This window comes from Oscillochloris sp. ZM17-4, from assembly GCF_019599295.1.
In the GTDB taxonomy this organism is placed as follows: domain Bacteria; phylum Chloroflexota; class Chloroflexia; order Chloroflexales; family Chloroflexaceae; genus Oscillochloris.
Genome location: NZ_JAIEWN010000007.1, coordinates 78849 through 119977, shown reverse-complemented (window position 1 = coordinate 119977; position 41129 = coordinate 78849). Strand labels below are relative to the sequence as shown.

The 41129-nt window shown below is 67.3% G+C and carries 32 protein-coding genes, 1 pseudogene and 1 riboswitch; of the genes and pseudogenes, 12 read left to right on the top strand and 21 right to left on the bottom strand.

All coding sequences use genetic code 11. The features are described from left to right. From K2Z83_RS08215 to K2Z83_RS08200, 4 genes are all read right to left on the bottom strand, one after another. A partial coding sequence (locus K2Z83_RS08215) for a sodium:solute symporter family protein (RefSeq protein WP_220594691.1) occupies nucleotides 1-1355 on the bottom strand: 1355 nt, incomplete at its 3' end. A gap of 27 nt (nucleotides 1356-1382) precedes the next feature. After that, nucleotides 1383-1676: a DUF4212 domain-containing protein gene (locus K2Z83_RS08210; RefSeq protein WP_220594690.1), complete on the bottom strand. Its 294-nt coding sequence runs from the start codon at nucleotides 1674-1676 to the stop codon at nucleotides 1383-1385. A 311-nt stretch (nucleotides 1677-1987) separates the two neighbouring features. After that, the gene (locus K2Z83_RS08205) at nucleotides 1988-2248 is read right to left on the bottom strand and encodes a hypothetical protein (protein WP_220594689.1); all 261 of its coding nucleotides are present in this window, start codon (nucleotides 2246-2248) and stop codon (nucleotides 1988-1990) included. Beyond that, a complete protein-coding gene (locus tag K2Z83_RS08200) occupies nucleotides 2245-4296 on the bottom strand; it encodes a S9 family peptidase (RefSeq protein WP_220594688.1) in 2052 nt (683 codons plus the stop codon). The genes K2Z83_RS08205 and K2Z83_RS08200 overlap by 4 nt, the downstream gene beginning before the upstream one ends. Before the next feature lie 497 nt (nucleotides 4297-4793). Between K2Z83_RS08200 and K2Z83_RS08195 the strand changes: the two genes are divergently transcribed. The 8 genes from K2Z83_RS08195 (at nucleotide 4794) to K2Z83_RS08160 (ending at nucleotide 13265) form a co-directional block, all read left to right on the top strand. Next, nucleotides 4794-5507 (top strand): XRE family transcriptional regulator, encoded by a 714-nt coding sequence (locus K2Z83_RS08195; RefSeq protein ID WP_220594687.1) that lies wholly within the window; start codon nucleotides 4794-4796, stop codon nucleotides 5505-5507. A gap of 294 nt (nucleotides 5508-5801) precedes the next feature. Next, complete coding sequence (locus tag K2Z83_RS08190) at nucleotides 5802-6500, top strand: phosphatidylserine decarboxylase (RefSeq protein ID WP_220594686.1); 699 nt, start codon at nucleotides 5802-5804, stop codon at nucleotides 6498-6500. Between the two features lie 3 nt (nucleotides 6501-6503). After that, nucleotides 6504-7361, top strand: a complete 858-nt coding sequence (locus tag K2Z83_RS08185) for a dihydrofolate reductase family protein (RefSeq protein WP_220594685.1) — start codon at nucleotides 6504-6506, stop codon at nucleotides 7359-7361. Between the two features lie 12 nt (nucleotides 7362-7373). After that, nucleotides 7374-8159 carry a winged helix-turn-helix domain-containing protein gene (locus tag K2Z83_RS08180; RefSeq protein ID WP_220594684.1) on the top strand — a complete coding sequence of 262 codons (786 nt, stop codon included), beginning with the start codon at nucleotides 7374-7376 and terminating at the stop codon, nucleotides 8157-8159. Between the two features lie 42 nt (nucleotides 8160-8201). Then, nucleotides 8202-9653 carry a serine/threonine-protein kinase gene (locus K2Z83_RS08175; protein WP_220594683.1) on the top strand — a complete coding sequence of 484 codons (1452 nt, stop codon included), beginning with the start codon at nucleotides 8202-8204 and terminating at the stop codon, nucleotides 9651-9653. 293 nt (nucleotides 9654-9946) lie between these two features. Beyond that, nucleotides 9947-12139, top strand: coding sequence for an ATP-dependent RecD-like DNA helicase (locus K2Z83_RS08170; protein ID WP_220594682.1), 2193 nt, complete (start codon nucleotides 9947-9949; stop codon nucleotides 12137-12139). 236 nt (nucleotides 12140-12375) lie between these two features. After that, the gene (locus K2Z83_RS08165) at nucleotides 12376-12867 is read left to right on the top strand and encodes a DUF1499 domain-containing protein (RefSeq protein WP_220594681.1); all 492 of its coding nucleotides are present in this window, start codon (nucleotides 12376-12378) and stop codon (nucleotides 12865-12867) included. Between the two features lie 11 nt (nucleotides 12868-12878). Continuing rightward, nucleotides 12879-13265, top strand: coding sequence for an ACT domain-containing protein (locus K2Z83_RS08160; protein WP_220594680.1), 387 nt, complete (start codon nucleotides 12879-12881; stop codon nucleotides 13263-13265). A 105-nt stretch (nucleotides 13266-13370) separates the two neighbouring features. On the opposite strand, the gene K2Z83_RS08155 is transcribed toward K2Z83_RS08160, so the two are convergent. From K2Z83_RS08155 to K2Z83_RS08140, 4 genes are all read right to left on the bottom strand, one after another. Next, entirely contained in the window at nucleotides 13371-13991 is a 621-nt protein-coding gene (locus tag K2Z83_RS08155) for a TetR/AcrR family transcriptional regulator (protein WP_220594679.1), read from the bottom strand. A 142-nt stretch (nucleotides 13992-14133) separates the two neighbouring features. Then, nucleotides 14134-15168, bottom strand: coding sequence for an ABC transporter substrate-binding protein (locus tag K2Z83_RS08150; RefSeq protein WP_370650102.1), 1035 nt, complete (start codon nucleotides 15166-15168; stop codon nucleotides 14134-14136). Nucleotides 15169-15285: 117 nt separating this feature from the next. Then, nucleotides 15286-16095 carry an ABC transporter permease gene (locus K2Z83_RS08145; RefSeq protein ID WP_220594677.1) on the bottom strand — a complete coding sequence of 270 codons (810 nt, stop codon included), beginning with the start codon at nucleotides 16093-16095 and terminating at the stop codon, nucleotides 15286-15288. Between the two features lie 158 nt (nucleotides 16096-16253). Then, nucleotides 16254-16378, bottom strand: a riboswitch (FMN riboswitch). A gap of 344 nt (nucleotides 16379-16722) precedes the next feature. Beyond that, the gene (locus tag K2Z83_RS08140; protein WP_220594676.1) at nucleotides 16723-17349 is read right to left on the bottom strand and encodes a hypothetical protein; all 627 of its coding nucleotides are present in this window, start codon (nucleotides 17347-17349) and stop codon (nucleotides 16723-16725) included. Nucleotides 17350-17643: 294 nt separating this feature from the next. Between K2Z83_RS08140 and K2Z83_RS08135 the strand changes: the two genes are divergently transcribed. The 4 genes from K2Z83_RS08135 (at nucleotide 17644) to K2Z83_RS08120 (ending at nucleotide 25745) form a co-directional block, all read left to right on the top strand. Further along, a complete protein-coding gene (locus K2Z83_RS08135) occupies nucleotides 17644-19779 on the top strand; it encodes a hypothetical protein (RefSeq protein WP_220594675.1) in 2136 nt (711 codons plus the stop codon). Nucleotides 19780-19959: 180 nt separating this feature from the next. Further along, nucleotides 19960-20706, top strand: a complete 747-nt coding sequence (locus tag K2Z83_RS08130; RefSeq protein ID WP_220594674.1) for a hypothetical protein — start codon at nucleotides 19960-19962, stop codon at nucleotides 20704-20706. A 125-nt stretch (nucleotides 20707-20831) separates the two neighbouring features. Next, on the top strand, nucleotides 20832-24128 hold the full coding sequence (carB, locus tag K2Z83_RS08125; RefSeq protein WP_220594673.1) for a carbamoyl-phosphate synthase large subunit: 3297 nt from the start codon (nucleotides 20832-20834) through the stop codon (nucleotides 24126-24128). A gap of 378 nt (nucleotides 24129-24506) precedes the next feature. Beyond that, nucleotides 24507-25745 carry a PAS domain S-box protein gene (locus tag K2Z83_RS08120; protein ID WP_370650101.1) on the top strand — a complete coding sequence of 413 codons (1239 nt, stop codon included), beginning with the start codon at nucleotides 24507-24509 and terminating at the stop codon, nucleotides 25743-25745. Nucleotides 25746-25807: 62 nt separating this feature from the next. Here the strand turns inward: K2Z83_RS08120 and K2Z83_RS08115 are convergent, their stop codons facing one another. From K2Z83_RS08115 to murF, 13 genes and pseudogenes are all read right to left on the bottom strand, one after another. After that, on the bottom strand, nucleotides 25808-26668 hold the full coding sequence (locus tag K2Z83_RS08115; RefSeq protein WP_220594672.1) for a fumarylacetoacetate hydrolase family protein: 861 nt from the start codon (nucleotides 26666-26668) through the stop codon (nucleotides 25808-25810). 125 nt (nucleotides 26669-26793) lie between these two features. Then, nucleotides 26794-27855: a site-2 protease family protein gene (locus tag K2Z83_RS08110; RefSeq protein ID WP_255603556.1), complete on the bottom strand. Its 1062-nt coding sequence runs from the start codon at nucleotides 27853-27855 to the stop codon at nucleotides 26794-26796. 13 nt (nucleotides 27856-27868) lie between these two features. Beyond that, a pseudogene (ftsA, locus tag K2Z83_RS08105) lies at nucleotides 27869-29113 on the bottom strand (cell division protein FtsA); the annotation flags it as partial. Between the two features lie 89 nt (nucleotides 29114-29202). Next, nucleotides 29203-29913 carry a cell division protein FtsQ/DivIB gene (locus K2Z83_RS08100; RefSeq protein WP_220594670.1) on the bottom strand — a complete coding sequence of 237 codons (711 nt, stop codon included), beginning with the start codon at nucleotides 29911-29913 and terminating at the stop codon, nucleotides 29203-29205. Between the two features lie 91 nt (nucleotides 29914-30004). Next, nucleotides 30005-31120: a D-alanine--D-alanine ligase family protein gene (locus K2Z83_RS08095; protein WP_220594669.1), complete on the bottom strand. Its 1116-nt coding sequence runs from the start codon at nucleotides 31118-31120 to the stop codon at nucleotides 30005-30007. After that, on the bottom strand, nucleotides 31117-32022 hold the full coding sequence (gene murB / locus K2Z83_RS08090; protein ID WP_220594668.1) for a UDP-N-acetylmuramate dehydrogenase: 906 nt from the start codon (nucleotides 32020-32022) through the stop codon (nucleotides 31117-31119). The genes K2Z83_RS08095 and murB overlap by 4 nt, the downstream gene beginning before the upstream one ends. Nucleotides 32023-32112: 90 nt before the next feature. After that, the gene (murC, locus tag K2Z83_RS08085) at nucleotides 32113-33531 is read right to left on the bottom strand and encodes a UDP-N-acetylmuramate--L-alanine ligase (protein WP_220594667.1); all 1419 of its coding nucleotides are present in this window, start codon (nucleotides 33529-33531) and stop codon (nucleotides 32113-32115) included. Between the two features lie 118 nt (nucleotides 33532-33649). After that, nucleotides 33650-34297, bottom strand: coding sequence for a hypothetical protein (locus K2Z83_RS08080; protein ID WP_220594666.1), 648 nt, complete (start codon nucleotides 34295-34297; stop codon nucleotides 33650-33652). Then, complete coding sequence (locus K2Z83_RS08075; protein WP_220594744.1) at nucleotides 34294-35580, bottom strand: glycosyltransferase; 1287 nt, start codon at nucleotides 35578-35580, stop codon at nucleotides 34294-34296. Before K2Z83_RS08075 ends, K2Z83_RS08080 begins: the two co-directional genes overlap by 4 nt. Further along, nucleotides 35465-36733, bottom strand: a complete 1269-nt coding sequence (gene ftsW, locus K2Z83_RS08070; protein ID WP_220594665.1) for a putative lipid II flippase FtsW — start codon at nucleotides 36731-36733, stop codon at nucleotides 35465-35467. The genes K2Z83_RS08075 and ftsW overlap by 116 nt, the downstream gene beginning before the upstream one ends. A 78-nt stretch (nucleotides 36734-36811) precedes the next feature. After that, the gene (gene murD, locus K2Z83_RS08065; RefSeq protein WP_220594664.1) at nucleotides 36812-38350 is read right to left on the bottom strand and encodes a UDP-N-acetylmuramoyl-L-alanine--D-glutamate ligase; all 1539 of its coding nucleotides are present in this window, start codon (nucleotides 38348-38350) and stop codon (nucleotides 36812-36814) included. 89 nt (nucleotides 38351-38439) lie between these two features. Continuing rightward, on the bottom strand, nucleotides 38440-39543 hold the full coding sequence (gene mraY, locus K2Z83_RS08060; RefSeq protein ID WP_255603553.1) for a phospho-N-acetylmuramoyl-pentapeptide-transferase: 1104 nt from the start codon (nucleotides 39541-39543) through the stop codon (nucleotides 38440-38442). Next, the gene (gene murF / locus K2Z83_RS08055) at nucleotides 39544-40971 is read right to left on the bottom strand and encodes a UDP-N-acetylmuramoyl-tripeptide--D-alanyl-D-alanine ligase (RefSeq protein WP_255603551.1); all 1428 of its coding nucleotides are present in this window, start codon (nucleotides 40969-40971) and stop codon (nucleotides 39544-39546) included. It lies immediately after the preceding gene. Nucleotides 40972-41129 lie beyond the last annotated feature (158 nt).

Sequence of the window (41129 nt, the reverse complement as noted above, 5' to 3'; positions counted from 1 at the left end):
AAGGCGAAGGCCACCACCTCGGCCACGAAGCCGGGCGGGTTGATGCCGAAGTAGCCGGCCACGATCACCGCCAGGAAGATCACGCCGCGGCCGACCAGCAGCTGCTGGGACTCGCTGGCCTTGGGGTTGATCAGGCGGAAGTAGATGTCGTGGGCCACCGAGCTCGACACCACCAGCAGCAGGCCGGAGGCCGTCGAGAGCGCGGCAGCCAGGCCGCCGGCCGCCACCAGGCCGATGATGATCGGCGAGAGGCCGGCCACCTCGGGCGTCGCCAGCACAATGATGTCGTTGTTGATCGTGATCTCAGAGGTCTTGGTGTCCGGCGTCAGCTCAACCTTGCCGTCGCCGTTCTTGTCATCGAAGGCGAGCAGCTTGGTGGCCTCCCAGCTCTGCACCCAGCTCAGCTGCCGGATCTCGGTGAGCGGCTTGTTGTTCAGCTCGTTGATCAGGTTGTAGCGGGCGAAGATCGCCAGGGCCGGGGCGGTCAGATAGAGGAAGGAGATGAACAGCAGCGCGTAGCCGGCCGAGTAGCGGGCGGCGCGCACGTTCGGCACCGTGTAGAAGCGCACGATCACGTGGGGCAGGCCGGCGGTGCCGGCCATCAGCGAGAAGGTGATGCAGATCACGTCGAGCATCGAGCGCGTGCGGAAGGGCTCGGTGTACTCTTTGAAGCCCAGGTCGATCTGGATCGCGTTCAGCTTGGGCACGATGTCGCTGAAGATCAGGCCCAGCTGCGGGATGGGGTTGCCGGTGAGCTTCAGCGAGATCGCCACCGCCGGGATGATGAAGGCCAGGATCAGCACCGAGTACTGCGCCACCTGCGTCCAGGTGATGCCCTTCATACCGCCGAGCACGGCGAAGAAGGCCACGATGATCATACCGACGACCACGCCGAGGTTGATGTCGAGGCCGAGGAATCGGCTGAACACCACGCCCACGCCGCGCATCTGGCCGGCCACGTAGGTCATCGAGACGAAGACGGCGGCGATGGCGGCCACCACGCGGGCGGTGCTAGAGTAGTAGCGGTCGCCCACGAAGTCAGGCACCGTGTACTTGTTAAACTTGCGCAGGTAGGGCGCCAGCAGCAGCGCCAGCAGCACATAGCCGCCCGTCCAGCCCAGCAGGTAGACCGAGCCGTCGAAGCCCATGGTCGAGATCAGGCCGGCCATCGAGATGAACGACGCGGCGCTCATCCAGTCGGCGGCGGTGGCCGCGCCGTTAGCGATGGCGGGCACGCCCTGACCTGCTACGTAGAACCCCTTGGTGTCGCGCACGCGCGCGGCGAAGCCGATATAGATGTACAGGCCAAACGACAGAACGACGAACACGGTCGTCCACAGACCAACATCACTCATGGCAATGGCTCCTTCGCCTAGTCAGATCTACTCGTGAACGTCGAACTTCTTGTCGATCCCATCCATCATCACGGCGTACACGAAGATCTCAATGACGAAGACGATGATCGCGCCCTGCTGCACCATCCAGAAGGGGAAGGGCACATTGCCGATGTTCACACCGCCCAATGGCCCGGCGAGCAAATACCCGAGGCCGAACGAGACGAACGCCCAGATCGCCAGCAGAATCCCGATAAGCTGGATGTTCGCCTTCCAGTAGCCGATGGCCCGCTCCTCATCCGCCTTGGCAGATGAACCCTTCCGCGCTGAGCTTGATTGCATGCCGCTCCTCCTTTGAGCCATTACCTTGCAGACGCTCCAGATTGCGCCTGCCATCTGCCAATTGCCCCCATCCCAGATGCGCGACACCATGGTCGTGCATGTGTACGGCTGTGCCGCGTCGTGGCGGTCGCCGGCGGATATAAGACGCGGGGGCTATAGGTTAGATATCACGGTGATATCAGAGTACCAGGGGTTTTTGATCGCAGATTAAGTTTTCTGTAAAGTTTCGGTAAAACTAGAAACGCGCAGCGCCGGGGGACGATGTCCCCCGGCGCTGCGCGTGATGCCCACGAGCAGGCAGCACACTCAGGCTAGCGCTGCTTCTGGCCCTCGCGGTAGCGCTTCAGATGCACCACCGTACGGCTGAGCTGCCGCACCGCCTGGTGCATCTGCTCGAAGATCGCCTCATAATCATCCTCGGAGATCGGGTCATCGTCGTCGGTGAGCCGCTTGAGCTGGCTGCCCAGCAGGCTCACCGGGTTGTAGATCTCATAGATCAGGGTGTCGATAACCTGCTCAGGGAGCAGGTTATCCCACTGCTGCGGGTCCTGCCGGACAGACGGCTCGCTCATGGTGCGGTCTCCGTGCAGTAGCGGTTAAACCAGGCAAGCGTGCGCCGCATGTGGTCGGCGCGATGGTCGGGCTCGCCGGTGCGGGTCAGCTCGTGGCCCTCACGGGGGTAGCGCACCAGCTCGACGACCTTCTTCTGACGGCGCAGGATGGCGAAGAGCTGCTCGGCCTCGCTGATCGGCACGCGGTAGTCGCGCTCGCTATGGAGCAGCAGCAGCGGCGTGTTGATCTTGTGGGCGTGGGCCAGCGGCGAGTGATCCCACAGCTCCTCGTAGAGCTCCCAGGGGTAGCCGCTGAACTCGATCTCGATCAGCTCGTGGGCGTCGCTGGTGCTATGCTCGGTGAGCAGGTTGTAGACGCCGCGGGCGGCCACCGCGCAGCGGAAGCGGTCGCTGTGGCTGATCAGCCAGGTGGTCATATAGCCGCCGTAGGAGCCGCCGGTCACGGCGATGCGCTCGGTGTCGACGTGGCCGCGGGCGATCAGGAGGTCGATGCCGGCGAGGATATCGCCCTGGTCGGCCTCGCCCCAGCTACTGTGGATGGCGTCGCGCCACTGCTCGCCGTAGCCGTCGCTGCCGCGCGGGTTGCAGAAGAAGCAGATATAGCCGGCGGCGGCGGTGGCCTGCCACTCGTGCCACATGGAGCGCATGCTCGGCCCCCACATCACGTGCGGGCCGCCGTGGATATGCACGGCCAGCGGGTACTGCCGGCTCGGGTCGAAGCCGGGCGGGTAGAGCACCCAGCCCTGCACATCAGCCTCATCGGGGGCCTGGTAGCGGATCTCCTCGGTGGGCGCGACGATGCGCGCGTCGAGGAGCGCCCGGTTGATCTGGGTGATCTGGCGCTCGACGCCGTCGGGCGCGCGCACGAACAGGTCACAGGGGTTCTCGGGCGTCCCGGCGATAAAGGCGATCGTGCCATCGCCGGCGACGGAGAACTCATCGACGATGCGTGTGCCGCCGGCCAGGGTGACGCCATTGCGGAAGGTGGGCGTGCCGGGCAGGCCGATCGCGTAGATATGGGCGTCGCCCTGCCACCCGGCCACGAAGAGCACCCCCTGGCCGTCGGGCTGCCAGTGGAACTGATCGACATCAAGGTCGGTGTGCGATGTGAGGTCCTCAGGGTCGCCGCCATCGGCGGGGATGATCGCCACCTGGCTGCCCTCGGCGAGCAGACGGTCCTCGCGGAGGCGGCGGAAGGCGATCCGGGTGCCGTCGGGCGAGGGCTGCGGGTCGAAGTAGGAGTGCCCGGCGGCGGTGAGGGTCTGGGCCGGCCCGCCGTCGGCGGGGACGCGCAGGACATCGTAGTAGGCGAAGAGCGAGTCGGCCTCAGGGTCGCGGGTGGCGGTGGAGAGCAGGCTCGCGCCGTCAGGCATCCAGGCCGGCGGGGCGTGGTGCAGGTCGCCGTGGGTGATACGGCGGGCGGCGGCGGGCTGATCGATATCGCCCTCGGGCACATCCACCAGGTAGATATGGCGGCGGCGGTCGTCGAAGAAGCTGGTGCCGCTGCGGTAGGGCAGCCGCGTCACCACGCGCGGGTCGTGACGCCGCTCCTCGTCGCGGTCGCGCTGCGCCTTCGCCTGCGTGGCGGCCCACTCGTCGGCCGGCGGCGGCGGGGGCTCGCCGGCGTCCTCGCGGCGGCGCTCCTCCTCGTGTGCCTGCGAGAGGCAGGCGATCATCCGGCCGTCGGGGCTCCAGGCCGGGTCGCTCGCGCCGTTGGGCAGCGCGGTGAGCTGCTGGGCCTCGCCGCCATCCATGCGGATCACATAGATCTGGCCGGCCGTATCATCGCGGGAGGAGACGAAGGCGAGCCGGCCCCCGTCGGGGCTCCAGCGCGGCTGGCGATCCTGATGGAGTCCGGCGCTAAAGCGGCGGGCCGGCCCGCCGCCCGTGGGCGCCAGATAGACTGCGCGGCGGTAGCCGTTCGCTACACGGTTGACCGTCACCTGCACAAAGGCGACGTGGCGGCCATCTGGGCTGAGCCGCACATCCTCCAGCCAGGCCAGATCATAGAGGTCATCGACCGTAAATGGCGCTTGGTTGCTGGTCACAGGTTATCCCAAGTTCAGAGTCGCGGGTAATACACCGGGGCACGCGAGGGGCACACATCCTGATGACATTGTATCACACCGGCCCTCGGCTGCGCGGGCAAAATCTGCTCGCCGCACCCGCTCTTCGCACTGGTCTTTCGCTCAAAAACTGCCCCTATCAATCACACCATCTTCTAAAACAATATGAAACACAGTAAGATCTCACGAAATCTGCAAGATACGCGCAGGCATGCTTGACAATGCAGTTCAATAGATTTATACTTCGCAGCATTAGGGACGTATCAACATCTAAGACACTATGCCGACCTTGTATGTGACAGCATTGGCCGTCCGATCATCGTAGGGCGCGCCACTGATTCAGTGTTCTCTGTCACTCACCCCGTGTTAGACACAGCCTGAACCGCCCACATAGCCCAGCTAGCTCAGCGGCCCAGGTATTGACGCAGAATCCCATCGGTTTAGTTCACGCATGATGGATGATAGAGGAGCGACCGAAAATGTCCACTGGCGGATCCTACCCTGAGAAATTGCCACTTTCCGTACTGCTCTTCCACGCCGCGATGGGGCGCGACCAGTCGATCAGCGACTTCGCCGAGGCGCTAGGGGTCGGCCCGATCTCACTGCGCCAGTTCATCCTCGGCAAGACACAGCGCCCGCGCCAGAAGACGATCGACCTCATCGGCCAGACGCTGGGGATCTCGTCGGACGATGTGCGCCGGCGGATGGATCTGCTGCCTGAGGCGGCGCCAAAGTTCAACGAGTGGCTGGAGTCCCAGATCGAGGGCCGATTCTCACGGGCCAAGCTCACCCGCGAGACAAAGATCAGCGACGGCGCGCTGCGCAACTACCTGAGCGGCCAGACCCTGCCCGACGCAGATCAGGCCAATCGGCTCGTGATGGCGCTCCAGGTCGATAGCCTGCAGATCGCGAGCATGATCGTGGCGAACCAGGTGGCCGAGAGCGGCGGCAGCTTCGCCCAGCCCGAGGCGCCCGCCGAGTCCGAGGCGCCGCCCGCAGGCGCGATGGCCCTCGCCACTGACTCCGTGACGATGGCGCCCATCCCCGCCGACGCCCCCGCCGCGTCGGTCGCCACATCGCCCCACACCGCCGGCAACGATGAGGACCACCTGCTCTCGCTCTGGCGGCGTCTGCACCCCCAGGGCCGCCGGGCCACGGTCCAGTACATCGCCACGCTGCTCGCCGAAGGGTGACCACGAAGGACGCAAAATGAGGCGGAGGACGCGGAGGCGGCGGGCACAGGTGCGCCCGCCGCCTTCGCGTCCTCCGTAACACGCGCCCGGTGCGGCGTCGCCCGGCGGCTGAAGCCGCGGGCTATGGTCTGCGAAGGCTGCCTACGCGGCATGACTGAGGCCGCGTAGACGGCCTTCGGAAAAAGAGAGCCGAGGGCTTCAGCCCCACGGCGGCGGCGCTGGATGACAATGACGTAGCGCTACGTCGTGATCCAGTGGTTGCATTTGGCCAGTAGCCATGCTAGAATCAGTGCTATGGAACCGCACACGCCAGAGTCAGCGCCCCAGCAGAGTGTCGCCAAAGATCGCGCGTCGCACATCCCCGGCTTCGACGCCGAGGCGACGCCGCTGCTTGGCCTTGGCCTTGGGCTGACGGGCCTAGCGCTCGGGTTCCGCCCGCGCTTTGCCCCGCTCCCCCTCGCCCTCACCGCGCTCGCCGCCGCCCTCTACCGCGACCCTGAGCGCACGACGCCGACTGCCCCGGGCACCATCTTCGCCCCCGCCGACGGCAGCATCCTGCGGATCGATGAGATCTACGAGCACCGCTTCCTGCACACCGACTGTGTCCGGATCGCGGTGGACACCTCGCCCCTGGATGTGCCCGTCTGCCGCAGCCCCGCCGGCGGCGTGATCGGCTATGTCGCCCACGTGCCCGGCGAGTACCGCCCGGCGAGCGACCCGGAGGCCGCCGAGCGCAATGAGCGGGTCTATGTTGGCATCACCACCGCCTGGGGGCTGCTGATGGTGGTGCAGATCGCCGGGCCGCTCGGCCGGCGGATCAGCTCCAAGGTGCAGGTCGGCGACTCGGTCGAGCCCGGGGCGCGCCTCGGCACCGTGCGCTTCGGCTCCCGCACCGACCTCTACATCCAGCGCGATGTCGCGCGGCTCCTGATCGGCATCGGCCAGCACACCGCCGCTGGGCTGACCCGGATCGGCGAGCTCGCTTCGCTCTAGCCGATGTCCCCCCTCGGCCCCGGCTCCCCCTACACCCTGCTCTTCGACGATGGCCCCCGCGACGGGCCCGGCCTCCCCGCGCCGCTCCGCGCGATCTACGACGGCGACTGGCATCTGCCCGACCCGCCCGCCCAACGGCCATACGTCTTCACCAACTTTGTGGCCTCCCACGACGGGCGGATCTCCTTCGATGAGCCGGGGCGCTCCGGCGGCGGCGATGTCAGCCGCCACTCCCGCCACGACACCTGGCTCATGGCGCTGCTCCGCGCCCGCGCCGACGCGATCATCACCGGCTCCGGCACCCTGCGCGTGGCCCGCCGCCACCTCTGGACGCCCGGCCAGGTCTTCCCCGACGACGCCCGCACCTTCGCCGAGCTGCGCGCCGCCGAGGGCCGCGCCCCCGTGCCCCTGCTGGTCGTCGCCAGCGCCAGCGGCGACCTGCCGGCCGACGCCGACGCCCTGCGCGGCGACCCGCAGCCCGCCCTGCTGGCCACCACCGCCGCCGGCGCCGCGCGCGCCCGCGCCAGCCTCGGCGACCGCCCCGGCCTCAGCTACCACATCTCGCCCGGCGACTCGGTCGACCTCGCCGCGCTCATGGCCGAGCTGCGGACGCGCCACGGCGTGCGCCACCTGCTCAGCGAGGGCGGGGCCAGAATCTACGGCGCCCTGATCGCCGCCGGCATGATCGACGAGACCTTCCTCACCATCAGCCCGATCGTGATCGGCAGCCCGCCCGGCCGCCCGCCGCGCCCCAGCCTCGTCGAGGGGGTCGGCTTCAGCCCCGACGCCCCGCCGCGCCTGCGGCCGGTCAGCCTGCGCCGCGCCGGCGACTACCTCTTCCAGCGATCCACATTTGTCTGAGGAGCTACTGCAATGGAGCAGGACAAGGCCTACCTTGAGATTCGCCGCTCGACCGAGCCGTTGAAGGTCTGGCGCAGAGTGCTGCTTACCGACGGCGAGATCAGCATCGGTCGGCTGGAGGAGAGCGAGGCCGGGGTCAATCTCGACCTCCCACAGGTATCGCGCAAGCACGCCGCTGTCGTCGTGCCGAAGCCGGGCGAGGGGACGAGCTACACCCTGAAGAATGTGCGCGGGCGCACGGGCATTCGCCTCTATGAGAAGCTCCTGCTGCTCGGCGATCAGTGCGCCCTCCAGAGCGGCTATGGCTTCCAGATCCCCGGCGTGCTGACCGACCCAGCAGACCCCTACTTCTCGATCCTGTTCTATCTCGATAATGCCACGACCTGCCTGGAGATCGAGCGCTGCGCGCCGCCGCACTTCAGGATCTTTGGCCAGCTGGTGAGCTTTAGGCCGCAAGAGTATGCGCTGCTGGAATACCTCTACAGCAAAAAAAATCAGATCTGCCCCTATGCAGACATCCTGGCCACGATCTGGGCGCCAGATCCACGTACCCCTGAGCTGGTACAGGCATACCTTGCGAAGCTGCGCAGCGACCCCGATGAGTACTCGATCCGAAGAGAGTCCTTGAATTCGATCCTATCGCGTATCCGGAGGGAGATCAGCGAGGCGAGCGGGGGCCTGGCGCTGATCGAGACGATCCGCGGGGAGGGGCTCTGTCTGCGAACCTCGTGCATATCAGGTTTCTGCAAGGATTCGCCAAGCCAATGCCAACTACCATGTGACAACGCCACCGAGTAGAATGGGGGCAATGATCGACCGCAGCGCAGAGGGGGTGCGGGCATGGCGTTCCCAGATAGCTACTTGGCCCAATCCGGCAAATACACCCAGATCGCACTGATTGGCAAGGGGGCGTGCGGGATGGTCTACCGCGCCGTCGATAATATGGGGCGCGTGGTTGCGGTGAAAGAGGCGCGCTCATCACATCAGGAGTGCATCGATAGCTTTAAAAAAGAGGTGCGGCTTCACACGATCCTCAACCACCCCAACATTATCCGGGTCTACCATCTTGAGCCAGAAGACCCGCTGACCCACGAGCAGTACCTGATTATGGAGTATGCCAATGGCGGGTCGCTCGCCGACCACCTGCGCAGCTGTGGCCCGCTGCCGGAGCCACAGGCCATCCGCATCGCCCTTGATATCTGCGCCGCCCTGGGGGCGGTGTCCGCCAGCAGGTTCGCCCACCGCGATGTCAAGCCCTCGAACAGCTTGCTCTTTACGGATGAGCAGGGCCAGATCACAGCAGTGAAGCTTGGCGACTTCGGGATCGCCAAGGATCTGGATAAGCGGCGCGCCGGGCAGCCCACCACGCAGCTCGGCGGCCCCCACCCCGGCACATGGGACTATATGCCCCCCGAGCAGCGGGATATCAGGAATCCGGTGGATGTGCGGACAGATCTCTACGCGCTGGGCATCGGTATCTGGGAGATGCTGACGGATGAGGATTGTCCGCACCCGGCCCCGCCCGGCCCGCCATCGCTGCCCGCCGTGTCTGCGCAGGCCAGCCAGGGCATCGCCGAGGTGATCCAGCGCGCCACCCGCGCAGATCCTGACGACCGCTACCAGACCCCGCAGCAGATGGCGGCCGACCTGCGCGATGTGCTCAACGGCCAGCCGCTTGTCGCTACGCCGACAATCCATCTGCCGAGGACTTCGGCGCCCGCCGCGCCGGTGTTGCGGTCGCCCCCGCGCCGCGCCGGGGCGGTGCGCCTACCAGCTGTCGGCATACTGGTGGCGTGCGTGGGGCTGGCCCTGGGCGGGTACTGGCTCTGGCCGCGCGCGTCGACGCCCTGGGCCTACACGCGCGAGGGTGAGGCGGTGACTCAGAGCAGCGTAGGTGTGAACATCGCCCGATCACACGCGTCGGATGGGTATGTTTATGGGCAGTTTGGCGCAGCCAGCACGGCCCCATGGCCGGCGCAGCCTGGCTCCGTAAGCTACGGGGATATCACGCTGCCCGATGTCGATCACCTGTTGCTGCAGGTGCGCTACTCCAAAGACAGCCCGGCGACCGTCCCCATCCTGGTCTACCTTGACGATGAGCCGGCCCCAAGGGCGACCTTCAACCCGATCGACCAGAAAAGCTGGGATCAGTTCGTCACGACTGCGCCAATTGACCTCGGGAGGATTGCGGCAGGATCGCACACGATCAGGTTCCGCACCGACGGGCAGCGCTTTGGCGTCGCCGACCTGGATACGTTCACGCTTACCGCAGGGGCGTCGCCGGCCCCCTGATCGGCGAAGCGTGGCCTGGCTGGATGCAGCTCCAGCAACACAGTTTGTACCGCCCGGGCCTGCCCCCCAGGCCCCGCGTGCGGCTGCGCCAACATACGCCTGAGCGCAACACCGCAGAAGTCACGCTGTGCGGCGTCGCCCGGCGGGGGGCTGAAGCCCATGTGCGTTCGGTGAACCGAAACCGGATTGACCGCCCTCCGCCCGTCCGTCGCACCCGCCAGCGGGGCACCGCTAAAATAATCGGGTATACTGCCAGGTAGCGCCAATCTGCAATCTGCAATCTGCAATCTGCAATGCTTTTAGAGGGCACCCTCGAACGGATCACCTTCCAGAGCGACGACGACGGCTACCTGGTGGCCCGCCTGACCCCCAGCGGCAAGGCCTACCTGGTGACGATCGTCGGCAAGCTGATCGGCGTGCGCCCCGGCGAGACGCTCTCGCTTGAGGGCGAGTGGCAGGAGCACCGCGAGCACGGCCGCCAGTTCCTGGTGAGCGGCTACCACACGCTCATGCCGGCCACCATCGACGGCATGCGCCGCTACCTCGGCAGCGGCCTGATCAAGGGCGTCGGCCCCTCCACCGCCAAGAAGATCACCGAGACCTTCGGCAAGTACACGCTGGACGTGCTCGACCGCGAGCCCGACCGGCTGGTCGAGGTGCCCGGCCTGGGGCGGCGCAAGGTCGAGGTGATCAAGGCCGCCTGGCGCTCCCAGCAGCAGATCAAGGAGGTCATGCTCTTCCTCCAGGATCTTGGCCTGCCCACCGGCCTGGCCGTCCGCATCTACAAGCAGTACGGCGACGCCGCCATGGCCGTGGTGCGCGACACGCCCTACCGCCTGGCCGATGAGGTCTACGGCATCGGCTTCCTCACCGCCGACAAGATCGCCGCCGGCCTCGGCGTGGCCCCCGACGACCCCCAGCGCATCGGCGCCGGCCTGCGCCACACCCTCGGCCAGGCCACCGACGACGGCCACTGCTACCTGCCCGCCGGGGAGTTGACCCGCCGCGCTACGGATATCCTCGACATCACAGAGGATCTGGCCGCCGAGGGGCTTCAATTGCAGATTGCAGATTGCAGATTGCAGGTTGATGGAGAGCCGGGCTCGCAATCTACAATCTACAATCTGCAATCTGCAATTTACCTGCCCCCGCTCGCCATGGCCGAGACCGGCGTGGCCGCCGCGATCATTCGCCAGGCCCGCGCGCCCTCGGACATCGCCGGCTTCTACGCCCAGGCCCGCTGGGGCGACGTCTTCGCGCACCTCGCCGAGCGGCGCGAGATCCGCCTGAGCGAGCGTCAGCAGGACGCCGTGCGCATGGCCCTGACCTCCAAGGTGAGCGTGCTCACCGGCGGCCCCGGCACCGGCAAGACGATGACCCTGCGCGCGGTGACGGTGCTGCTGGCCGCCAGGGGCTACCGCTGCCTGCTGGCCTCGCCCACCGGGCGGGCCGCCAAGCGGCTCACCGAGGCCACCGGCGCGCCCGCGCGCACCATCCACCGCCTGCTGGAGTACGCCCCCGGCGCCAGCGGCCTGTTCCGCCGCAACGCCGACTGGCCCCTGGAGTGCGACCTGCTGGTGATCGATGAGGTCAGCATGCTCGATGTGCTCCTGGCCAACCATCTGCTCAAGGCCCTGCCGCCCCAGGCCCACCTGCTGCTGGTGGGCGACGCCGACCAGCTGCCGAGCGTCGGCCCCGGCCGGGTGCTGCGTGACCTGCTCGACAGCGGGGCGGTGCCCAGCGTCCACCTGCACGAGATCTTCCGCCAGGCCGCCGGCAGCGGGATCGCCGAGAGCGCCCGCCGGATCAACCTCGGCGAGCCGCCCGAGTTCTCGGGCCACAGCGACTTCTTCTTCTTCGCCGCCGCCGAGGCCGAGCGCTGCGCCCAGATGGTGGTGGAGCTGGTGGCCGAGCGCATCCCGCGCCGCTTCGGGCTCGACCCGCGCCGCGACATCCAGGTGCTCTCGCCCACCCACAAGGGGCCGGCCGGCGTGCTCCAGCTCAACAAGCTGCTCCAGGAGGCGCTCAACCCTGAGGCGCCCGGCAAGATCGAGAAGCGCTTCGGCATGAGCCTCTTCCGCACCGGCGACCGGGTCATCCAGCAGCGCAATAACTATGACCTGGACGTGTATAACGGTGACGTGGGCGTGGTGGCGGCGATCGATCACGGCGAGGAGCAGCTGCACGTGCAGTTCGAGGATGGACGCAGCGTGCCCTACGACTTCGCCATCCTCGACGAGCTGGCCCTGGCCTACGCCCTCAGCGTCCACAAGAGCCAAGGCGGCGAGTACCCCGCGATCGTGCTGCCCATGCTCATGCAGCACTACGCCATGCTCCAGCGCAACCTGCTCTACACGGCGGTGACGCGGGCGCGCCAGCTGGCCGTGATCGCCGGCGACCGGCGGGCCGTGGCCCGGGCCGTGGCCAACCACGAGGTGCAGGACCGCTACAGCGGCCTCGCCGGCCGCCTGCGCGGCGGGCGGTGAATCTCACACATCGATGCGGGATGGCTTTGCCATCCCGCATCGGTGTGGTTGTTACAAAGCTCTGGGGCTTCGCCCCAGACCCGGTTTTATAGTGGGTTTGGGCGGCGAAGCCGCCCCCGCGCCCCCACCGGGAGGTGGCAGTGCAACAGCCCTGCCCGCATCGGTGTGCGAGGCGCTGGCGTGACACGAATCGTGCTACACTGAATCGTAGCTCTGGAGATAGATGAGGATAACCAATGTCGAAGATCATGAAGTTTATTATCGGGGCCGTGGGCGGCCTCGCCGCGTTAGGCGCGCTAGGGACGGGGGCGCTGTTTGTGGCCGCGCGCGTGGTCGGCGCGCCCGACGGCCTCGGCGTGCGCGATGGCCGTCTGGCGCCCTGCCCCGCCAGCCCCAACTGTGTCTCCACCCAGGCCGACCCGGCCGACCGGGAGCACGCTATGCAGCCGATCACCTACGGCGGCCCGGCGGCCTCGGCCATCACGAGCATCGCCGAGCTGGTGGCCGCCGAGCCGCGCGCCGAGATCGTGACCTCCGAGGGGCCGTACCTGCACGCCGTCTTCCGCTCGCCCACCATGGGCTACCCCGACGATGTCGAGTTCTATGTGGACGAGGCCGCCGGCCTGATCCACTTCCGCTCGGCCGCGCGCCTGGGCGAGAGCGACCTGGGGGTGAACCGCCGGCGCATGCAGGGGCTGAGCGCCGCCCTGGAGGCGGTGCTGAGGTAGGGGGGAGACGCATGGAGCTGCTGCTGCTGCCCGAGGGCTACGCCGTCTGCCGGCTGCCCGCCGCCGCCGAGGCCCCCACCTGGGGCGCCGGCGCGGGGCTCTGGTCGCTCACCCGCAGCGCCGAGGAGCTGTCGCTGGTCTGCGCCGAGGATGGCCTGCCCGCCGACGTGGGCGCGGCCGTGCTGAGCCGGGGCTGGCGGGCCATGCGCGTGGCCGGCACCCTCGACTTCAGCCTGGTCGGGGTGCTGGCATCACTGGCCGCGCCCCTGGCCGAGGCCGGCGTCTCGATCTTCGCCGTGTCCACCTACGACACCGACTACCTGCTGGTGCGCGCCGACGACCTGGAGGCGGCCGTGTCCGCGCTCCAGGCCGCGGGGCATCAGCTATCGCCACTGTAAGGGCGACGCAGCGCCCTTAGGCAAGGTCAAACCAGCTTGATAGTTTGGTGGCACGTATCGCTTGTTGATGCACTCCACCTGTACCCTGTACCCTGTACCCTTGTCTTACGCGTCAATCGCCATCGCGCGCAGGAAGCCCTGGATCGTCTGGTCGGCCATCTCCCTGGGTGAGACGTCCTGGATCTCGGGCTGCTCGAAGATATAGTTGGTGAGGGCGTAGGCGAGGATCGGGCCGACCAGCATGCGCGCGGCGATCTGCGGGTTCATGCGGCGGATCTTCCCGGCGTCCATCTGGCGCTCCAGGTAGGTTGCCAGGATGCCCAGCCCGCGCCCGGGGCCGATCTCGCTGACCATGTGCGCCACCCGCTTGTTACGTATCGACTCGGCGAGCACGACGCGGGCGATCGCCAGCGTTGGCCATAGGGTGAGCGCTTCCAGCAGCTTGTCCGCCAGCTCGGGCAGCGCCTGCTCCGGTGGCTGATCCAGCATCGTCTCGGCCGAGTCCATGATCTTGATCAGCGCCATGCGCTGGAGCACCACCTGGTGCAGCAGATCGACCTTATCCTTGAAGTAGTGGTAGATCAGCCCCGGCGAGCCGATCTTGGCCGCCTCGGCAATATCTTTGTTCGAGGCTCCGTCGAAGCCTTTTGCGGCGAATGCCTCCAGGGCGCCATCGATGATCTGCTGGCGTCGTTCCTCGTAGTCTTGCTCATCGCGTGGCGGCATAGCGCGTCTCCGTACACTATTGATTGACCAGTCAATCAATAGTGTACCGCCACTATGACCTCACGTCAAGGATTCCGCATAAATTCTCTATACATAGACAAAAAGGCCAGCGAAGCTGGCCTTTTTGTCTATGTATAGAGAATTACTTAATGAACTCGTTGGTGAAGGCCGCGCTCACATCGACCGGCCCGGCCAGGATCTTGGCGTCGCGCATGAACTGCTCGGTCTTCGCCCAGAGGTCGGCGTCGGTGAAGCCGAGCCCCTCGCTGGCGGTCTTGGCGCTCGACCAGTAGGGCAGGCTCTCCTGGAGCACCTGGCGCTGGAGCGTGGGGTCGCCCAGCTGGGCCTCGGGGATGAAGGTGAGGCTGGTGGTGTAGGCCTCGTCAGGGTTGTCCAGGGTGTCCCTCAGGCCGCGCAGCGAGGCCATGATGAATCCGCGCACCAGCTGCGGGTCCTGCTGGATGAGCGCCTCGCTGGCGACGATCCCGTTGGCCGCCAGGTCGTAGATATCGGCGACGCGCAGCACGTCCACCTGCTCGCCCTGCTGGCGCAGGATGACTGGCTCATTCATAGCGTAGCCGATCGCCACCTGGACCTTATCCTCAAGCACGGTCTGGGCCTGGGTGAAGCCGATCTCCTGCACCGTCATGGCGCTCTCGTCGAGCTTGTTGGCGTAGAGCACGGCCATCAGGGCGTAGAGGCTCTCGCCGAAGCGCCCCGGGATGCCGACCGTCTTGCCCTTCAGGTCGTCCACGCTCTTCAGCCCGGTGGACGACTTGGCGAAGAAGACCACCGGGAACTGCTGGTAGAGCGTATCGACCGTCTTCACCGGCAGGCCCTGCTGGCGGGCGAGCAGCGTCGAGGTGCCGCTGGCCGTAGCGAACTCGACCTTGCTCTCGGGCCAGGAGGCGGCGCGCTGGACGACGTCGTTCTCGAAGTTGTAGTCGAAGACGACCTCGATCCCGGCATCTTTGTAGTAGCCCTTGGCGGCGGCCACATAGTAGGGCGCGAACTGGACGTTGGGGATATAGGACATGGCCAGGGTCACCTTGCGCAGCTCTGTGGCGGGGGCATTTGTCGCAGCAGGGGCATTTGTCGCAGCGGGCGCGGCGGGCGTAGCCCCGCAGGCCGCCAGAGTCAGGGCCAACGTCGCGATCAGCAGAAGACGGTTGAGCACAATGCACTCCTTTATTGGGAGAGGCGCGGAGAGGGCTTGTCCCTCTCCGCAAAAACCTCTTTCCATCCTTGATGTCGGAGTCTTGCGGAGAGGGCTTGTCCCTCTCCGCAAAACTCCTCACGCCTCCCATGTCACCAGCAGCCGCTCCAGCAGCGTGGCGATCAGGTAGAGGCCGAGGGTGATCGCGGCCAGGGTGATCAGGGCCACGAAGATCAGGGGCGTGTCGAAGAGCCCGCGGGCGATATTGATCAGCGCGCCGAGGCCATCGCGCCCGGCCACAAACTCGCCCACCACGGCCCCGGTGGTGGCCAGGGCCAGCCCGGTGCGCACCCCGCCGAAGATCACCGGCAGGGCCAGGTAGGCCTCGACATAGCGCAGCATCTGCCAGCGGCTGGCCCCGCTGATCAGGGCCATCTCGCGCAGCTCGCGCGGGATGCCGCGCAGGGCGATCACCGTGCTGAGCAGGATGGGCAGGAAGGTGATCAGGGCGGCGATCAGCAGCTTCGACTGGAGGCCCGGGCCGAACCAGAGGATGATCAGCGGGGCCACCGCCAGCACCGGCACCGACTGGCTGGCCGCCAGCACCGGGGACAGGGCGCGCTCCAGCCAGGGGATGTGGGCCAGCACGTAGCCCAGGCTCAGCCCGAGGGCGAGGGCGATCCCGAAGCCGCCCAGGGCCTCGACCAGGGTGGCCGAGCTGTGCTGCCAGAGGATGCCGCTCGTCGCCGCCGACGCCAGCCGCTCCAGGACCAGGCCCGGCGCGGGCAGGATGAAGGCGCGGTAGCCGCCGACGCTCACCGCGGCCTGCCAGATCGCCAGCAGGCCGATGATCGTCGCCGGCAGGCCGACCCACTGCGCGCTGAGCCGCCGCCGCTGCGGGGACTCAGGCTCTGTCGTCATACGCTGGATGGGTAAGGTCTGCTGCATAGCCGTCGCTCCGTGGCCTGGGGCAACAAAATGCCCCGAGGCCATTGGCTTCGGGGCGGACAGACAGGTACGTCAGCGCAGCGGCCGTGGCCGCCACACCGGGTAGCACGGTGCGCAGGAGCACACCCCAAAGGTGCGCGCAGTGCGCCCGTCGTCTGCACGATCTCCTTTACATCCGGACTGTAACCGTCGGCCCCGGAGTCTCACCGGATCATGCGTGCCTCGCAACACGCTCGTGGGCTGTACCACCGATCGGGAATTTCACCCTGCCCCGAAGATCGTCGATAAGTTTGAGGTTATGATAGCACTAGCTTGCGAAAGCTGCAAGCGCTATGCCGCCCGTAGGGCCACGCCATCGTCATCCATGGACACCGCCGCGGCCACCGAAAGATGCCGCTGGCAGGTGCCAGCGTCCCCTTCTGTCCGCCCCTAAACCGGTGGGGGGGTGGGGGCGGCTTCGCCGCCCCCTATACGCATCAAGCTAAGCCAGAATAGCCAAGGAAGCTCTTTTCCATGGGGGGGATCGCTGCCTCACGAGAGATCTTACCATACCTCACCGAAGATCGTACGCACGCTGCTTGTTGCGTATGGTGTGGCTGGCCTGCCAGATGCGCCAGATTCGGCACATCACTCCTCCCCATTCGGCACCACCGTGCGGGCCACGCCCAAGGGGCGCGGCACGTTCGCCGGTGACAGCACCTCGTCCTGGAGCCAGTGGTCATCAAACGTGGTGACCATCGTCGTGCGCCACGTGGCGATCCGCCGCTGGAGCGTGCGCAGCTGCATTGGCGCATACTGATCGGGATAGCGCTGTTGGAGCTCCGCGAAGAGCGATTTGGCGGTGCGCGTCGGCGCGGCTTCCAGCCACTGCTCAATCTCAGCCCAAACCGTCGCAAAGGGGTCGAGCCGTGTCCGCCACCAGCGCGGAAGCGCCGTCTCTGCACGATGGTAGGCGCGCTTCTGGTGGCGCAGCAGTGGTGCGGCGGCCTCCGTCTGCGGCAGTGTAGCGCCCACGCCATCTGCCTCGACCACAAACCGCACCGGTGGCAGCGGGCCGTGGTCGTTGGCGGCTCCATCCCGCACAAGAGCTTGTGACCACAGCGCCGCCTGTAGCTGGCCGATCTGCGCGAGCAGGCGCACCGGATCAAGCGCGTCAACGATCGTGTCCATCCGTGCGCGCACGTCGTCGCTCAGCACGGACGCGGCACACAGACGCGCAAAGGGCGTTTGGGCCGGCAGATAGATCCGCTGCACGGCCTTGCCCGTCTGCCGCTTCTCCTTCAGCTTCAGCGAGGGCTGAAAGAAGTTGTTAGCGCGAATAAGCGCTGGGTCAAGCCCCACCGGCTGGCGACAAACCATGTCTAACAAGAAATTCTGGGGGGGCCAGGGCTTACGTTGATGCGCATGGGGGCCAGCCCCAGGGCGTTGCAGCAGCCCTGCCAGCGTCCCCTCGGAAGTTGACAGCCGGATGTCTTTTTTCTACAATGAATGGCTGTGCTCTATAAGTATTATATGTGTGACTGATTTCACATAATCTACAGAGGCTTCATGACGCACCGTAATGAGAATAATCAGCCACATCATGACGCGCACAAGACGAGAGCGACGATATGGGAATGGCTGTTCGTGTCAGCCATCAGCGTGATAGCCACATGCTGGCTGTTCATCCGTGTTCTGGGCTCGATGAATAGCGTGGTTGCCGCAGATGGCTATATAGGTATCAATGACGGCTATCAAAATGTCTGGATGCTCTGGTGGACTGCAGAGGCGCTCCGGCGCGGCACAAACCCCTTCTTGACCGATAGCATCTTTTATCCGCTACAGATCAATCTATTTTGGCAGACCTTAAATATCACGAATGGGCTGCTCGCGCTGCCGGTCACCTATGGATTCGGGCCGGTGGCCGCCTACAATGCTGTGGCAATGGCCAGCTTTGTCTGTAGCGCGCTGGCGATGTATTGGCTGGCCCGTGTGCTGACTGGCTCCCCGGTGGGCGCAGGCTGCGCAGCGATGATCTACGCATTCTCGTCGTTTCATGTGGGCAAGCTCTTTGATGGCCAGCTTGAGATTATGAGCATCCAGTACTTTCCGCTCCTGACCCTCGGCTTATTCTATAGTAGCAGTAGGAAATCCTGGATTGCCGCGCTTATGAGCGGCCTGCTGATCGTGTGGATTCTCTTAACGAGCCTGTACTATGGTTTTTTTGCATTAGTATATATTGGCCTATTCAGCGCTGTGTTTGTGTTAGTGTATCGGCCACCGTATCGTGAGGTGTTGCGCCTGGCCGGGCGGCTGATCGTGATCGCGCTGCCACCTATAATCCTGTTGCTCTCGCAGATTCGGGAGATCCTGAATGATACTGGCCCTGAGAATGGAGGCGACATACGCCAGATCTTGCACTCCGCGACGCCGCTAGATTTTTTCCTGCCAAGCCCGCACCATCCGCTGTGGGGCGATGCGGTTGTGGCGATCCAGTCGTACCTGCATCCAGGGGCGGTCATGGTGAATATCTCGCTCGGCACCCTGATCTGGCCCCTCGCGATTATCGGGGCGGTCGCGCTGTTTCGCCAGCGGCAGGCGCGCCTGCATAGCGTGCTGGTTATCAGCAGCATGCTGCTTGCCCTGGGCCCCTGGCTTGTCTGGAACGATCATACTACCTCCATTCCGCTGCCATATGTACTGCTCAACCTTCTGCCAGGTGTCCGATCTGGGCAGCGGCCAAACCACTTTATTGTTATTGCTGCGGTTCATCTGTGTCTGCTCGCAGCCTTTGGTATACAGTGGCTGCTCGCCAGATCCCGGCCCAGCGGGAGGATCGTGCTGCTCGGCGCGCTCGTTGGTTTGCTGATAATTGATCTTCTCCCGGTTCCCGTTCCTGGGGTGACATATCATCTTCCGCCGGTCTACAGTGCGATCCCGCCCGGCTCCGGCGCTATCCTTGAGATGCCGTTTCAGATGGATCAATCCGGCCCGCTCTTTGCCCAGATCACCCACCGCCGGCCGCTGATCGGGAGCTATATGGCGCGCACGCCGGAATACCCTTTTAATCGGGTGGATGGTATCTCAATGGTTTGGTTTGGCAAATCAGAGCCGACTATCCTGAGCGATGACTGGCTGCAATCGTTGATCTCGGCGATGAGCGCACAAAATATCGACTATATCTTGGTTCACCGCGATCTGCTTAGCTCAAGGTATGAGCGAATCGCAGATCAGCTTGCTAAGCGCTTCGTGCTCGCCTACACCGATGATCAGACAACGCTCTATCAGCGGCCGACCCTGGCGCAGCCGCAGATAACGATCGCGCTCGACACGGGCTGGTATGAGTTAGAGCGCGTGGGTGCGGATCGCTGGCAGTGGACGAGCAAAAGGGCGACGATCTCTGTGTTTAACCCGTACCCATCTACCCGAACTACCCAGTTCGAGCTGCGCATGCGCTCGTATGATTCCTCCAAATCCGTCGCCGTATCGCTGCGGCAGGCCGCCGTAGCCCCCGTCGCTATCGGCACAATTCCCATCGCCCCCGCCTATCGCACCTATCGCCTTCTGGTGGCTGTGCCACCCGGCTACTCGCAGCTTCAGCTGGAGGTAGATCAGACCGAGCGCGCTCTGCCAGATACACGGCGGCTGGGGGCTCTTGTGCAATTGATGAGCCTAGTGGATCTCCCGAGCGGCATGGCCCCGTGATCAGGTGGTATGCGCGCCGCTGCGAGTGTGTGGAACTTCGGGCGAAGGCGGCGCGTACATAGAGCGTGCGTGAGCGCCCATGTGCTACTCGCTCGTTCGCTGGGGTGCTAAGATGGTGTTGCTGTCTGGGGCCCGACATTGGAGGGCGGGCCGCCCTGCAGTAGCAGATTTGGAGGAAGTATGCTCCGCTCGCTTCGTCGTATGGTCGCCCCGCTCTCGCTGGCCCTGCTCCTCTCGCTCGCCGCCTGCGGCGGAGGAGGCCAGGCCGCCGCGCCTACGTCGCCCCCCGCGCCGACGGAGGCCCCCGCGCCCACCCGCACGCCCCGGCCCACCCGTGAGCCGACCGCCGAGCCCGAGCCGACCGCCGAGCCCGAGCCGACCGCCGTCGTCCTCATCGACGACACGCCCACCAGCGCCCCCGCCGCCGGCGAGCTCCAGCCGGTTGACATCGGCCCCCTTGAGACCTACGCCCACGACTCCGGGGTCTTCCAGATTGACATCCCCAACAACTGGGCGATCCAGGACAGCAGCAAGCCCGACGAGCTCATCCTGGTCTGGACCGACCCGAGCCGCAACGGCGCGGTGATCGTCGATATCTACGAGGACTCCAGCACCTACACGGACGATGATCTGACCAGCACGCTCACAAAGTACCTGGAGAACAGCTTCGGCAGCCAGCCCGACTTCTTCACCGACGATCCGACGCCCCAAACTGATGGCAGCATCCTGATCGTCTGGGGCTACACCGCCACCGCCGACAACGGCGTCAATGCGGATCTGCTCGGCAACACCTTCATCGAGCAGCGCGGCAACAAGATCTCGCTGCTCAGCACGCTGGTACCCTCGGACCAGTTCGACAGCCTGGTCGATCAGACCAATGAGATCATCAACGCCTACAGCATCGACACCGAGGCGTCGATCCAGTAGCGCTGCGTCCCGCTGGCCTTCGATAGGGGTTTCGCCGCCCCCGCGACCGTGTCGCGGGGGCGGCGAAACCCCTTATGTTATAATCGCCGCCAATAGCACATACCCAGCGAGGAGCCACTCTCACGATGCCCAGGCGCACTGATCTCCATACGATCCTTATCCTTGGGTCTGGCCCGATCGTCATCGGCCAGGCCTGTGAGTTCGACTACTCTGGCGCACAGGCGTGCAAGGCCCTGCGCGAGGAGGGCTACCGCGTCGTCCTGGTCAACTCGAACCCGGCGACGATCATGACCGACCCCTCGCTCGCCGACGCCACCTATATTGAGCCGCTGACGGTGCCGAGCCTAGAGCGGATCATCGCCAAGGAGCGCCCCGATGCCATCCTGCCCACCGTCGGCGGGCAGACGGCGCTGAACCTGGCCGTCGACCTGCACGACGCCGGCGTCCTTGAGCGCTACGGCGTCGAGCTGATCGGGGCCTCGGTGGAGGCCGTGCGCGTGGCCGAGGACCGCCAGCTCTTCAAGGATAAGATGCTTGAGATCGGCCTGGAGGTCGCCCGCAGCGGCACCGCCCACACCCTTGACGAGGCCATGGCCGTGGTCGCCAGCACCGGCTTCCCGGCGATCATCCGGCCCTCCTTCACCCTCGGCGGGGCCGGCGGCGGCATCGCCTACAACATCGAGGAGTTTAAGGAGATCGTCGAGGGCGGCCTCGACGCCTCGCCCGTCACCCAGGTGCTGGTCGAGGAGAGCGTGCTCGGCTGGAAAGAGTTCGAGATGGAGGTGATGCGCGACCGCATGGACAACGGCGTGATCATCTGCTCGATCGAGAACATCGACCCGATGGGCGTCCACACCGGCGACTCGGTCACCGTCGCCCCGGCCATGACCCTGACCGACCGCGAGTACCAGCAGATGCGCGACCAGTCGCTGGCCGTGCTGCGCGCCGTCGGCGTGGAGACGGGCGGCTCGAACGTGCAGTTCTCGGTCAACCCGGCCGACGGCCGGATCTATGTGATCGAGATGAACCCGCGCGTCTCGCGCTCCTCGGCCCTGGCCTCCAAGGCCACCGGCTTCCCGATCGCCAAGATCGCCGCCAAGCTGGCCGTCGGCTACACCCTCGACGAGCTGCCCAACGATATCACCCGCGAGACGCCGGCCTCCTTCGAGCCGACCCTCGACTATGTCGTCGTGAAGATCCCGCGCTGGACGTTTGAGAAGTTCCCGCAGGCCGAGCAGACCCTGACCACCAGCATGAAGTCGGTCGGCGAGGTGATGGCGATCGGCCGCACCTTCGCCGAGGCCTTCCAGAAGGCCTGGCGCTCGCTGGAGCAGGGCCGCATGGGCTGGGGCGCCGACGGCAAGGAGAAGATCAACCCCGAGCGCCTGCGCGAGCGGCTGATCACGCCCCACCCCGACCGCTACTTCTACATCCGCTACGCCCTCCAGAGCGGCATGACGGTGGACCAGGTCGCCGCCCTGACCAAGATCGACCCCTGGTTCCTCGACCAGCTTGAGCAGATCCTCAACCTGGAGGGCCGCCTGCGCGCCTTCGACCTGGGGACGCTGCCGGGCGACCTGCTGCGCCAGGCCAAGCGCATGGGCTTCGCGGACGCCCAGCTGGCCCACCTGCTCAGGGTGCCGGTGCTCGGCCACTCCTGGGGCGCCGAGATCACCGTGCGCGCCCGCCGCAAGGAGCTGGGCATCCTGCCCACCTTCCACCGCGTCGACACCTGCGCCGCCGAGTTCCCGGCCTTCACGCCCTACCTCTACAGCTCCTACGAGAGCGAGAGCGAGGCCGACCCCACCGACCGCAAGAAGGTACTGATCCTCGGCAGCGGGCCGAACCGGATCGGCCAGGGCATCGAGTTCGACTACTGCTGCTGCCACGCCGTCTTCGGCCTGCGCGACATGGGCTTCGAGACGATCATGGTCAACTGCAACCCCGAGACGGTCTCGACCGACTATGACACGGCCGACCGGCTCTACTTCGAGCCGCTGACCCTGGAGGACGTGCTGAACGTGATCGACGTGGAGCGTCCCGACGGGGTGCTGGTGCAGTTCGGCGGGCAGACGCCGCTGAAGCTGGCCCGCGCCCTGGAGGCGGCCGGCGTGCCGATCTGGGGCACCTCGCCCGATGCGATCGACCTGGCCGAGGACCGCGACCGCTTCGGCGCCCTGCTCGACCGCATGGGCATCCCGGCGCCGGCCCACGGCAGCGCCAGCTCCTGGGAGGAGGCCCGCGCCGCCGCCGCGCAGATCGGCTACCCGGTGGTGGTGCGCCCCTCCTACGTGCTCGGCGGCCGGGCCATGGCGATCGTCTACGACGAGCAGAGCCTGGAGCGCTACATGCGCGAGGCGGTCGACGCCTCGCCCGAGCACCCCATCCTGATCGACCGCTTCCTGGAGGACGCCTTCGAGATGGATGTGGACGCCGTGAGCGACGGCGAGACGGTGATCGTGGCCGGGATCATGGAGCAGATCGAGCTGGCCGGCGTCCACAGCGGCGACAGCTCCTGCGTCATCCCGACCTACATGGTGGCCCCCGAGCACGTCGAGACCATGCGCCGCTACACCGAGCGGCTGGCCCGCGAGCTTGGCGTGGTCGGCCTGATGAACATCCAGTACGCCATGAAGGACGGCGTGGTCTACGTGCTTGAGGTGAACCCGCGGGCCTCGCGCACCATCCCCTTCGTGGCCAAGGCCACCGGCACGCCCTGGGCGCAGATCGCCGTCAAGGCCGTGGCCGGGGCGAAATTGCAGATTGCAGATTGCAGATTGCAGATCAGCATCGATGGCAATCTGCAATCTGCAATCTACAATCTGCAATTTGAGCTGATGGATGGCACCCCGCGCTACCACGTCAAAGAGGTCGTGCTGCCCTGGGCCCGCTTCCCCGGCGTGGACACCCTGCTCGGGCCGGAGATGAAGTCGACGGGCGAGGCCATGGGCAGCGGGGCCAGCTTCGGCGAGGCCTTCGCCAAGGCCCTGCTCGGCTGCGGCCAGCTCCTGCCGCTCCAGGGCAACGCCTTCCTCAGCGTGAACGACCGCGACAAGGAGAACCTCGTGCCGATCGCCCGCGACCTGGCCGGCCTGGGCTTCACCCTGCTGGCCACCGGCGGCACGGCGGCCGCCCTGCGCGCGGCCGGCCTGGAGGTCACGTCGATCTACAAGGTCAACGAGGGCCGGCCCAACGCGGTGGACTACATCAAGAACGGCCAGATCGCCATGATCGTCAACACGCCGCTCGGCAAGGCCAGCTTCTTCGACGAGGTCTCCATCCGCCGGGCGGCGATCACCTACGGCGTGCCCAGCCTGACCACCCTCTCGGGCGCGGCCGCCGCCGTGCAGGCCATCCGCGCCCTGCGCGATGATGTCTGGACGGTGGAGAGCCTCCAGGAGCGGGCCGGGCCGCGCGGGTGAGGTGAGCGCGTAGGGGTGGAGCAACGTGTCCGCCCACCATGCGGATTATTGCCGCATTGGCCCGGCGCCATGCGGGCGACCACGCGGGGTCGCCCCTACGGCCCCCGGGATCGATGGGTGCGACGGAAGTTTCTGCATGCGGGCGGGCGGCTGAAGCCGCGCCGGGGAGCCCTGCGGCCGCCCGCCTTCGCGGGCGGTTCCGGCGTCGGCGCAGGCCGACGCCCGGCGCGCAGCGCCCCGGCGACGCGGCTTCAGCCGCCCGCCCGAGGATACGCTGAAGACGTTACGCCCCCCGGGATCGATTTCCAATGATGTACCGTAACGTACACCGGCTATACTGCGCCACAGGATGAAAGAAACGCGCGAGAGGGTCTACCTGTGACGACGCCACTTTCAGACGAGATCACATTCTTCCAGCAGGATCTGGCCGGGCGGCGGGTGGAGCTCGTGTCGGTCATCGGCGCCGAGATCGCCCGCAGCACAACAAGCTTCGCCCAGCTCCCCGTCGAGCGGCGCGGGCGCATAGCTGGCGCCCTCGTCGATGCGCTGCTTGAGGCTCTCGCGACGTCGCGGCCCGCCGCGATGCGGACGCTGCTCGACTCCAACCTACTGCCCGCCGACCGCTCGTTCGCCGACACGCAGGAGATCTTCGGACTCACCAGGCGAGCGACGCTGAACCAGCTCCGCCCGCTGTTCGCGGAGTACCCCGAGGCCGGGGTGACGTTCGTGGATCGGCTGAGCGAGCTGCTCGGCGCCGCCCGCGAGGCCGAGGTGAACTGGCAGATTGAGAACGCCCAGCGCCGCGCTGACGCCCAGGCCGCCGAGCTGCGGGCCGCCCTGTACCGCATGGAGCAGAGCTTCGCGACCTCGCCCCTGGCAAACATTGAGGCCGACAACCATGGCATCATCACCCGCTGGAACCGCGCCGCCGAGCGAATCTTCGGCTGGGGCGCCGCCGAGGCGATCGGCCGCAACGCGATCGAGCTGCTGGTGCCTAACCTGGCCCGCGAGCAGGTCGAGCAGGTGGTCGGCGCCCTGCTGAGCGGCAACGCCAACAACAGCCGCAACGAGAACACGACCAAGAGCGGCCGGATGATCACCTGCCAGTGGTACAACGCCGTGCTCTACAACACCGACGGCAGCGTGGCCGGCTGGCTCTCGCAGACCGAGGACATCACCGAGCAGCTACAGGCCGAGCAGGAGCGCGTGGCCCTCCAGGAGCAGGTGATCGAGGCCCAGCAGGCGACCCTGCGCGAGCTGAGCACGCCGATCATCCCGATCGGCGACGGCGCCGTGGCCATGCCCCTGATCGGCAACATCGACAGCATGCGCGCCCAGCTGGTGATCGAGACGCTGCTGGAGGGCGTGGCCACCAGCCGCGCCAGGATCGCCATCCTCGATATCACCGGCGTGCAGGTGGTGGACACCCAGGTGGCCAACGCCCTGCTGCGCGCCGCCCAGGCCGTCAAGCTGCTCGGAGCCCAGGTGATCATCACCGGCATCCGCCCCGAGGTCGCCCAGACCCTGGTGGGCCTCGGGCTCGATCTCAGCAGCATCCGCACCCTCTCCACCCTCCAGTCCGGCATCGCCTACGCCCTCGCCGCCGGGCGGCGGTAGGGTAAGGGCGCAGCAGCGCGGCGCTGCTGCGCCCTTACGGCGCTGGCCAGATCTCGCAGGCGCTAGACTACAGTATTGCGCAGCACCCCGATCCCATCCACCTCGGCCTCCATCACATCGCCCGACTTCAGCCAGAGCTGCGGCGTCATGCCCATGCCGACGCCCGAGGGCGTGCCGGTGGCGATGATATCGCCGGGCGCCAGGGTCATGCCCTTACTCAGCGTGGCGATGATCGTCGGAATGTCGAAGATCATATCGCCCGTGCTCGACTCCTGCATCGTCTGGCCGTTCAGGCGCAGCCGCAGCCCCAGGGCGTGCGGGTCGGGGATCTCGTCGGCGGTGACGATCCACGGCCCCATGGGTGCGCTGCCCTCCAGGCTCTTGCTGAAGAAGAACTGCTGGTGCTTGTTCTGCAGGTCGCGCGCGGACACATCGTTGAGGATGGTGTAGCCGAAGATCGCGCCGAGGGCGTCTGCGGGGGCCACGTTGTGCGCCGCGCCGCCGATGATGAAGGCCAGCTCGACCTCCCAGTCGCGCTTCGAGGAGATCTCGGGCAGCAGGGGGATGCTGGCGCCGGGGTGGTTGATCGCCGAGGGCGACTTGGTGAAGAAGACGGGGTACTCGGGCAGCACCTCGGGCAGCCCCTTGGCCCGCATCGACTCGATGGCGTGGGCGGCGTAGTTCATACCCAGGCAGATGATGTTCTGGCGCGGACGCGGGATGGGCGCCAGCAGGGTGACGCTGTCCAGGGGCGTGCCGCCATCGGCTGCGGCGACGCGGGCGCGGGCCGCCTCCAGGGCCTGCGGGCCGGCCGCGATCAGGGCGAGCATATCCGGGGCGATGTCGCTCAGGTCGATCACCAGGTGGTTGTGGACCGCGCCGACCCGCTCGACCGCGCCGTCGAGGTACGTTACCAGCCGCATAGGGGTTCCTTTCTTCGCTGAATAGTTGTGTGCCCGCTATTCTATCAGAATTGCAGATTGTAGATTGCAGATTGCAGATTTGGCCGGCCAATCTGCAATCTGCAATCTACAATCTGCAATTCGGATCAGGGCGCGCCGATCGTGATCGGCACCGGGGTGAAGACCAGGACGAAGACGATCAGGCCGGCGATGGCGAGCAGCCGCCAGCGCCCATCAAGCGGCGTGACCTCATTGCGCAGGGGCGCGCGGGCCCGGCCGAGCAGGGCCACCAGCACCGCCCAGAGGAACCAGCCGCTCCAGATAAAGCCCATGGCCAGCAGCAGCACGGCGATGATCATGCTGGCGATCTGGGCCGCCCGCGGCCCGAACAGCGAGAAGAAGATGTGCCCGCCGTCGAGCTGCCCGGCCGGGATGAGGTTCAGGCCGGTGACGAGCAGCCCCGCCCAGCCGGCCATGGCCACCGGGTGCAGGAAGACATCCTCGCCGCCGCCGGGCAGCACCCGCCCGAAGACGAGCAGCTTGGCGGCGGCGTAGATCAGCGAGTTGCCCTCGGTGAAGTAGACCTGGCCGGGCATGGCCTGGCGCATCTCGGCCAGGCTGTGGACCTCCGAGAGGCTGAGGCCGATCAGCAGCACCGGGATGGTGACGGCCAGGCCGGCCAGGGGGCCGGCGATGGCGATGGCCAGCAGCGTGCGCCGGTTGGGCACCGGCTCCTTGATCGAGATGAAGGCGCCCATCGTGCCGAGGATGCCGACCGGCGGAGGCAGCGGGATGAAGAACGGGTAGCTCACCGCCACGCCGGCCCGCCTGGCCACGATGTAGTGGCCGAGCTCGTGGGCCAGCAGGATGCCGAGCAGGGCCGCGCTGTACGAGAGCCCGTAGCCCCAGTTGAAGACCGCCTGGCCGTCCACCAGGTCCTGGCCGCCGACGGCGATGGTGGAGACGATGGTCAGGGCGAAGAGCAGCAGGGCCACCCAGAGCCGCGAGGGGGCGGGGCTGAACACGCCCGGCAGCGCCTCCAGGGCCACGCCCCGGCGATCCTCCTGGAGCAGCGCGGTGAAGCCCAGGTTCCGAAAGTGTGGCGCCACCACATCGTGGGCGGCCTGGGCCTCCATGCGCAGCCGCCCGATGAAGCGCGGCGCCGCCCGCTTGCCGCGCTGGTCGATCTGCACATCGTCGATATCCATCACCAGAGCCGCCAAGAAACTCCCGCATCCACCCCTTGAAGCGCTCGTAGACATTCCCCCAGCCCTGCCGCTCATCCGAGCGGTGGCTTGTCCCAAGCATCGAGAGCCCGTGGCGAGCCCCCCAGCGCAGCAGCCCCACGCCGGTCGCGTAGGACGGGCTATCCAGCGAGTCGGCCAGCCCGGTCAGGTTGCCCGGGACGCCGATCCGCACCGGCATGCCCAGCATCTCGCGCACCAGGTCGTCGAAGCCGCTCAGCTGAGCCGCCCCGCCCGTCAGCACGATCCCGGCGGGCAGCATACCCTCGTAGCCGCTGCGCTTGATCTCGTTATAGATAAGCTCGACCACCTGCTCGGCGCGGGCCTGGATGATCTCGTTGAGCAGGTGGCGGCTGATTTGTTGCTTCTCGCCCACGGTCAGGCTCTCGGCGTCGATCAGGTCCGACGCGTCATCGTCGGCGGGCGGGTCGCCGGCGATCGCCGATCCGTACTTCAGCTTGAGGTACTCTGCGGTGTTGTGGGGCGTGTGCAGGACGTACACGATGTCGTTGGTGAAATGGGTGCCGCCCACCGGCAGCACGCTCGTGTGCCAGACGCCGCCCTGCACAAAGATCGCCATGTCGGTGGTGCCGCCGCCCATGTCCACCAGCATCACCCCGCGGTCCTTATCCTCGGCCGTCAGCACCGCCTCGCCCGAGGCCAGCGGCTGGAGCACCAGGTCATCGATCTCGACGCCGGCCTTCTGCACGCTCTTGATCAGGTTCTGGATGGCCATCACCTCGCCGGTGACAATGTGGGTCTCCACCTCCAGGCGGAAGCCGCTCATGCCGATCGGATCGCGGATGCCCTCGTGGCCGTCCACCACATAAGCCCGCGGGATGACGTGGATGATCTCGCGCTGGGTCGGGATGGCCACCGCCTGGGCCGACTCGACCGCCCGGGCCACGTCATTACGGGTGATCTCGTGATCGGGGCGCTGCACCGCCACCACGCCCCGGCTGTTGAGCGAGGAGATGTGCCGGCCCGCGACCCCCACGAAGGCCGTGCCGATGCGGTAGCCGCTCAGCCGCTCGGCCTTCTCGACGCTGGTGGCGATCGCATTCACGGCGTCATCGATGTTGACCACCACGCCCTTATCAAGCCCCTTGCTCGGCGTAAGGCCGACCCCGAGGATATTCATGCTGCCCGAGTCCGAGACCTGGGCGACAATCGTGCAGACCTTCGTGGTCCCGACATCAATTCCGACGATGGTACGCTGCATTGGCTTCTCTTCCGATTGCAGATTGCAGATTGCAGATTGCAGATCGGTCTCAAAATAATCTGCAATCTACAATCTACAATCTGCAATTTTTAGGGCTGGCTCGCCGCCTGCGGCTGATTCTGATAAAACGGGTTCGATGAGCGGAGGTCGAGGTAGGTGAACTGAGTCTGGTCCCGCAGGAGCGCGCGAAAGATCGCGAGCTTCTGATCAAGCTGCTTGCTCTGGCCGAAGACGATCGTCTGGCCGGCCTGTGAGCGCACATAGACGCCGATGCCAAAGTCCCAGCCGATCTGGGCCGGCGCGAACGAGAGCTCGGCCGGCAGGCGCAGGGCCAGGGCGCGGGTGAGGCCCAGGGCGTCGGGGTCGATCTGATCGCCCGGCTTCAGCTCGGCGTTCGACTTGTCGATAACGACAAGAACGTCGGCAGAGGCCGGCTCTTGCGCAGCGGCGAGCACCTGGCCCCGCCCATCGACGAGATACTGCACGCCGCCAGCCTGCCAGCGCACCTCGGGCCGCCGTTCGACCACCGTGATGGTGGCCTGGTCGGGAAGAGCAAAGCGCACCTGGGCCGACTCGACATAGGGGTTCGTCCGCAGCCGCGCCTCGGCCGCCGCCGCGCCGACGAACCAGATCGGCCGGCCGAGGATGCCCGCCTCGGCGATCACCTGATCGGCCTTGAGCGCGCTGGCCCCCGCCACCGTCACCCGCTGGATGCTGTAGCGCCCGCTGGTGAGCAGGTAGCCCAGCGCCCCCACGCTGGCCAGGAAGATCAGCAGGCTCAGCAGCCTGCCGCTCGCCATCCAGGCAAGAGTCGTTCGCCGCGAGTCGGGTCGCACCTGCGACCCGCCGGCGGCCGGGCGGCCCTGGCGCGCTGCGCCCTTACATTCCGCATCATGAGGTTTTCCGCTCCAGCGCCAGGTCGATCAGGCGGTCGAGCAGGTCGGGGTAGGCCAGCCCGCTGGCGGCCCACATCTTGGCGTACATGCTGATCGGCGTGAAGCCGGGCATGGTGTTGACCTCATTGATCCAGAGCTCGCCGGTCTCTTTGTCGAGCAGGAAGTCGACGCGGGCCAGGCCGGCGCCGTCGATGGACTGGAAGGCGCGGGCGGCCAGCTCGCCCACCCGCCCGGCCAGGTCGGCGTCGATCGGGGCGGGGATGTGGATGGCAGACTGGCCGTCGATATACTTGGCGTTATAGTCGTACCACTCGCCCGAGGGCACCACCTCGCCGGGGACACTGGACTCGGGCGTCTCGTTGCCCAGCACGCTGATCTCGATCTCACGGGCCGGGACGCCCTGCTCGACCACGATCCGCCGGTCGTAGCGGGCGGCCTCGGCGATCGCCAGCTCCAGGCCGGCGCGGTCCTTGGCCTTGCCCACGCCCACACTGCTGCCCATGTTGGCCGGCTTGACAAAGACCGGGTAGCGCAGCGCGCCCTCGACGGCGGCGTAGGCGGCCTGCGGGTCGCGCTGCCAGTCGGCGCGGCGCAGCAGCAGCCAGGGCAGCAGGGGCAGGCCGGCGGCGGCGAAGGCCGCCTTCATCAGCGCCTTGTCCATGCCCACGGCGCTGGCGGCCACCCCGCAGCCCACGTAGGGCGCGCCGGCAAGCTCCAGGAGCCCCTGCACGGTGCCGTCCTCGCCCATGGGGCCGTGGAGCACCGGGAAGACCACATCGACGCCTGGGGGCAGCAGGCGGGCCACGCTGGGCACGCCGGGGAGGCTGTGCTGGGACAGCCGGGTCACCTCGTCCTCGGCCTCGTCCAGGTGCTCCTCGGGGTAGTGCGGCCCCGCCCCCGCGCCCGCCGGCAGGCGGGCCTGGTCGGCGGCGGCCAGCAGGGCCGACATGGCCCCCGGCCCGACCAGCCAGCGCCCATCCTTGGCGATGCCAACCGGGAGGACGGTGTACTTCTCCGGGCTCAGGGCGGCGATCACCGCCTGGGCCGAGGCCAGCGAGACCTCGTGCTCGCCGCTCTGGCCGCCAAAGAGAACTGCGACTGTCTTTTTCATATCACCCTCACCTCAAGCTCCAGGTCAACGCCAAACTGGCTACGCACCGCCTCGTGGGCTGTGGCGATCAGGCCAAGGATGTCCTCGCCCGATGCGCCGCCGAGGTTGACAATGTAGTTCGCGTGGCGCTGGCTGATCTCCGCGCCGCCGATGCGCCGGCCCTTCAGCCCGGCCCGCTCGATCAGCTGGCCGGCGCTCTGGCCGGGCGGGTTCTGAAACACGCTGCCGCAGGAACTGCCGACCGGCGTCTTCCCCTTGCGCTGGGCCGCGATGCCGGCCATGGCGGCCGCCAGCTCGGCCGGGTCGCCCCGCCGGAGCCGCAGGCTGGCCGCCAGGATGAGCGGCGGCGCGCCGGATGCGGGCGCGGCGGCCCCCTTCAGGGCGCTGCTCCGGTAGCCGTAGGCCATCCGCTCGGCGGGCCACTCCTCCACCACATCGCCGACCAGCATCTCGACCCGCTCCAGCAGGCCGGCGATATCGCCGCCATAGCAACCGGCGTTCCCGAAGACCGCGCCGCCGACCGTGCCGGGCACGCCCTCGGCCCACTCCAGCCCGGCCCAGCCCATCGCTCCCATACGGCGGGCGGTTCCGGCCATCGGCGCGCCGGCCTCGGCCCGCAGGGTGGCCATCTCTCCCTGCTCCGCGATCTGCCAGGCCTGGGCGCGGTAGCGGGCCACCAGCCCGGGGAATCCGGCGTCGCGCACCAGCAGGTTCGTGCCGCCGCCCACCCAGATCAGCTCCAGGCCGGCAGCGCCAGCCCATGCCGCCAGCGCGCGGGCCTCGTCGGCGCTCTGCACCTCGGCGTAGTAGCGCGCCGGCCCGCCGGCACGCCACGAGGTGTGGCGGGCCATCGGCTCGTGCTCGGCTAGGGGTATCGGTGGTGCGGGATATGTTGTGATCATAGTCATATATCGTGCGCCCCGTAGGGCCGAAGCATCTGGCCCTGATTCAATTGCTTAAAGCTTGTGGTATGAGGGCCAGATGCTTCGGCCCTACATATGGCCCACATCCCCCAAATGCCTCAACAGCTCCGTCCCCACCGCATCCCCATCGCCCGCGCCGAAGGTGATCACCACGTCGCCGGGCCGGGCCAGGCCGATCAGGGCGGCGGCGCTGGCCGCCACATCCCCGCTGTGGCGGGCGTCCGCCCCGCCGACGGCGATCCGCCCGGCCAGGGTTTGCGCCAGGGCCGCCGGGTCGCCCTGCTCGCGGGCGGCGTAGATGTCCCCCACCAGCAAGATATCGGCCCCGGCGCAAGCGTCGGGCCACTGGTCGAGCAGGGCCTCGGTGCGGCTGAAGGTGTGCGGCTGTAGGTAGGCGACGATCCGCCGGCCGGGGTAGCGCATGCGCGCCGCCGCCAGGGTGGCCCGCACCTCGGTGGGGTGGTGGCCGTAGTCGTCGATCACCGTCACCCCGCCGGCATCGCCCTTCAGCTCGAAGCGCCGCGCGGTGCCCTGGAATGTCGCCAGGGCGGCCGCCGCGCCGGCCATGTCAGCCCTGAGCAATGCGACCACGGCCAGGGTGGCCAGCGCGTTGCGCACATTGTGCGCGCCCGGCAGGGCCAGCTCCAGGACGCCGACCCGGCGCTGGCCCATGCGCCGCCGATCGAACTGCCAGAGGTCGAAGCTCACCCCGCCAGCCGGCGTGCCCGCCACCCCGCTGGCCGTCCAGTCGAGCGGGGCCAGCCTGCAGGAGATCGGGTCGGTCGCCAGGCGCTCCTCGATGCCGTAGAAGACCGCGCCGGGGGCAGATAGCCGGCCCACACCCTCGTCATCGCCGCAGAGCACCAGCTGGCCGGGGGCCGACACGAGCGCGGCGAACTCGGCGAAGGCCGCGTCATACGCCTCCGCGCTCGGGTAGATATCCGGGTGGTCCCACTCGATATTCGTGATCACCGCCAGGGCCGGGCTCAGGCTGAGGAAGGCCCGGTCATACTCATCGGCCTCGATCACCAGCGGCGCGTCAGGGTCGCCCCAGGCCGCGTTGCCGCCCAAGTCGTGTACCTCGGAGCCGATCAAGAAGCCGGGGTTCATCCCGGCTCCGCGCAGCGCCACCGCGATCATCGCGCTTGTCGTCGTCTTGCCGTGCGTGCCGGCCACAGCCACCACCCGCCGTTGCCGCGACCAGTCGCGCCAGAGGTCGCCGCGCTTAAGGATGGGGATGCCCAGCTCGCGCGCCGCCGCCAGCTCGGGGTGGTCGGGCCGCACGGCCGCCGTGGCCACCAGGGCGTCGGCCCCGTCCACGTGCGCGGGGCTATGGCCAACGTGCAGCGTCGCCCCGCGCGCGGCCAGGGCCGCCGTGAGCCGGTTATGTGCCAGGTCCGACCCGCTCACGCGGTGGCCCTGGTCGAGCAGTAGATTGGCGATGGCGCTCATACCGGCGCCAGCGATGCCGACAATGTGGTAGTGCATAAGCTAGGGTACAGGGTACAGGGTACAGGGTACAGGGTGGAGGAGACCGGGTGGAGGAGACCGGGTGGAAGACGAGCGATGCCCGGCCTGTCCCCTGTCACCTGTCCCCTGTCCCCTCTCAGGGCTTCCAGACCCTCGGGAAGTAGAAGACCACCAGGATGATCAAGATCAAGAAGAAGACCGCGATCAGCGACGGGAGCAGCAGGCTCACGTCGGGGAGTGTGTTCAGGATGGTGGCGACCGGCCCGCCGAAGGTGCCCCCATTTGACTGGAAGTCGCTCCAGAAGACCACTGACGCATTCGTCCAGATCAGCGCGATCAGGCCGCCGACAAAGAGGCCGAGGGGCTTGGCCAGCGGCTCCTTCGGCGGGCCCTTCCAGGCCGCCTTGCGGTTGAAGAAGAAGCCGAACAGCACCAGGGCGATGAACGACACGACGCGGAAGAACAGCGGCACCTGGAAACCCGGCTCGATCAGCGGGTCGAGGCGCAGGGCGGCGTCCGGGTTATTGCCGATGGCGAAGGCAACCAGCCGCGGCCCGTTCTGCCAGAAGCGATTGATCAGATCAACCAGGAAGTTGCCGCCCTGCACACAGGTGATGTAGGCGATAATCGACCAGATCGCGATCGTCAGGATGTTGCGAATCCCCGCCTGGTAGCCGCCATAGGCACCGATCGCCATCAGAATCACTAGCAGCGCGAAGCCGCTCAGGCTTAGGGTGATCGCTGCCTGGGCCAGAGGCATCAACGTGAGCCACTCGTAGTTCATCTGCCAGCACTCCTTGTCGCCAGACGGCTGATCGCCTCCGCCAGATGCCGGGCCGCATCTGGCCGGGCCAGCGCCCGACTCTGCTTAGCCATGCGTTGTCGCTCGTGTTCGTTCTCTAAGAGTCGGATCACCTCGCGGGCCAGCGGCCCGTCCTGCGGCCTCCCGTCGCCGAGCATCGCGGAGTCGCCCACTTTCACCGCAGCGCCCCGGCGAACCAGGTAGTCGGCGTTCTCATCCTGATGGACGTAGGGGTAGGGCACCAGCACCGCCGGCAGACCGGCCGCCGGCAGCTCGGCCAGCGTCGAGGCACCGCTCCGACAGACCGCCAGGTCGGCCGCGCCGAATGCCTGGGTCATTGTTGGGGGTTGGGGGTTGGGGGCTGGGGGTTGGGACGCCTTACCCCCCACCCCCCAGCTCCCAACTCCAGACTCTAAGTACGGATACAGCACATACCGCGCCCTCAGCTCCGTCCCCAGCCGCCCCGCCGCCTCGCGCAGCCAGGCATCGTCGCCCTCGCGCCCGCAGACGTGGATGATCTGACAGCGCTCCAGCAGGTCGGGCAGCAGCGCCGCGACCGCCCGGTTGAGGCTGCGCGCCCCCCGACTTCCCCCGTACACCAGGGCCACCGGCAGCCCGTCGCCCAGGCCGAATGCCCGCCGACACGCCGCCCGATCCTGGCCGAACAGCTCGGCCCTCACCGGGTAGCCCGCCACGACGAACGACGAGCGATGAGCGACCGCCGTAGTGCGCAAGGGTTGGTCGTTCGTCATTGGTCGTTCGTTGGCCCGAAAGCCTAAATACGGCAACGCATCCTCCACATTCACCGCCGTCAGCGTGGCGATCCGGCTCAGGAGCTTCACGGCCAGCCCAGGGACCACATCGGGCAGGTAGATCATCGTCGGCACACCCATCAGCCTCGCGGCCAGGAACAGCGGGACACAGACATAGCCTCCGGTGCCAAGGATCGCCGCCGGGCGCAGCTCGCGGATGAGCCGCCGCGCGGCCAGGGTGCCCGCCGCCATCGTGGCGGCCCCGCGGGCCATCTGGGCTGGCCCCCGCCCGCGCAGCGCCGCCGCCGGCAGCGCCCGGAAGGGCAGGTCGCTCTCGCGGGCCACGATCGCCTCCTCCATGCCGCCAACGCTGCCGACATAGACCAGGCGGCGGCCCTCACCACCGGCGGCGAGCGCGGCGGCCACCGACAGGGCTGGGTAGACGTGTCCGCCCGTTCCCCCGCCAGACAGGAAGATTGTCGAGGATGCGGCGGGCGGGCCGCCGGCGGACAGTCGGGCCATCGCTAGTCTCCTGGGCCTGGTGCGGCGCCGTGTAGCGCGAGATATTCAGCAGGATGCCGACGCCCACCATACAGGCCATCAGCGAGCTGCTGCCGTAGGAGAGGAAGGGCAGCGTCAGCCCGGTGAACGGGATGAGCGAGGTTGTCACCGCGATATTGATCAGGGCCTGGAAGCAGACCCAGGTGGTGATGCCGACGGCGACCAGGGCGGCGAAGGGGCTCGGCGCACGCCCGGCGATCTTGTAGCCCCGGTAGGCGATCAGGGTGAAGGCCGCCACAACCGCCAGCGTGCCGATCAGGCCGAGCTCCTCGCCCACGATGGCGAAGATCGTGTCGGTGTGAGCCTGCGGCAGCCACTGAAACTTCTGCCGGCCCTGGCCGAGCCCGGCCCCGAAGATGCCGCCGCTGCCCAGAGCGTAGAGCGCGTGGATGGGCTGGAAGCCAGCCCCGTCGTAGTAGGCCCAGGGATCGAGGAAGGCCTTGATCCGCATGTTGTTGCCAAAGCCGACCACATTGATCATCAGCCAGAAGGCCACCCCGCCCAGGCCGGCCGCCCCCAGCACGTGCCAGACATTCGCCCCGGCCGCGAAGTAGACCACCCCGGCGATCACGACCAGCACCACCGTCGTGCCCAGGTCCGGCTCCAGCATCACCAGGCCGCAGACGAGGCCGAGCATCACGGCGAAGGGGATGAGCCCGTAGCTCACATTCCCCAGCTTCTCGCTGCGCCGCGAGAGCCAGTCGGCGAAGTAGATGATGATCGCCAGCTTGGTGAACTCCGTCGGCTGGATGCTGATCAGGCCGAAGACCCCGCCCTCGCCGAAGCGCAGCCAGGAGCGCGAGCCGTTGACCTGGGTCATCGAGGACGGCAGGATGAGCACCAGGAAGAGCAGGACGAGGGCCAGCGCCATCAGCTGCACCGAGTAGGTGCGCCAGAAGCTGTAGTGGATCCGCTGGGCCACCAGCAGGCCCGCTGTGCCGACGAAGGCCCCCACGATCTGCCTGAGCAGATAGTAGTACTGGTTCTCGTAGAGGGCGAAGGCCTCCACGAAGCTGGCGCTGTAGACCATCACCAGGCCGATACAGACCAGGATGCCCACCGTGGCCAGCAGCACATAGTCAGGCTTGTTTGCTCGTTCGGTCATCCGTGATACCTTCCGCGTGCAGAGTCAAACATTGAAGGCGCTGCGCCCAATCTGCAATCTGCAATCTGCAATCAGCAATCATGAGGCTGGCGGGAGCAGCAGCGCCATCGCGGCTATCGCCAGAAGCAGCGCCGCCGGATGCCCATCGGGTGCGGGATGCCCATCGGGTGCGGGATGCCCATCGGGTTGGACGGCATCATCGGATGGGATGGCGTCATCCGCCGCAAGACCATACACGATCCGGCGAAACTCCTCGCCGCGGTGGAACTCGTTGCGGAACATCCCGAAGCTCGCGCACCCCGGCGAGAGCAGCACCGTGTCCCCGGACTCGGCCATCCCCCGCGCCGACAGGATGGCCTGCTCGAAGTCGCCATATGGCCCATCGACCATCTGCAGCCTACAATCTGCAATCTGCAATCTGCAATCTGCAATTGCCTGTGTGAGCCGCGCCGTCGCGCTGCCTTTCAGCAGCACCAGCGCCTTCACCCGCCGGGCGATCGCCCTGCCTAGATCCTCGAACATCAGCTCCTTGTCGGCCCCGCCGGCGATCAGCACGATCGGCGTCTCGGTCGACTCCAGCGCGGCCAGGGCGGCGGCCGGGTTCGTCGCCGTCGTGTCGTTCACGTAGCGCACGCCATCGATCTCGGCCACCAGCTCCAGCCGGTGCTCGACCCCGGCGAAGCCGCGCAGGGCGGCGGCGATCTGCGCGGGCGCAACCCCGAAGCTGCGGGCCAGGGCGGCGGCGGCTAGTGCGTTGGCCCGGCTGTGCGCCCCCGGCAGCCGGATGTCGCCCGCCTGCGCCAGCGCCTCATCGCCCAGCAGCAAGTTGCCATCAGACGATATCCGCGCCTCGGCCTCAGCCCCCGGCACCGCGTCGTACAAGATCACCCGGCCTGAGGCTCCCTGCCGCCTGCCGACGGCCTCCTGCCGCCTCAGCACCACCACCCCATCCGCGCCCTGGTGGGCGAAGATCTGCGCCTTGGCCCTGGCGTAGGCCTCCATCGAGCCGTGCCAGTTGATATGGTCGGCCGAGAGGTTCGTGATCAGGCTGTAGCGCGGGCTCAGCCCGGCCTCGCCCAGCCGCTCAAGCTGGAAGCTGCTCAGCTCCAGCACCACCGGCGTCTGCGCGGTGATCGTCTCCAGCGCCTCCAGTGCCGAGACGCGCAGGTTCCCGGCGGCCACCGTGTCGGGGAAGGCCTCGCGGAGCATGGCGGCCAGCATCAGCGCGGTGGTGGTCTTGCCCTTGGTGCCGGTGACGCCGAGGATGGGGCCGGGGCAGGCCCGGAAGAAGAGGGTCATCTCCGTCTCGATCGGCACGCCGGCCTGGCGGCAGAGCGCCAGCCAGGGCGAGTCCGGGCGGACGGCGGGGTTGACCACGACGAGATCGCTGGAGGTAAAGTCCTCGGCGCGGTGCTCGCCGAGGGTGTAGCCGACGCTGACGCCGAGCGCGGCGGCGGCGGAGTCGAGCTGGGCGAGCGGCGCGGCCAGGGCCTCGGGCGAGGCCATATCGGTGACAGTGACGCGGGCGCCCTGGCCGAGCAGCCACCGGGCCGACCCCAGCCCGCCGCCGTGAACCCCCAGCCCCATCACCAGAATGCGCTTCCCGCGTAGATCCATATCTGGGGTGTCTGGGGTGTGAGGAAGGCTGAGCTCCCCCACACGGTAACTGTAAGGGCGCCCCTTGTGGGCGCCCACAAGGGGTGCCCTTACTGCCCTGGTTTCTCCACAATGACGATCGGCTCAGAGTCAGCCCGCTGGGTGTCCGGGCTCGGGCGGGCGAAGGTGATCGCCAGCGAGATCGCGACCATCGCGGCCACCGTGCCGATCAGCACAAAGCGCTGGGTCACCTGCACCTGGCTCCAGCCGAGCAGCTCGAAGTGGTGGTGCAGCGGCGCCATCTTGAAGATCCGCCGGCCCTCGCCGTAGCGGCGCTTCGTCCACTTGAAGTAGCCGGTCTGCAGCATGCTGGAGAGCGCCTCGACGATAAAGATCACCCCCACCACCGGCAGCAGCAGCCACTGCTGCGACTGGAGGGCCACGATCGCCAGCACCGCGCCCAGGGCCAGCGAGCCGAGGTCGCCCATAAAGACCTGGGCCGGGTGGGCGTTGTACCAGAGGAAGGCCGCGCACGCCCCCACCAGCGTGAAGCTGAAGGCCATCAGGTTCGTCAGCCGCGGCTCGGCCAGGAAGGTCATCACCCCGTAGGCCGCAAAGGCCATCGTCAGGTTCCATCCGGCCAGGCTGTCCAGCCCATCGGTGATATTTACCGCGTTGGAGATGAAGACGATGATCAGCGTGGCGATCGGGATGAACCAGACCCCGATGTTCCGCTCGCCCAGGAAGGGGATCTGCACCAGCCCGTCGTGCTCCAGGCCGAAGGGCTTGGGCAGGTAGAGCGCCAGGCTGGCGATGAAGGCCACCGCCAGCATCAGCAGAAACTTGTAGCGCACCGTGAAGCCGTAGGTCTTCGAGTTCGACTTCGTGAGCGTCATCCAGTCGTCGATGCCGCCCAGGACGGCGAAGCTGACCAGCACCGCCAGGGGCAGCAGCATCGACCAGCGGTCGACCAGGTTAAACAGCACCGTCAGCAGCACCACCGTGCTGACGATCATGACGCCGCCCATCGTCGGCGTGCCCATCTTCGTCATATGGCTCTGCGGGCCATCGATGCGGATCTGCTTGCCGAGCTTATGGCGGCGGGCGAACTTCACCCACCACCCGCCGACAAAGAGAGTCAGCACAAAGGCTGCGGCGGCCAGCAGCAGGGCGCGGGCCATATCCTGCACCAGCACCGCTCGTAGAACGTCCAATTAGTCCTCCTCCTCGGGCCGGCGCTGGAGCGCCGCGACAGCGCGCTCAAGCTCCATACCGCGCGACGCCTTGACCAGCACATAGTCGCCGGCCTGAAGCTGCGGGAGGATCGCAGCGACCCCATCCTCGCTCGTGTCGAAGGCCATGATCTGGCTCGCGGGCATCCCCGCCTCCTCGGCGGCCGCCGCGACCCACCTCGCCCGCCGGCCGACCGTGACCAGCAGCTGGGCGACCTCGGCGGCCCGCCGCCCGACCTGGCGGTGGGACTCCTCCTCGGCGGCCCCCAGCTCAAGCATATCGCCCAGGATGGCCACCCGCCGCCCATCAGTGTCGGCGAGCAGGTCCAGCGCCGCCAAGGTCGAGATCGGCGCCGCGTTGTAGGTGTCGTCGATCAGGGTCGATCCGCCGACGCCGGGCAGCACCCGCAGCCGGGGCTGGGCCTCAGGGTCGCTTAGGCCGGCGAGGATATCGTCCCAGGCCATCCCCATAATCAGGCCCACGCTGATCGCCGCCAGGGCCAGATAGACGCTGTGACGCCCGATCAGGGGCAGCCGCACCGTCACGCTCCCGCCGCCATAGTGGGCGCGCATGCTGATCCCGCCCAGGCCGTGGCCCTCCACCGCGTCGGCCCACAGGGTCGCCGTCGGCGTGAGGCCGTAGGAGAAGACCCTGGCCTTCGTATGGGCAGCCATCGCCATCACCAGCGGGTCGTCTGCGTTCAGCACCGCCCAGCCGTCCTCGGGCAGCGACTCGGGCAGCTCGCTCTTGGCGAGCTGGATGGCCTCGATGCTCTTCAGCCGCTCCAGGTGCGTGGGGCCGACATTCGTCACCAGGCCGATCTGTGGCCGGGCGAGACTCGCCAGAAAGCGGATCTCGCCCGGCGCCCACATCCCCATCTCCAGCACCGCCACCTCGTGGTCCGGCGTCAGGCGAAGCAGAGATGTGGGCAGCGTGGCCTCGCTATTAAAGCTGCGTTTACTTTTTAAGGTGCGGAACCGGCGGCTCAGGACAGCCGCCACGACCTCTTTTGTCGAGGTCTTGCCCACGCTACCGGTGATACCAACAACGGTCGGCGTGAGCTGTCGGCGATGGTAGGCGGCCAGCCGCTGCACAGACATCAGCGGGTCGTCTACTGCGATGAGAAGGCACGTTCCGGGTGCCGCATCAGCCAGGCCCTCGCCCGTCGCCGGGTCGATCAGCGCCCAGGGGCGCTCAGTCTGGGCCAGAGCCGCGCTGCGGGCCAGCACCTCGGCGCGGGAGACCAGCGCCCCCTGCGCGCCCCGTGCGATCACATCGGGGAGAAAGCGATGTCCGTCGGTGCGCTCGCCGGCCAGGGCGATGAAGAGCGTCCCCGGCTCCACCTCGCGCGAGTCGGTCACCGCCTCGCTGAAGGTCACATCCGCCCACGCGGGGGGGATATGCGGCATCTCGCGGGACCACTGTGGCTGCACACCATACAGAACATGAACCAGTCGTAACACATCGCCCTCCTGACATCCCTTCGCTGGGATGGCTGCATCTTCAGGACACAGCCGGAGGCAATTATAGCATCATCCTTTCCCGCCACCGGCGGGGGTATGGGGGA

Coding starts and splice junctions, on each gene's coding strand:
- K2Z83_RS08210 (WP_220594690.1), bottom strand. CDS start 1,676: ATGCAATCAAGCTCAGCGCGGAAGGGTTCATCTGCCAAGGCGGATGAG.
- K2Z83_RS08205 (WP_220594689.1), bottom strand. CDS start 2,248: ATGAGCGAGCCGTCTGTCCGGCAGGACCCGCAGCAGTGGGATAACCTG.
- K2Z83_RS08195 (WP_220594687.1), top strand. CDS start 4,794: ATGTCCACTGGCGGATCCTACCCTGAGAAATTGCCACTTTCCGTACTG.
- K2Z83_RS08190 (WP_220594686.1), top strand. CDS start 5,802: ATGGAACCGCACACGCCAGAGTCAGCGCCCCAGCAGAGTGTCGCCAAA.
- K2Z83_RS08185 (WP_220594685.1), top strand. CDS start 6,504: ATGTCCCCCCTCGGCCCCGGCTCCCCCTACACCCTGCTCTTCGACGAT.
- K2Z83_RS08180 (WP_220594684.1), top strand. CDS start 7,374: ATGGAGCAGGACAAGGCCTACCTTGAGATTCGCCGCTCGACCGAGCCG.
- K2Z83_RS08175 (WP_220594683.1), top strand. CDS start 8,202: ATGGCGTTCCCAGATAGCTACTTGGCCCAATCCGGCAAATACACCCAG.
- K2Z83_RS08170 (WP_220594682.1), top strand. CDS start 9,947: ATGCTTTTAGAGGGCACCCTCGAACGGATCACCTTCCAGAGCGACGAC.
- K2Z83_RS08165 (WP_220594681.1), top strand. CDS start 12,376: ATGTCGAAGATCATGAAGTTTATTATCGGGGCCGTGGGCGGCCTCGCC.
- K2Z83_RS08160 (WP_220594680.1), top strand. CDS start 12,879: ATGGAGCTGCTGCTGCTGCCCGAGGGCTACGCCGTCTGCCGGCTGCCC.
- K2Z83_RS08155 (WP_220594679.1), bottom strand. CDS start 13,991: ATGCCGCCACGCGATGAGCAAGACTACGAGGAACGACGCCAGCAGATC.
- K2Z83_RS08145 (WP_220594677.1), bottom strand. CDS start 16,095: ATGCAGCAGACCTTACCCATCCAGCGTATGACGACAGAGCCTGAGTCC.
- K2Z83_RS08135 (WP_220594675.1), top strand. CDS start 17,644: ATGACGCACCGTAATGAGAATAATCAGCCACATCATGACGCGCACAAG.
- K2Z83_RS08130 (WP_220594674.1), top strand. CDS start 19,960: ATGCTCCGCTCGCTTCGTCGTATGGTCGCCCCGCTCTCGCTGGCCCTG.
- carB (WP_220594673.1), top strand. CDS start 20,832: ATGCCCAGGCGCACTGATCTCCATACGATCCTTATCCTTGGGTCTGGC.
- K2Z83_RS08115 (WP_220594672.1), bottom strand. CDS start 26,668: ATGCGGCTGGTAACGTACCTCGACGGCGCGGTCGAGCGGGTCGGCGCG.
- K2Z83_RS08110 (WP_255603556.1), bottom strand. CDS start 27,855: ATGGATATCGACGATGTGCAGATCGACCAGCGCGGCAAGCGGGCGGCG.
- K2Z83_RS08100 (WP_220594670.1), bottom strand. CDS start 29,913: ATGGCGAGCGGCAGGCTGCTGAGCCTGCTGATCTTCCTGGCCAGCGTG.
- K2Z83_RS08095 (WP_220594669.1), bottom strand. CDS start 31,120: ATGAAAAAGACAGTCGCAGTTCTCTTTGGCGGCCAGAGCGGCGAGCAC.
- murB (WP_220594668.1), bottom strand. CDS start 32,022: ATGATCACAACATATCCCGCACCACCGATACCCCTAGCCGAGCACGAG.
- murC (WP_220594667.1), bottom strand. CDS start 33,531: ATGCACTACCACATTGTCGGCATCGCTGGCGCCGGTATGAGCGCCATC.
- K2Z83_RS08080 (WP_220594666.1), bottom strand. CDS start 34,297: ATGAACTACGAGTGGCTCACGTTGATGCCTCTGGCCCAGGCAGCGATC.
- ftsW (WP_220594665.1), bottom strand. CDS start 36,733: ATGACCGAACGAGCAAACAAGCCTGACTATGTGCTGCTGGCCACGGTG.
- murD (WP_220594664.1), bottom strand. CDS start 38,350: ATGGATCTACGCGGGAAGCGCATTCTGGTGATGGGGCTGGGGGTTCAC.
- murF (WP_255603551.1), bottom strand. CDS start 40,971: ATGCCGCATATCCCCCCCGCGTGGGCGGATGTGACCTTCAGCGAGGCG.